Source organism: Kordia zhangzhouensis (assembly GCF_001005305.1).
Taxonomy (GTDB): domain Bacteria; phylum Bacteroidota; class Bacteroidia; order Flavobacteriales; family Flavobacteriaceae; genus Kordia; species Kordia zhangzhouensis.
Genome location: NZ_LBMH01000013.1, coordinates 1 through 57,671, shown reverse-complemented (window position 1 = coordinate 57,671; position 57,671 = coordinate 1). Strand labels below are relative to the sequence as shown.

At 34.0% G+C, this 57,671-nt stretch carries 55 protein-coding genes (1 of these 55 running past the window's edge); 29 read left to right on the top strand and 26 right to left on the bottom strand.

Annotated features, from left to right (window positions below; genetic code table 11):
- Positions 1-907, bottom strand: partial view of a glutamine synthetase beta-grasp domain-containing protein gene (locus tag AA088_RS15750; protein ID WP_046745996.1) — the 5' portion only. The gene continues 110 nt to the left of window position 1, outside the view; 907 of the gene's 1,017 nt are visible here — the first part of the coding sequence; its start codon is at positions 905-907; its stop codon lies off the left edge, out of view.
- 200 nt (positions 908-1,107) lie between these two features.
- On the opposite strand from AA088_RS15750, the gene AA088_RS15745 reads away from it, so the two are divergent.
- The 3 genes from AA088_RS15745 (at position 1,108) to AA088_RS15735 (ending at position 5,065) form a co-directional block, all read left to right on the top strand.
- Positions 1,108-3,291 carry a glutamine synthetase III family protein gene (locus AA088_RS15745; RefSeq protein WP_046745995.1) on the top strand — a complete coding sequence of 728 codons (2,184 nt, stop codon included), beginning with the start codon at positions 1,108-1,110 and terminating at the stop codon, positions 3,289-3,291.
- A 46-nt stretch (positions 3,292-3,337) separates the two neighbouring features.
- On the top strand, positions 3,338-3,793 hold the full coding sequence (locus AA088_RS15740; RefSeq protein ID WP_046745994.1) for a GNAT family N-acetyltransferase: 456 nt from the start codon (positions 3,338-3,340) through the stop codon (positions 3,791-3,793).
- Between the two features lie 90 nt (positions 3,794-3,883).
- The gene (locus AA088_RS15735) at positions 3,884-5,065 is read left to right on the top strand and encodes an AIR synthase related protein (RefSeq protein WP_046745993.1); all 1,182 of its coding nucleotides are present in this window, start codon (positions 3,884-3,886) and stop codon (positions 5,063-5,065) included.
- 67 nt (positions 5,066-5,132) lie between these two features.
- Here AA088_RS15735 and AA088_RS15730 read toward each other — a convergent pair whose 3' ends face one another.
- From AA088_RS15730 to AA088_RS18475, 3 genes are all read right to left on the bottom strand, one after another.
- Positions 5,133-5,657, bottom strand: coding sequence for a peptide-methionine (S)-S-oxide reductase (locus AA088_RS15730; protein ID WP_046746008.1), 525 nt, complete (start codon positions 5,655-5,657; stop codon positions 5,133-5,135).
- 118 nt (positions 5,658-5,775) lie between these two features.
- The gene (locus AA088_RS15725; RefSeq protein WP_046745992.1) at positions 5,776-6,075 is read right to left on the bottom strand and encodes a hypothetical protein; all 300 of its coding nucleotides are present in this window, start codon (positions 6,073-6,075) and stop codon (positions 5,776-5,778) included.
- 153 nt (positions 6,076-6,228) lie between these two features.
- Positions 6,229-6,390, bottom strand: a complete 162-nt coding sequence (locus AA088_RS18475; protein WP_157547276.1) for a hypothetical protein — start codon at positions 6,388-6,390, stop codon at positions 6,229-6,231.
- 181 nt (positions 6,391-6,571) lie between these two features.
- On the opposite strand from AA088_RS18475, the gene prfA reads away from it, so the two are divergent.
- The 4 genes from prfA (at position 6,572) to AA088_RS15705 (ending at position 10,132) form a co-directional block, all read left to right on the top strand.
- On the top strand, positions 6,572-7,645 hold the full coding sequence (gene prfA / locus AA088_RS15720) for a peptide chain release factor 1 (RefSeq protein ID WP_046745991.1): 1,074 nt from the start codon (positions 6,572-6,574) through the stop codon (positions 7,643-7,645).
- A gap of 77 nt (positions 7,646-7,722) precedes the next feature.
- Positions 7,723-8,538, top strand: a complete 816-nt coding sequence (gene pyrF / locus AA088_RS15715; RefSeq protein ID WP_046745990.1) for an orotidine-5'-phosphate decarboxylase — start codon at positions 7,723-7,725, stop codon at positions 8,536-8,538.
- A 17-nt stretch (positions 8,539-8,555) separates the two neighbouring features.
- The gene (locus tag AA088_RS15710) at positions 8,556-9,347 is read left to right on the top strand and encodes an ABC transporter substrate-binding protein (RefSeq protein WP_046745989.1); all 792 of its coding nucleotides are present in this window, start codon (positions 8,556-8,558) and stop codon (positions 9,345-9,347) included.
- A 278-nt stretch (positions 9,348-9,625) separates the two neighbouring features.
- On the top strand, positions 9,626-10,132 hold the full coding sequence (locus tag AA088_RS15705; RefSeq protein ID WP_046745988.1) for a hypothetical protein: 507 nt from the start codon (positions 9,626-9,628) through the stop codon (positions 10,130-10,132).
- On the opposite strand, the gene AA088_RS15700 is transcribed toward AA088_RS15705, so the two are convergent.
- The 7 genes from AA088_RS15700 to AA088_RS15670 all read right to left on the bottom strand — a co-directional run bounded on the left by AA088_RS15700 (position 10,133) and on the right by AA088_RS15670 (position 15,049).
- Positions 10,133-10,786 (bottom strand): hypothetical protein, encoded by a 654-nt coding sequence (locus AA088_RS15700; RefSeq protein ID WP_046745987.1) that lies wholly within the window; start codon positions 10,784-10,786, stop codon positions 10,133-10,135.
- Between the two features lie 123 nt (positions 10,787-10,909).
- Positions 10,910-11,989: a peptidoglycan-binding domain-containing protein gene (locus AA088_RS17795; protein WP_052752929.1), complete on the bottom strand. Its 1,080-nt coding sequence runs from the start codon at positions 11,987-11,989 to the stop codon at positions 10,910-10,912.
- A gap of 79 nt (positions 11,990-12,068) precedes the next feature.
- Positions 12,069-12,674, bottom strand: coding sequence for a hypothetical protein (locus AA088_RS15690; protein ID WP_046745986.1), 606 nt, complete (start codon positions 12,672-12,674; stop codon positions 12,069-12,071).
- A 2-nt stretch (positions 12,675-12,676) separates the two neighbouring features.
- Positions 12,677-13,249: a hypothetical protein gene (locus AA088_RS15685; RefSeq protein WP_046745985.1), complete on the bottom strand. Its 573-nt coding sequence runs from the start codon at positions 13,247-13,249 to the stop codon at positions 12,677-12,679.
- A 181-nt stretch (positions 13,250-13,430) separates the two neighbouring features.
- Positions 13,431-13,634, bottom strand: coding sequence for a putative signal transducing protein (locus AA088_RS15680; protein ID WP_046745984.1), 204 nt, complete (start codon positions 13,632-13,634; stop codon positions 13,431-13,433).
- 105 nt (positions 13,635-13,739) lie between these two features.
- Positions 13,740-14,219 (bottom strand): DUF5763 domain-containing protein, encoded by a 480-nt coding sequence (locus AA088_RS15675; RefSeq protein ID WP_046745983.1) that lies wholly within the window; start codon positions 14,217-14,219, stop codon positions 13,740-13,742.
- Between the two features lie 128 nt (positions 14,220-14,347).
- Positions 14,348-15,049 (bottom strand): DUF4197 domain-containing protein, encoded by a 702-nt coding sequence (locus AA088_RS15670; protein WP_046745982.1) that lies wholly within the window; start codon positions 15,047-15,049, stop codon positions 14,348-14,350.
- Positions 15,050-15,214: 165 nt separating this feature from the next.
- Between AA088_RS15670 and AA088_RS15665 the strand changes: the two genes are divergently transcribed.
- The 4 genes from AA088_RS15665 (at position 15,215) to AA088_RS15655 (ending at position 23,043) form a co-directional block, all read left to right on the top strand.
- On the top strand, positions 15,215-18,655 hold the full coding sequence (locus AA088_RS15665; RefSeq protein ID WP_046745981.1) for a methylmalonyl-CoA mutase family protein: 3,441 nt from the start codon (positions 15,215-15,217) through the stop codon (positions 18,653-18,655).
- 126 nt (positions 18,656-18,781) lie between these two features.
- Positions 18,782-21,805 carry a T9SS type A sorting domain-containing protein gene (locus AA088_RS15660; protein WP_046745980.1) on the top strand — a complete coding sequence of 1,008 codons (3,024 nt, stop codon included), beginning with the start codon at positions 18,782-18,784 and terminating at the stop codon, positions 21,803-21,805.
- Positions 21,806-22,031: 226 nt separating this feature from the next.
- Positions 22,032-22,187 (top strand): hypothetical protein, encoded by a 156-nt coding sequence (locus tag AA088_RS18470; RefSeq protein ID WP_157547274.1) that lies wholly within the window; start codon positions 22,032-22,034, stop codon positions 22,185-22,187.
- 310 nt (positions 22,188-22,497) lie between these two features.
- Positions 22,498-23,043: a sigma-70 family RNA polymerase sigma factor gene (locus AA088_RS15655; protein ID WP_046745979.1), complete on the top strand. Its 546-nt coding sequence runs from the start codon at positions 22,498-22,500 to the stop codon at positions 23,041-23,043.
- Between the two features lie 156 nt (positions 23,044-23,199).
- Here the strand turns inward: AA088_RS15655 and AA088_RS15650 are convergent, their stop codons facing one another.
- Positions 23,200-24,312 (bottom strand): helix-turn-helix domain-containing protein, encoded by a 1,113-nt coding sequence (locus tag AA088_RS15650; protein ID WP_046745978.1) that lies wholly within the window; start codon positions 24,310-24,312, stop codon positions 23,200-23,202.
- A gap of 267 nt (positions 24,313-24,579) precedes the next feature.
- On the opposite strand from AA088_RS15650, the gene AA088_RS15645 reads away from it, so the two are divergent.
- Complete coding sequence (locus AA088_RS15645; protein WP_046745977.1) at positions 24,580-24,810, top strand: hypothetical protein; 231 nt, start codon at positions 24,580-24,582, stop codon at positions 24,808-24,810.
- Between the two features lie 116 nt (positions 24,811-24,926).
- Here AA088_RS15645 and AA088_RS15640 read toward each other — a convergent pair whose 3' ends face one another.
- Positions 24,927-25,667, bottom strand: coding sequence for a DJ-1/PfpI family protein (locus tag AA088_RS15640; RefSeq protein ID WP_046746006.1), 741 nt, complete (start codon positions 25,665-25,667; stop codon positions 24,927-24,929).
- Between the two features lie 62 nt (positions 25,668-25,729).
- On the opposite strand from AA088_RS15640, the gene AA088_RS15635 reads away from it, so the two are divergent.
- Entirely contained in the window at positions 25,730-27,664 is a 1,935-nt protein-coding gene (locus AA088_RS15635) for a CocE/NonD family hydrolase (protein WP_174442408.1), read from the top strand.
- Between the two features lie 89 nt (positions 27,665-27,753).
- Here AA088_RS15635 and AA088_RS15630 read toward each other — a convergent pair whose 3' ends face one another.
- The 3 genes from AA088_RS15630 to AA088_RS15620 are packed head-to-tail and all read right to left on the bottom strand — an operon-like array spanning position 27,754 to position 29,715.
- Complete coding sequence (locus tag AA088_RS15630; RefSeq protein ID WP_046745975.1) at positions 27,754-28,077, bottom strand: hypothetical protein; 324 nt, start codon at positions 28,075-28,077, stop codon at positions 27,754-27,756.
- A 52-nt stretch (positions 28,078-28,129) separates the two neighbouring features.
- Entirely contained in the window at positions 28,130-28,504 is a 375-nt protein-coding gene (locus tag AA088_RS15625) for a VOC family protein (RefSeq protein WP_046745974.1), read from the bottom strand.
- Complete coding sequence (locus AA088_RS15620; protein ID WP_046746005.1) at positions 28,504-29,715, bottom strand: MDR family MFS transporter; 1,212 nt, start codon at positions 29,713-29,715, stop codon at positions 28,504-28,506. Before AA088_RS15620 ends, AA088_RS15625 begins: the two co-directional genes overlap by 1 nt.
- A gap of 417 nt (positions 29,716-30,132) precedes the next feature.
- On the opposite strand from AA088_RS15620, the gene AA088_RS15615 reads away from it, so the two are divergent.
- The gene (locus AA088_RS15615; RefSeq protein WP_046745973.1) at positions 30,133-30,738 is read left to right on the top strand and encodes a DUF1684 domain-containing protein; all 606 of its coding nucleotides are present in this window, start codon (positions 30,133-30,135) and stop codon (positions 30,736-30,738) included.
- 2 nt (positions 30,739-30,740) lie between these two features.
- On the opposite strand, the gene AA088_RS15610 is transcribed toward AA088_RS15615, so the two are convergent.
- The 4 genes from AA088_RS15610 to AA088_RS17790 form a co-directional block, all read right to left on the bottom strand.
- Positions 30,741-31,973, bottom strand: coding sequence for an ammonium transporter (locus AA088_RS15610; protein WP_046745972.1), 1,233 nt, complete (start codon positions 31,971-31,973; stop codon positions 30,741-30,743).
- A gap of 10 nt (positions 31,974-31,983) precedes the next feature.
- Positions 31,984-32,322, bottom strand: coding sequence for a P-II family nitrogen regulator (locus AA088_RS15605; protein ID WP_046745971.1), 339 nt, complete (start codon positions 32,320-32,322; stop codon positions 31,984-31,986).
- 171 nt (positions 32,323-32,493) lie between these two features.
- A complete protein-coding gene (gene crcB / locus AA088_RS15600) occupies positions 32,494-32,865 on the bottom strand; it encodes a fluoride efflux transporter CrcB (protein WP_046745970.1) in 372 nt (123 codons plus the stop codon).
- Between the two features lie 78 nt (positions 32,866-32,943).
- The gene (locus AA088_RS17790; protein WP_052752928.1) at positions 32,944-33,990 is read right to left on the bottom strand and encodes an SRPBCC family protein; all 1,047 of its coding nucleotides are present in this window, start codon (positions 33,988-33,990) and stop codon (positions 32,944-32,946) included.
- 151 nt (positions 33,991-34,141) lie between these two features.
- Between AA088_RS17790 and AA088_RS15590 the strand changes: the two genes are divergently transcribed.
- Positions 34,142-36,199, top strand: a complete 2,058-nt coding sequence (locus AA088_RS15590; protein ID WP_046745969.1) for a dipeptidyl-peptidase 3 family protein — start codon at positions 34,142-34,144, stop codon at positions 36,197-36,199.
- Positions 36,200-36,272: 73 nt separating this feature from the next.
- The gene (gene ade, locus AA088_RS15585; RefSeq protein WP_046745968.1) at positions 36,273-37,892 is read left to right on the top strand and encodes an adenine deaminase; all 1,620 of its coding nucleotides are present in this window, start codon (positions 36,273-36,275) and stop codon (positions 37,890-37,892) included.
- Positions 37,893-37,895: 3 nt separating this feature from the next.
- Here ade and AA088_RS15580 read toward each other — a convergent pair whose 3' ends face one another.
- A complete protein-coding gene (locus AA088_RS15580) occupies positions 37,896-39,746 on the bottom strand; it encodes a hypothetical protein (protein WP_046745967.1) in 1,851 nt (616 codons plus the stop codon).
- A 138-nt stretch (positions 39,747-39,884) separates the two neighbouring features.
- The gene (locus AA088_RS15575; protein WP_046745966.1) at positions 39,885-40,499 is read right to left on the bottom strand and encodes a response regulator; all 615 of its coding nucleotides are present in this window, start codon (positions 40,497-40,499) and stop codon (positions 39,885-39,887) included.
- Positions 40,500-40,982: 483 nt separating this feature from the next.
- On the opposite strand from AA088_RS15575, the gene AA088_RS15565 reads away from it, so the two are divergent.
- A complete protein-coding gene (locus AA088_RS15565) occupies positions 40,983-41,372 on the top strand; it encodes a pyrophosphohydrolase domain-containing protein (protein ID WP_046745964.1) in 390 nt (129 codons plus the stop codon).
- Positions 41,373-41,439: 67 nt separating this feature from the next.
- On the opposite strand, the gene AA088_RS15560 is transcribed toward AA088_RS15565, so the two are convergent.
- Positions 41,440-42,504, bottom strand: coding sequence for a branched-chain amino acid aminotransferase (locus tag AA088_RS15560; protein ID WP_046745963.1), 1,065 nt, complete (start codon positions 42,502-42,504; stop codon positions 41,440-41,442).
- 135 nt (positions 42,505-42,639) lie between these two features.
- Between AA088_RS15560 and AA088_RS15555 the strand changes: the two genes are divergently transcribed.
- The 3 genes from AA088_RS15555 to AA088_RS15545 all read left to right on the top strand — a co-directional run bounded on the left by AA088_RS15555 (position 42,640) and on the right by AA088_RS15545 (position 44,877).
- Entirely contained in the window at positions 42,640-43,152 is a 513-nt protein-coding gene (locus AA088_RS15555; protein ID WP_046745962.1) for a DUF4920 domain-containing protein, read from the top strand.
- A 2-nt stretch (positions 43,153-43,154) separates the two neighbouring features.
- The gene (gene mnmD / locus AA088_RS15550) at positions 43,155-43,832 is read left to right on the top strand and encodes a tRNA (5-methylaminomethyl-2-thiouridine)(34)-methyltransferase MnmD (RefSeq protein ID WP_046745961.1); all 678 of its coding nucleotides are present in this window, start codon (positions 43,155-43,157) and stop codon (positions 43,830-43,832) included.
- A 133-nt stretch (positions 43,833-43,965) separates the two neighbouring features.
- Positions 43,966-44,877: a TIGR01777 family oxidoreductase gene (locus AA088_RS15545; RefSeq protein ID WP_046745960.1), complete on the top strand. Its 912-nt coding sequence runs from the start codon at positions 43,966-43,968 to the stop codon at positions 44,875-44,877.
- Positions 44,878-44,923: 46 nt separating this feature from the next.
- Here the strand turns inward: AA088_RS15545 and AA088_RS15540 are convergent, their stop codons facing one another.
- Positions 44,924-45,580 (bottom strand): YceI family protein, encoded by a 657-nt coding sequence (locus tag AA088_RS15540; protein ID WP_046745959.1) that lies wholly within the window; start codon positions 45,578-45,580, stop codon positions 44,924-44,926.
- Between the two features lie 169 nt (positions 45,581-45,749).
- On the opposite strand from AA088_RS15540, the gene AA088_RS15535 reads away from it, so the two are divergent.
- The 6 genes from AA088_RS15535 to AA088_RS15510 all read left to right on the top strand — a co-directional run bounded on the left by AA088_RS15535 (position 45,750) and on the right by AA088_RS15510 (position 51,925).
- Entirely contained in the window at positions 45,750-46,313 is a 564-nt protein-coding gene (locus AA088_RS15535; RefSeq protein WP_046745958.1) for a nucleotide exchange factor GrpE, read from the top strand.
- 51 nt (positions 46,314-46,364) lie between these two features.
- Positions 46,365-47,498 (top strand): molecular chaperone DnaJ, encoded by a 1,134-nt coding sequence (gene dnaJ, locus AA088_RS15530; RefSeq protein WP_046745957.1) that lies wholly within the window; start codon positions 46,365-46,367, stop codon positions 47,496-47,498.
- Positions 47,499-47,679: 181 nt separating this feature from the next.
- Entirely contained in the window at positions 47,680-48,609 is a 930-nt protein-coding gene (locus AA088_RS15525) for an ABC transporter ATP-binding protein (RefSeq protein ID WP_046745956.1), read from the top strand.
- 3 nt (positions 48,610-48,612) lie between these two features.
- A complete protein-coding gene (locus AA088_RS18465; protein WP_046745955.1) occupies positions 48,613-49,926 on the top strand; it encodes an ABC transporter permease in 1,314 nt (437 codons plus the stop codon).
- Positions 49,927-50,760, top strand: a complete 834-nt coding sequence (locus AA088_RS18460; RefSeq protein WP_046745954.1) for a mechanosensitive ion channel family protein — start codon at positions 49,927-49,929, stop codon at positions 50,758-50,760.
- 1 nt (position 50,761) lies between these two features.
- Entirely contained in the window at positions 50,762-51,925 is a 1,164-nt protein-coding gene (locus AA088_RS15510) for a sigma-54-dependent transcriptional regulator (protein ID WP_046745953.1), read from the top strand.
- Positions 51,926-51,985: 60 nt separating this feature from the next.
- Here AA088_RS15510 and AA088_RS15505 read toward each other — a convergent pair whose 3' ends face one another.
- Entirely contained in the window at positions 51,986-53,197 is a 1,212-nt protein-coding gene (locus tag AA088_RS15505) for a hypothetical protein (RefSeq protein ID WP_046745952.1), read from the bottom strand.
- A gap of 89 nt (positions 53,198-53,286) precedes the next feature.
- Here AA088_RS15505 and AA088_RS15500 point away from each other — a divergent pair, with 89 nt between their 5' ends.
- Entirely contained in the window at positions 53,287-54,165 is an 879-nt protein-coding gene (locus AA088_RS15500) for a PPK2 family polyphosphate kinase (protein WP_046745951.1), read from the top strand.
- Between the two features lie 15 nt (positions 54,166-54,180).
- Entirely contained in the window at positions 54,181-55,575 is a 1,395-nt protein-coding gene (locus AA088_RS15495; protein WP_046745950.1) for a M20/M25/M40 family metallo-hydrolase, read from the top strand.
- A gap of 84 nt (positions 55,576-55,659) precedes the next feature.
- Here AA088_RS15495 and AA088_RS15490 read toward each other — a convergent pair whose 3' ends face one another.
- On the bottom strand, positions 55,660-56,748 hold the full coding sequence (locus tag AA088_RS15490; RefSeq protein WP_046745949.1) for a M42 family metallopeptidase: 1,089 nt from the start codon (positions 56,746-56,748) through the stop codon (positions 55,660-55,662).
- A 109-nt stretch (positions 56,749-56,857) separates the two neighbouring features.
- On the opposite strand from AA088_RS15490, the gene AA088_RS15485 reads away from it, so the two are divergent.
- A complete protein-coding gene (locus AA088_RS15485) occupies positions 56,858-57,535 on the top strand; it encodes a DUF4294 domain-containing protein (protein WP_046745948.1) in 678 nt (225 codons plus the stop codon).
- Positions 57,536-57,671 lie beyond the last annotated feature (136 nt).

The window sequence follows — 57,671 nt, the reverse complement described above, 5'->3', positions numbered from 1 at the left end:
CAGTAATAATTGGAATACGAATAGAAGCTCCTCGATCAGAAACTCCATAGCTAAAGTCATTAATAGAAGCCGTTTCATGATGTCCTGTTAAACGTTGGTCGTTAAACTCACCATATACTGCAATATGCTCTTTTACTACAGGGCGGAAAGCTTCACAAATTTTCTCATACACTTCTCGGCTTCCACATGTACGTAGGGTGCTATTTGAAAAGTTAGCATGCATACCAGAACCATTCCAGTCCATATCTTTTCCTAATGGTTTAGGGTGATATTCAATGTAGTATCCATATTTTTCTGTCAAACGGTCTAGTAAATAGCGTGCTATCCAAATTTCGTCACCTGCTTTGCGAGCTCCTTTAGCAAATAATTGAAATTCCCACTGTCCACAAGCAACTTCTTGGTTGATTCCTTCAAAATTTAATCCAGCATCAATGCATAAATTTGCATGCTCTTCTACAAATTGTCTTCCATGAGTATTTTTTCCACCAACAGAACAGTAATACAATCCTTGTGGAGCTGGATAACCACCAATAGGGAATCCTAAAGGTTTTTGTGTTTTGGTATCCATGATAAAATACTCTTGCTCAAATCCAAACCAGTAATCATTATCTTCATCCTCAATAGTAGCTCTTGCGTTAGATTCGTGCGGAGTTCCATCTGCATTTAAAACCTCAGTCATAACTAAATATCCATCTCTTCTTGCAGGATCAGGATAAATAGCAACTGGTTTCAATAAACAATCTGAAGATCCGCCTTCGGCTTGCTTCGTAGAAGAACCATCAAAAGACCAAATTGGACAATCTTCTAACTTTCCACTAAAATTTTCTTCAATTTTAGTTTTACTTCTCATATTTTGTGTTGGAAAGTATCCATCCAACCAAATGTATTCTAATTTAGATTTGCTCATAATAAATAAGAATTCGCATTAATAATTACAAAGCAAATATAAATTAATTTCATATTGAACATTAAAAAAATAGAGGTTAATTTTAATTTAATTATTAAATAGTTGTTAACATCCCCTAAAAATAAAGGGGTTATTTCATTATAAAATGACTTTTTTGTAATTTTACGCTTTAAAATGGATAAAAATTAAAAAATAAAGTAATGTCTACAATCAGATTTAATGCATTAAAGGAAACACTTAATAGAAAACCCGTGAAAGTTGAAGAAACGAAACGTCGCTCAGAAATTTTTGGTGATCATGTATTCAACGAACATGCGATGCTACAACATCTTACAAAAGATGCTTATAAAAGTGTGATGAATGCTATTCAATTTGGAACAAAGATTGACAGAAAAATTGCTGATCATATTTCCACAGGGATGAAAGAGTGGGCAATCAGTAAAGGTGCTACACATTACACTCACTGGTTTCAACCACTTACAGGTGCTACCGCAGAAAAGCATGACGCCTTTTTTGAAACCATTGGAAATGGGCGTTCTATGGAAAAATTTGGTGGAGGACAATTAGTACAGCAAGAACCAGACGCATCTAGTTTTCCGAATGGAGGAATTCGAAATACATTTGAGGCTAGAGGATATACTGCATGGGATCCAACATCACCTGCATTTATATATGGAACAACTTTATGTATTCCCACTATTTTTGTGGCTTACACCGGAGAAGCGCTAGATAATAAAGCACCATTGTTAAGAGCTTTGCAAGCAGTAGATCAGGCAGCGACTGATGTGTGTAAATATTTTGATAAAAATGTGTCAAAAGTGAATGCTTCTTTAGGTTGGGAACAAGAATATTTTCTAATAGACTCTGCATTAGCTGCTGCAAGACCAGATATCATTTTGACAGGAAGAACGTTATTAGGGCATTCACCAGCAAAAGGACAACAGCTAGACGATCACTATTTTGGATCTATTCCTAGTCGTGTAATGAGTTTTATGCGTGATTTAGAAAATGAATGTATGTTGCTAGGAATTCCAGTAAAAACGCGTCATAACGAAGTAGCTCCAAACCAGTTTGAGTTGGCACCAATATTTGAAGAAGCCAATTTGGCGGTAGATCATAATTCGTTATTAATGGATGTGATGGAAAAAGTGTCGCAACGTCATCAATTTAAAGTATTGTTTCATGAAAAACCATTTGCAGGAATCAATGGTTCAGGAAAGCATAATAATTGGTCATTGGCTACTGATACAGGTGTAAACTTATTAAGTCCTGGGAAAACACCAATGAAAAATCTACAATTCTTAACGTTTTTCATCAACACTATCAAAGCGGTTCATGACAATGAAGAATTAATTAGAGCAACTATTGCAAGCGCAAGTAACGATCATCGTCTAGGAGCAAACGAGGCTCCACCTGCAATTATATCTGTATTTATAGGGTCGCAATTATCGGCGGTTTTAGATGAGTTAGAAAATGTTACCAAAGGGAAATTGTCTCCACAAGAAAAAACAGATTTAAAACTGAATATTGTAGGTAAAATTCCAGAAATTCTACTTGACAATACAGATAGAAATAGAACTTCTCCATTTGCTTTCACTGGAAATAAGTTTGAGCTTCGCGCTGTAGGTTCTTGGGCAAACTGTGCCGGACCGATGACTGTGCTAAACACGATTATGGCAAAACAATTAAAAGACTTTAAAGAAGAAGTAGATGCTTTGATTGCTAAAAAAGATTTGAAGAAAGATGAAGCTATTTTCAACATTCTTCGAGAATACATCAAACAATCTAAGAAAATTCGTTTTGAAGGAAACGGTTATGGTGAAGCTTGGGAAAAAGAGGCAGCGAAGAGAGGTTTGAGTAATAATAAGACTACGCCAGAAGCATTAAAAGCGCAGATTTCGAAAAAAACAATCGCTCTTTATGAAGAAATGAATGTTATGAGTAAGGTAGAGGTAGAAGCACGTCACGAAATCGAATTGGAAGACTATATTATGCGTATTCAAATTGAAGGGCGTGTATTAGGTGATATAGCACGAAATCATGTGATACCAACTGCTGTGAGTTATCAAAATACATTGATTGAAAACGTAAGTGGTTTAAAAGAAATTTTTGGGAAAGAGTTTAAAAAATTAGCAGCAGAACAAATTGACTTAATTGAGAAAATTTCGGGACATATTGCTGAAATTAACTCTAAAATTAATGCAATGACTGAAGAACGTAGAAATGCCAACCAACTAGAAGGGCAAAAAGCGGCTGAAGCGTATTGTAATAAAGTAAAACCTTTCTTTGACGAAATTCGTTATCACTGTGATAAGTTGGAGTTATTAGTTGACGATAACTTATGGCCATTGGTTAAATACAGAGAATTATTATTCACTAGATAATCACATCAAATCCCGCTATTTAGCGGGATTTTTTAATACACTTCAAATGGACTTTTATATCAAGCGTACAAACTCAAAAAATGTAGACTTTGTGGAATTGGTCAAAAAATTAGATGCATTTCTAACGATTAGAAATGGAGAAAGTGATGATTTTTTTAGTCAGTTCAACGGGTTGCAACATCTGGATCATGTGATTGTCTTATACAAAAAAGAAATGCCTATTGGTTGTGGGGCATTTAAAAAATATTCAACTACTACGGTAGAAATTAAACGTATGTATATACATGTTCAATATCAAGGAAAAAACTTAGGGAAAATGGTTTTATTGGCTTTGGAAGAATGGGCAAAAGAATTGGGAAATACTCGTTGTATATTAGAAACAGGAACAATGCTGCCTGAGGCTATGCGTTTTTATGAGAAGAATAAATATAAGCGTATTCCAAATTACGATCAGTATGTAGGTATTGCAGAAAGTATCTGTTTTGAAAAGAACTTTGTTTAAAAATTAATAATGAAAAGTGAAAATTCTACCGCTCTCAATACTTCATCATTCTAAAAAAGAAAAGTATATTTGCAGCACAACACCACAACTATGAGTCAAGAAGTATCCAAACGTTACGCCATGCGTGGCGTTTCAGCATCCAAAGAAGATGTGCATAACGCAATCAAAAATATAGACAAAGGACTATTCCCTAAAGCGTTCTGTAAAATTGTTCCCGATTATTTAACGAATGACGAAGATTATTGTTTGATTATGCATGCCGACGGTGCAGGTACAAAATCGTCACTAGCATATATGTATTGGAAAGAAACGGGCGACTTGTCTGTTTGGAAAGGAATTGCTCAAGACGCATTAATCATGAATATTGATGACTTATTGTGTGTGGGTGCAACAGATAATATTATGCTTTCGTCAACCATAGGAAGAAACAAAAACAACATTCCTGGAGACGTTATTTCGGCAATCATTAATGGAAGTGAGGAACTTATTCAAGAGTTAAAAGATTTTGGAGTAACAATCCATTCTACAGGAGGAGAAACCGCAGATGTAGGCGATCTAGTACGTACCATTATTGTTGATTCTACAGTAACGGCTCGAATGAAACGTACGGATGTAATTGATAATGCAAATATTAAAGCAGGAGATGTCATTGTAGGACTGGCTTCCTTTGGGCAAGCAACCTATGAAAAATCTTATAATGGAGGTATGGGAAGTAACGGATTGACGTCTGCACGTCATGATGTATTTCACAAGTATCTGGCAGAAAAATATCCAGAAAGCTTTGATGATAAAGTTCCTGCTGAATTAATCTATTCTGGGAATGTAAAATTGACAGATGATGTGGACGGTTCGCCAATTGATGCTGGAAAATTAGTGCTGTCTCCTACACGAACTTATGCGCCAATTATCAAACGCATTTTAGATACATATACCGCGACAGAAGTTCATGGAATGGTACATTGTAGTGGTGGAGCGCAAACCAAAATATTACATTTTGTGGATAATCTTCATATTATAAAAGATAACATGTTTAATATCCCGCCATTATTCAAATTGATTCAAGAACAATCTAATACAGATTGGAAAGAAATGTATCAGGTGTTTAATTGTGGACATCGTATGGAATTGTATGTTGCTCCAGAAATAGCAGAAGATATTATATCGATTTCCCAATCATTCAATGTAGATGCACAAATCGTAGGCAGGGTAGAGGCTGCTGATGCTAAAAAGTTGACTATTTCTAGTGAGTACGGAACGTTTGAGTATCATTAGAAAATCAATGAACTTATAGGTTGTGTACAGATTTTAAATTGTATTACAATTAATTCATTAGGTAACTTTAGGCATGTAAATGCTGTAACTTTTCTTTAGAAGTGAATGAAGAAAACTCTTTTACTAATAATTGTAGTTTCGGATGGATAAATTGTCTACAAAAAGGTTTCTGCGGGTTTGAATAGTAATAATTGGTAATTTCTTCACGAGAAGCTTTAAATGCTACAAAAGGTAAAACTTGTGTAATGATTTTTTGATTGAAACTTTTTTGAAGTTCTTTCAAAATATCAACTATTGTATCTCGTTGCGTTTCAGTGTAATAATATATTGCAGAACGGTATTTAGTACGCATAGAATGGTGTACAGTTGATTTGTGTGTACGCAAATGTATTTCAATCAATACCTTTAAAGGAATCACTGATGGAGAAAACTTCACAATCACAGCTTCCGAAAACGAGTCATTTTCGTTTATTGATTGTACCCAACCTTGAGCTACATCGGCAACACCTATTAACGATTGAAATATCGCCTCGGTACACCAATGGCAGCTACCACCAAGAGCTATTTTATTTATTTCATTAGCTGGATTCATACGTTCAAAAATACAATGATTTTTAGAATTGGTATTTTCATTGTGCGTACTTTTTGAACAAAAAAAAAGACTCTCAAGCAGTTGCCCAAGAGCCTTTTCCATTTTAAATAAACATATTTTAGTAGCAGTATACTCCTGGAGGACATACTGAATGAGATTGACATAAAAGTGTCGCTGGAGGACATCCTTGCGTTGGGCTAGGGCATCCGTCAGTTTGAACTGGACAACCATCAGTTTCTACAGGGCAACCGTTTGTTACATTACATCCATAAAATGTCCCGCAATCAAAATCAGAGAAGCAAGGCTCAGCAGTACCTGTCCAAGATTGGTATCCTCCAGTCACACTGTTTGATTCCAATGAAGCAACTCTTGATTTTTTTAAGGATAGTTGTTTTAAGTTAACTTTTCTTTTTTTCATGATTTCTAGGTTTGTGGTTAAAGAACGCTAAGCTAGCCAAAAACTCTAGAAATAAATTATGGAAAATCCGTAATAAAAGTAATGTTCATAAAATAACTGCATCATTTTCAGTAGAAAACAATGCAGTTATATACTAACAATATATGCGTGCTGCTAGTTCTTTTGACAGTTGCAGTAGGTTTCTTCACATTCTCCATTACCGAATGACGAACAATCACTATCTAAAGGTGTACGCAACCCACCTTTTACAATGTTCTTTAAGGAGGAAATGCTTCTTTTGTTCAATTGTAGTGCGTGTAAACTTCTTTTTTTCATCTGTAAAAATTTTTGGTTAATTATTATGTATTCTGTGTTAAATTACAATATAAAGTCAGATAAATCAATTTTATAAAGAAGAAATTGACGTCACTAAAGAAAGTATTTTAGAACTATTATATAAAACGATAAACAATCAATAAAAATTGTAAATTTGCAAACCTGTAAAAGAACAAGTTTCATGATAGAAAAATTAGAAATCGTAAAACAGCGCTTTGATGAGGTAAATGACCTAATCATTCAGCCTGATATTATTGCGGACCAAAAAAGATATATCCAACTCAATAAGGAATACAAAGACCTAAAAGTATTAGTTGAAAAACGAGATACGTATAAAGAACTTTTAGACAACATTTCAGAAGCGGAAGAAATAATAGCCGATGGAAGTGATTCGGAAATGGTGGAAATGGCAAAAATGCAGTTGGATGAAGCAAAAGAAGCTTTGCCTGCTTTGGAAGAAGAAATTAAATTTTTATTGATTCCGAAAGATCCTGAAGATAGCAAAAATGTCGTAGTAGAAGTACGTGCAGGAACAGGTGGAGATGAAGCAAGTATTTTTGCAGGAGACTTACACCGTATGTACACGAAATATTGTGAAGGACGAGGATGGAATGTAAGTGTTGTAGATTATAGTGAAGGAACTTCAGGAGGCTTTAAAGAAATCATTTTTGAAGTTTCTGGAGAAGATGTATACGGTACAATGAAGTTTGAAGCAGGAGTACATCGTGTACAACGTGTTCCGCAAACAGAAACGCAAGGGCGAGTACACACAAGTGCTGCTACTGTAATGGTTCTTCCTGAAGCAGAAGAATTTGATGTAGAATTGGATATGCAAGATGTACGTATTGAACGTACTACTTCAACAGGACCAGGAGGACAAAGTGTAAACACTACTTATTCAGCGATTAAACTCCATCACGAACCAACAGGGATTATTGTAAGTTGTCAAGATCAAAAATCACAGCATAAAAACTTAGAAAAAGCCTTGAAAGTATTGCGTTCGCGTTTATACGAAAGAGAATTAGAGAAGAAAATGGCTGCAGATTCGGCGCGTCGAAAAAGTATGGTGTCTTCAGGAGATAGAAGTGCTAAAATTAGAACTTACAACTACCCACAAGGTCGTGTAACTGACCACCGAATTGGATTAACGTTATATGATTTGTCAAATATCATGAATGGTGATATTCAAAAAATTATTGATGAATTAATGTTGGTAGAAAACACAGAAAAACTTAAAGAATCAAGTGAACTTTAATTAGTTGATGATTGCTAGTAAATTATTGATGAATCAATCCAAATATTACTAGCAATCATGGCTAACAACTAACAACAATGACCACAACACAACTAGTTACTGAAATTCGAAAAAAACAATCTTTTTTATGCATTGGGTTGGATGTAGACCTAAAAAAAATACCTGAGTATTTATTAGATACAGACGATCCGATATTTGAATTCAACAAGGCAATTATTGAAACAACACATCATTTAGCAGTAGCATACAAACCCAATACTGCTTTTTATGAAGCCTACGGAATCAAAGGTTGGCAAGCTTTGGAAAAAACGATTCAGTACTTGAATAAAAATTACCCTGAAATTTTTACAATTGCTGATGCCAAACGTGGAGATATTGGAAACACTTCTAGTATGTACGCAAAAGCATTTTTTGAAGATTTAGCTTTCGACTCAGTTACAGTAGCACCTTATATGGGGAAAGACTCTGTAGAACCTTTTCTTGCTTTTGAAGATAAATATACCATTTTGTTAGCACTGACATCTAACGAAGGTGCATTTGACTTTCAGACAAAAACTATTGAAGGTAAGGAAATGTATAAACATGTATTAGAAATTTCCAAACAATGGAAAAATAGTAAAAATCTAATGTATGTGGTTGGTGCAACAAAAGCTTCTTTTTTGGCTGAAATCAGAGAGATTATCCCTGAGAGCTTTCTGTTAGTTCCAGGTGTTGGTGCTCAAGGCGGAAACTTACAAGACGTTTGTACTTATGGAATGACAAAAAATGTTGGTTTGTTGATTAACTCGTCTCGCGGAATTATTTATGCATCTCGCGAAGCAGATTTTGCATCTGCAGCAGCGAAAAAAGCCAAAGAATTACAGCAACAAATGGCTGCCATCTTAGCAAAGTAGTCTTGTAGCAAACACAGATGAAAATTTATGATCAATTACATAGAGAACTTGTTTTAGAAAACACTCCCAAACGGATTATTTCGTTAGTGCCTTCACAAACAGAGTTGTTATATGACCTAGGTCTAGAAGATAGTGTAGTTGGTATTACAAAATTTTGTGTGCATCCATACCACTGGAAAAGTACTAAAAAAATAGTAGGTGGCACCAAAAACATAAAGCTCGAAAAGATAAAGGAGTTACAGCCTGATATAATTTTATGCAATAAAGAAGAAAACACACAAGAGATTGTTGAAACGCTCGAAAAACTATTTCCTGTTCATGTATCTGATGTGAAAACTATTGAAGAGTCAATGGAAATGATTGCGCAATATGGAAAAATATTCAAGCGTAATACAGAAGCTTCAAAAATTAATCAAAAAATTGAATTTCGTTTGCGTGAGTTTCAATCGTTTGTAAAAGACATTCCTATTCAAAAAGTAGCCTATTTTATTTGGCGAGATCCGTGGATGGTGGCTGGGAAAGATACTTTTATCAATCATTTGTTGCATTTATGTAAGTTTGATAATATATATGAGTCACTTGGAAGATATCCAGAAGTGCCAATTGAAAATATTCGTAAAGAGGGTGATCCAGATATTGTAATGCTTTCTTCAGAACCTTATCCTTTTAAAGAAGAACATGCTTTTGAATTGGGACGCCATACACATCATGCTAAAACTATTTTCGTAGATGGAGAATACTTTAGTTGGTATGGCTCACGATTGGTAAAAGCTTTTGACTATTTCAAAACACTTCATAATAGTCTATAAAAAAATCGGGTAACTACACCCGATTTATTTTTTTAACTAACCCAAAAATGTTGTATTAAATGATTACAACACTACAAATATAGGTTGAAAGACTTATTTTGTATGTTAAGAGAATATTAGAAATTAATTAAAAAATGTTAAGGAAATTCTTCTTTTTTAGAAAATGAATGGTTTTTATATGATTGAAAAACAACTTTCAAGTATGTGTTTAACAATTGATTAACGATGTAAAAAGAAAAAATAGGCTACTTTTAAAAAAATCAACTATTCTCTAAAAAATGAAAAAAATAATATATCTCATTGCTGTATTTTATTCTGTAGTTGTGCAAGCACAACAAAATCCATGTGCTTGTTGTAGTAAAGATCATACAGCTTTTGATTTTTGGATTGGTACATGGAATGTAACCAACCCAGACGGAACAAATGCTGGCAAAAATGTAATTACGAAAATTGAGGATAATTGTGTTCTTCGTGAAAATTGGACAAGTGCAAAAGGCAATTATACCGGAACAAGTTACAATTTTTACAATGCACAAACCAATCAATGGGAGCAAATTTGGATAGATAATAAAGGAGGAAATCTACATTTAAAAGGACAACGAGTGGGCAATCAAATGATTTTACAAAGTGATGAACTCCAAAACAAAGAGGGAGATACATATGTAAACAGAGTTACTTGGACACTTAACGATGATGGCTCTGTGAGACAACATTGGGAAACTTCCAATAATCAAAAAAAGTGGATAACCGTTTTTGACGGATTGTATGTGAAAGAAAAGAATTGATTAATTTTCGTCGTTAATATCATATTCTCTGAGAGTTTTGTCTTTTTTAAGACGATATTTTGTTCCCAAGTGCGGTTGCTTAGCAAGTTTCTGTTTGGCATCTTCATGTGACTTGTACGCTCTAGGCAATACCGCTTGTTCTTCTCGTTCTTTCTTAATCAATTTACGAGAAGCTTGCGACTTTTTTTTAGAGTTTTTAATAGCATCTTCTCTGTGTTGGTCATCATGAGCTTTCCAATCGGGACCTAAATTCTCAATAAGTTTTTTTCCTGTTTTAGCATCAATAGTATAAGCAGCTCCTTGAGTTGTGGGTTCACTGCCATGAGCTTCTGTGTGTGCTTTTGCAATTTCATCCCAATGATTTTGTTTGAAGCTGTGATATGTTGTGCCTTTACTAGAGAAATAATTTGATACTTCAAGAGGAATTGCAGAGTCAGTTTTTGTAAGTTGGAAGATAGAGTTGGTTTTGGGGATACTGGAGTTTCGATAAGAATTGGAAGAACGATTATCTTTAAAATGAAATCCTGTATTTTTCTGTGTAAGTGTATTATACCGATTATCAGCTAGTTGAAAAATAGACTTCTCACTCTTCTTTTGTATAGTTTTGTCCGAAGCTGTTTGCTGATTTTTTGATTTTTTAACAGAATGATACATATAACATAGTTCAATTAATCACTATTAATTTATAAAAAAGGATTGTTATAAAATGTAATTTATAGTCTTAATTGAATGCTTGTCTACGATTTGTATACATTATTTGTAGTCGTTACCGAAAAATTAAGCTCTTCCTAGCTGTACGGCTTCTTGCATTGCTTGATAACGTTTTTTCCAAGCTGCTCTATCCTTATTTAAATGATCGTCAATATGTACCGGATCTTTCGTATTAAAATTTCCGCCCCATCGCAATTCATCATCATCAATTATTAAGCTCAAAAAGTACTTTACAGGTTCTGGAACATTAGGGTATTTTGCCAGTACTGAAGAGTTTGCCCATTTTCCATTACCATATCGAATATTCATATCAATTCCATGTCCTGCAAGATGATTAGAAAAAGTAGCTGGTTTTACAATTGCGCCTTGAACATTAGTCGTAGTGCGAAATGAGCTGGTTACGTGAATAATCACATCAGCTTGCTCTGCATATCCATTGATTTTTTCTAGTGCTGGTACAAATAATTCGTCGGCTCTACAAGGTTTACCAGAAAATCGAGAACCTTGAAATAACACTAAAGGCGATTTTTTATTCGGTAAATTTTGAGCAGCTAGTTCTTTCCATTTATTACCGTAATATTTATCAATATCTTTTAAGAGAAGATTAATTAACGGTCGTGTAAGTAAGTCTCCATCTGAAGAAATATGATGATCGGCGGCATATTTTTTAACGGCATTGCGTGTATTGTCTCCATAAAATCCATCAGCTCCAAACTTTTTAAAATTCAATTCTTCCCCATAACCGAGCGTATTTAATAATACTTGGATAGCTGTGATGCTCATACGTGTTCCTTTAGAAATATATTTCTTGGTACGAAGATCCGATTGATGAATGTCCCATAAAATATACATCTCGGGAAGAAAATCATGCCGTTGTAAAATAATTTTTGCCAATTCGTCAGAAACCTTTTTTCCGTCAGTTGCCATGTGATTTCTTTGTGCAAAAGCAGCAACGGCGGTTGCAGTCGCATTTCCGTAATCGCCATCAGCTTGATAATTGTCCCATTTTAGTTCTTTGCTGAAACCTAATTCGAACAATGTACGTTGCAAATCTGTAACCAATAATTTGTCCGTTGAACCTTGAAATAATGACTGATGAATATTTCCTTTTTTGAGTGCAGCTTCTAGCAAATTAGAACATTCCATGAGAGTAACTTTTTCGTTATAAGCAAAATAAGAAAAAAATATAAGAGTGTGTTAGGGGAAAAACACTATCTTTTTGCGCTTACTTCAAGTCGTCAATATAACCACTAGCAGAGCCAGTTCGGTAAGGTCTGTTAAGAACTCGTAATCGATTAGCAAGTCTCGCAAACTGTATCTGACTTACTTTTCCTTTTCTCCAACCTTGTTGATGAGCAAGTCTAAATACATATTTATTATAGTTAGGATGACTACCGCCTCCTTTGATGTGATGCATTTTTCCTTTATCCAAACGCTTTATACGCAAGTGGTTAGTCGTTCGTCTTCCAGAAGGCAACATCATTCCATTCATAGCATGATTTGCCCAACTTTTAGGAACACCAAAAGCTTTACAAACTTGTGCAGGAATTAAATGCTGAGCTTCTCTACCGCGTTTCCACACACTAAAATCAAGACCTTTTGAACGTTTGCCACCACCAACTCTAAAACGGGCACGAGCTAATTTTGCCGAATCACCATATTTTATGGTTCTTGCCAATTGGATGGTTTGAGAAGGCTGAAACAATTGTGGATGTTTCAGTGCAATTTCTCTGTTATCGACCAACTGAAAAACGTTATTGGATATATTAGGAGCAAAATTAGCAACAGATTCTCTAGTAGTATATTTTTGTGAGGTTGGTTGGTAATACATGATTACTTTTTAAAAGGATTCAATTCTTTTACTTTTGCATTGAAACTACTAGGTAGGTTTACATAATATTCACGAGTACCACTTCTATTTTTTATTTTATCATCTGTATGATTAATTCCGCCATTATCCTTTACATGGATATGAAGTGAATAATCTTTATCACCATACAATACTTTAAACCATTTTGTGCCTGCTAATGTTGTTCTTTTTCCACCTGAGAGAGAAAAAGAAGCAGGTGATTTTGCTAAAAAAATATCTGTAGGAGTTGGTCCAGCAGGTGCTGCAACTACTGGTGCAGCTGCGGCTGCGGCAGGAGCAACTGCGGCAGGTGCAGGAGCTTCCGCCCATCGTTCTTTACTTTTTTTCTGATAATCATCAGGAACTTGCACAATTTGACCGTTTCGTTTTCGGATATATTTTACAAGTTGAATTGGAGCTGAAGCAGTACTTTTTTTCTGAATAGTAATATGTGGTCTATTATCTTCCAAAAAAAGAGGAGAACTTTCGGTATTTTGAATTGCTGTTTGACTTGCAGAAGAGGTTCTTTCTTTTGACTTTTTGGAATGAATATGCATGACTTTCTAAGGTATAATTAAAATAATCCATAGAAAGGTACTTAAATATTGAAAGGTTTTTATTGAAAAGAAGCTTTTGTCTACGAAATGTATATGATAAAAAATAGACTGACTTTGTAAAAGAAACAAAATCAGGAAATATTATTTTAAATAGTAAAAACTTTACGTTTATAGAATATCTTTATTTAAGTTCGTTTAATACTGCGATAGCTTTCGAAACATCTTCTTCTGCAACGTGTAGTTCGATACTTCCGCCAAGAATGCCCGCATAGGATGAATCCATTTTATTAATCTCAAAGTAGTTAATGCCTGCTTCTTCTAAAAGATGTTTTGCGTCCATAACTTGGATTTGCGAATCGGTAGAATATATTTTTTTCTTTTCCATAGCCTTTTCTGAAAAATTAGTACTTAAAGATACAAAATTGAAGACGATTAAAACACATATTCTAACCTTACTTTAACATAAAAAGTGTAGAATACAATTAAAAAATTACTTGTGTTGATAACAAAATCCGCCACCCTTCACTTTTCTTTTGCATGGTTTTCCACTTTGTGTTTTAGCTCCGCATCTTTGAGTTGTTGTGGTCGTACTTTGAGAAGAAGTTGTTTCTTGGCTGTTTTGTTGAGTGTGTTGAAAACAATATCCGTTGGCTAATTGTGTTCGATGTTTGCAACGTTTTCCTTTTTTAGTAAAACCTTTGCATTGTACTGAAATGGATGTTCCTACAGATTTATCTTCTGGAGTAAAACGTTTTTCAAGCTCCTTTTTTTGAGGTGGCTTGCAAATTTTACAAGGAGTTAATTTGGAGGAATTAATTACATCAATACCGACTAACTTACTAGAAACATTTTCTACCATTCTACAAGAACTTAAATGGTATCTTTTTCCAGTAGGAGTTCTGTACACATCTTGTGAAAGACAGGCAAAAGAAAAATAAAAAAAGAAAAATAAAAAAATTAGATACTTCATTTCTACAAAAATATGTGAAACGAACGATAACAACTTACGGTTTGCCGTAAAAAGAAAACCGTTGTAATATAGAGTATTACAACGGTACTTTTTAATATATTACAACTTTTGAGTATAACTATTTAAGTTTAATCTTGCAAAGCAAACACTCTTTTCAATAAGTCTGTGGTTCGAGAATTTACTTTGGTTCGAATCTTCTTTTCTTCCACAGCAATCATAGTATAAACACCTTTTAAAGCTTCATTAGTTACATAATCCGTCAAGTCTGGATTTACTTTATTCACAAAAGGAATTGTATTATAACGCTCAATCAAATTAGTCCAAATTCTATCGGCTCCAACTTTTGAAAAGGAATTTTGTATAACAGGTTGAAATTTATTGTAAAGATCTGTAGTAGTTTTTCCTTGTAGATATTGAGTAGCGGCATTGTCAGCGCCAAGTAAAATGTTTCTAGCATCATCAAAAGTGATGTCTTTTACAGCGTTTACAAAAATTGGAGTAGCTTCTTTTACCGCATCTTCAGCGGCTCTATTAAGCATTTTAATACCATCATCAGCCAAACTTCCTAGGCCAATATCACGTAAAGCTTTGTCTACTTTTCGTAATTCTTCAGGCATTAAAATCTTAACAAGTTCATTTTTATAAAACCCGTCTTTTAATGTTAATTTTTTAACTTGTTTGTCAATTCCAAAATCTAAAGCTTGACGCAAACCAGCAGCAATATCTGCATTTCCAATACCTCCTTGCGGCAACTGATTTACTACTTGTTGTAATTCAGCACATGAATTTAGCATGAATAATCCAACAATAGCAACAATGATTTTCTTCATAAGTAATAAAATTTATTGAACGTGAAAGATATAAAATCTGCTTTAAAAATAACAAGATATGTCAAAAAAGTAGACGGTACGATGGTGTTAGAAAATTCATAATAAATATGATATTTTTTTGAATATTCCGTAAATTGCAAGCCTAAAAAAGAGACTTCATTACAAATGGAACAAGTACAACCTTATAAGCCAACTCATAAAGTACGAATTGTTACAGCAGCTTCTTTGTTTGACGGACATGATGCTGCTATTAATATCATGCGTAGAATTATTCAATCTACTGGTGTAGAAGTGATTCATCTAGGTCATGACAGAAGTGTTGAAGAAGTAGTGAACACTGCAATTCAAGAAGATGCCAATGCTATTGCAATGACCTCATATCAAGGAGGTCATAATGAATATTTTAAATATATGTATGATTTGCTTCAAGAACGAGGAGCTGGACATATTAAAATCTTTGGCGGCGGTGGTGGTGTAATCCTTCCAGAAGAGATTAAAGAATTGATGGAGTATGGAATTACACGAATTTACTCACCAGATGATGGACGTGAGATGGGACTGCAAGGAATGATCAATGACCTTGTAAAAAAGTCTGATTTTGCAATTGGTGATTCTCTTAATGGAGAAGTCGCAATTTTACATGAAAAAGACCCAAAAGCTATTGCACGTGTCATTTCTTCCGCAGAAAACTTTCCAGAAGTAGCCAAAGATGCGTTAGAAACAATCCACATTAAAAATAAAGACTCAAAAACACCAGTATTAGGAATTACAGGTACAGGAGGTGCAGGGAAATCTAGTTTGGTAGACGAATTGGTACGTCGTTTTTTGATTGATTTTCCAGAAAAAACTATCGGACTTATTTCAGTTGATCCTTCTAAACGAAAAACAGGTGGCGCACTATTAGGAGATCGTATTCGTATGAATGCCATCAATTCGCCAAGAGTATATATGCGTAGTTTGGCAACACGTCAATCCAACTTGGCATTGTCAAAATATGTAAATGAAGCGGTTGAGGTCTTAAAAGCGGCAGAATATGACTTAATCATTTTAGAAACCTCTGGAATTGGTCAGTCTGATACAGAAATCATGGAGCACAGTGATGTGGCATTGTACGTAATGACACCAGAATTTGGGGCGGCAACACAGTTAGAGAAGATTGATATGCTTGATTTTGCCGATTTGGTAGCAATTAACAAATTTGACAAACGCGGTTCGTTAGATGCCTTACGCGACGTAAAAAAACAGTATATGCGCAATAACAATTTGTGGGACATTCCACAAGATAAATTGCCTGTGTTTGGAACCATTGCTTCGCAGTTCAATGACCCTGGAATGAACACCTTGTACAAAGCCGTGATGGATAAATTGGTTGAAAAAACAGAAGCTGATTTATCTTCTACTTTCGAGATATCTAAAGAAATGAGCGAGAAGATTTTTGTCATTCCTCCATCACGAACACGTTATTTATCTGAGATTGCAGAAAACAATCGAGCGTACGATCAAAAAGCAACAGAACAAGTTGAAGTAGCTCAAAAACTCTACGGAATCTATAAAACGATTGGTTCTATTACCAATGTAAAATCACATGAAGTAGAAATGACGTTCATGTCTAAAACTGGTTTAGATGAAGACATCATTTTAGAGCGATTAGACAGCGAAGCAGATATAGAATTGGTCAAATTATTACTGAAAGAGTTCGATCGCGTCAAGCTAAATCTCGATCCATACAACTGGGAAATCATCAACGGCTGGAATGATAAAGTCAACAAATACAAAAATCCAATCTACACGTTTAAAGTTCGCGATAAAGAAATCAAAATAAACACGCACACAGAATCCTTATCACACTTACAAATTCCGAAAGTAGCCTTGCCAAAATACCAAGCTTGGGGAGACATTTTACGTTGGTGTTTGCAGGAAAATGTACCAGGCGAGTTTCCATACACTTCAGGGTTGTATCCGTTTAAGCGTACAGGAGAAGATCCAGCGCGTATGTTTGCGGGAGAAGGAGGCCCAGAACGAACCAACAAGCGTTTTCATTATGTGAGTGCAGGCATGCCCGCAAAACGTTTGTCAACAGCATTTGACAGTGTGACGTTATACGGAAACGATCCAGATGTACGACCAGATATTTATGGTAAAATTGGAAACGCAGGTGTTTCTATTTGTTGTTTGGACGATGCAAAAAAACTCTATTCTGGATTTAATCTAGCGGATAAAATGACCTCGGTGAGTATGACAATTAATGGTCCGGCACCAATGTTGTTAGGATTTTTCATGAATGCAGCCATCGATCAGCAATGTGAAATTTACATCAAAGAAAATGGGCTAGAAGCTGAGGTAGAAGCAAAAATTGCAGCAATCTATAAAGATAAAGAGCGTCCAAAATACAATGGTGAATTGCCAGAAGGAAATGATGGACTAGGGTTGATGTTGCTTGGTGTGACTGGTGATCAAGTATTGCCAAAAGAAATCTATAACGAAATCAAAACCAATACTATTGCACAAGTTCGTGGAACGGTTCAAGCAGATATTTTAAAAGAAGACCAAGCGCAAAATACGTGTATTTTCTCTACAGAATTTGCCTTGCGTTTGATGGGAGACGTGCAAGAATATTTTATCAAAAACAATGTGCGTAACTTCTATTCGGTGTCTATTTCTGGATATCATATTGCAGAAGCAGGTGCTAATCCAATTACGCAGTTGGCATTGACTCTTTCCAACGGATTTACGTATGTTGAATATTATCTGAGCAGAGGAATGGATATCAATAAATTTGGTCCAAACTTATCGTTCTTCTTCTCGAACGGAATCGATCCAGAATATTCGGTAATTGGTCGTGTAGCGCGTAAAATCTGGGCGAAAGCCTTAAAACACAAGTACGGAGCCAATGCACGTGCGCAAATGTTGAAATATCACATTCAGACGTCTGGACGTAGTCTGCATGCGCAGGAAATCGATTTCAACGATATTCGTACTACATTGCAAGCCTTATATGCAATTTACGATAACTGTAACTCATTGCATACCAATGCGTACGACGAAGCGATTACGACACCAACGGAAGAATCAGTTCGTAGGGCAATGGCAATTCAATTGATTATCAATAAGGAGTTAGGACTAGCTAAAAACGAAAATCCAATCCAAGGTTCGTTTATCATTGAAGAACTAACAGATTTAGTAGAAGAAGCTGTCTTAGCAGAATTTGACCGAATTACAGAGCGTGGCGGTGTTTTAGGAGCAATGGAAACCATGTATCAACGTTCAAAAATTCAAGAAGAGAGCTTGTATTACGAAACATTGAAACACAACGGACAATTTCCAATTATTGGTGTGAATACATTTTTAAGTAGTAAAGGTTCGCCTACGGTGATTCCAAAAGAAGTTATTCGTGCAACAGAAGAAGAAAAGCAATATCAAATAAAGATATTAAACAATCTACACAAGGCACATAACACCAAAGAATTATTGCGTGATTTACAGAAAAAAGCCATCAATAATGAAAATATTTTTGAAGCCTTGATGGATGTTTGTAAAGTATGTTCGTTAGGACAAATTACCTCTGCATTATTCGAAGTTGGTGGACAATATCGAAGAAATATGTAGTTTCATCTAAACAAAAAATAAACACTACCAAAAATGTATGAATCGTGTCGGTTCATACATTTTTTTTATACGCTTATTCAAAAGAAAGTACCTTCATGAAGTAAAACTAAAACTGGGGCAAACTACATGAGAACAATCATACTTTTCTTAGGAATATTTATACTTACCCAAATATCCTATGCACAAGTACCATTAAATAATGACTGTGCAAATGCGGAAGTTATTACAGTAACAACGACAACATTTACAGATGTAAATTTTGATAATGGAATGGCTACGCAAAGCTTACTGAGTAGTTGTGATACTTCAGCAACAACATATCCAGATGTGTGGTTTGAATTTACGATGCCTGTTAATGGAAATATCAAGATAACCAATGTGAATTTTGCAGATGGGTTTTCGCTATATTCTACTTGTGGAGGAGCTGAAATCGCTTGCTTTTATGATGATGAATTTGTTTACAATCTTCCTATGGGAACGTACAAACTCCGAGTCGTAAGTACGCAAGTACAAGCAGGAGCTGATAGCTTTCGTATTCAAGCATTTGAAACAGTTGTAAATGATGACTGTGCAACTGCACAAATTATCACCGATGATATTACCACACAAAGAACAATTAACTTTGACAATCGAGGAGCTACCGAGAGCTTAGATGCAAGTTGTGATATTGCAACGAACACCTATTTGGATGTATGGTATCAATTTACGATGCCTGTAAATGGAAATCTGCACATTTCAGGAGTAAATTCGTTAGATCAATTTACTTTGTATGACGGTTGTGGCGGAACGGAAATAATATGTTCTAACAGTCAAACCTATGCGTACAATTTGACTTCAGGCGTATATCTATTACGAGCGTACAGCAGGTCTATTTATGCTACGGGAGATAGTTTTTCCATTCAAGCATTTGCAACTGTAACTAACGATGACTGCGGTACTGCAGAAGTCATTACAGAAGATATAACCACTGAACGAACAATTAATTTTGACAATCGTGGTGCTACCGAAAGTCTAGATGCGAGTTGTGATACAGCAAGTAATACACATTTGGATGTATGGTATGAGTTTACCATGCCTGTTAATGGAAATTTGCGTTTATCTGGAGTCAATAGTTTAGACAAGTTTACTCTATATGACAGTTGTGGCGGCACAGAAATAAGTTGTACTACAGGCAACACTTTTGTGTATGACTTAACAATTGGGACCTATTTATTAAGGGCATATAAAAATTCTATCTATGCAAGTTCTGAAAGTTTTAAAATTCAGGCGTTTGCAACGGCTACAAATGATGATTGTGCAAATGCGCAGGTCATTTCTGATGATATTACCACACAAAGAACAATTGCTTTCAACAATCAAAATGCGACACAAAGTATACAAGCCAGTTGTGACGCAACAACCAATACCTACTTGGATATCTGGTATGAATTTACCATGCCTGTTCAAGGAAATTTGCAAATTACAGGAGTCAATAGTTTAGATAGATTCACACTTTACGACTCCTGTGGAGGAAATGAAGTTGCATGTAGCTCAGGAAGTTTCTTTGCCTACGATCTCTCTATCGGGACTTACTTACTTAGAGTGTATAGCGTTGATATTTACTCTTCTGCTGATAGCTTTCAAATACAAGCATTTGAAACAGCAACCAATAATGAATGTGTGAATGCTCAGGTAATTACAGATGATATTACGACTCAGCGTTCTGTAGTTTATGATAACCGAAAAGCTACACAAAGTGTACAAGCTAGTTGTGATACCGCTACAAATACATATCTAGATCTTTGGTATGAATTCTCTATGCCTGTCAATGGAAATGTGCAAATATCGGGAGTTAACAGTTTAGATAGATTTACCTTTTACGATAGCTGTGGAGGCAATGAATTAGCGTGTTTTAATAATGGAGGATTTGTATATGGATTAAGTCCAGGTATTTATTTACTTCGTGTACATAGCCAGTCAATTTACGCATCGTCTGATAGTTTCTCAATTCAAGCTTTTGAAACTCCTACAAATGATACATGCGTTTCCGCAGAATTGGCACAAGTAGCCGCAATTGGAGAATGTACATCACAAAACATTACAATTGAACTTCGTGGTTCTTCTGTAGCAAGTACAGTGGGAAGTTGCCAAAATGATACGGTCAATTGGTTGGATGCTTGGTATACATTTGAGGCTACTTTAACAGGAAACATTACACTGAATAGTACTTCAACATTTAACAACTTTGCGGTATTTGATGCTTGTAATGGAACAGAAGTTGCATGTTTTTCGAACAACGGCTCTATTCCCGTTACTTTTGGAAACACGTATTACCTACAAGTTTCAAGAAGAGATATATACGCCAACAGCGCCACTTTTTGCTTAGAAGGAGCTCCTGTAGTGGCTACAGGAACAGCTGGGATATGCGAAAATATTCCATCGGTTGAAATTTCAACAGCACAGGGAAATACTAACAATTGGGTTCCAATATTGGATACTAGTAGTAACATTGTAGCAGCAATCAATGCAAATGGAAATGACTTGGGAACTGTTACAACCACACTATTTATAGACAACGCTGATACAAGAGACTTTTCAGGGCAACCGTATCTACGGAGAGAAGTCTCTATCAGTACGTCGATTGCTCCAGTAAGTAACGTACAGGTACGTTTGTATATGTTACAGGATGAGGTGAATGATCTCATGCTAGCTGATTCAAACTTAAATACCGTGCATGATATTGAAGTGATGAAAATAAATGGAAATACGTGTACTACAGGATATGTGTCTGGAGGAGATTTCATCAGTAGTAATACTATTGCTTACCAAAATGATTATTACATACGTTTTTTAACGGATTCCTTTTCAGTATTCTACCCGTCATCAACCAATTTGAGTAGTACATTAACAGTAATCGATACAGACAACCCATTAAAAATAAAAGTACAGCCTACCATCACTGATGATACGGTATATTTATCAGCAGGTGCATTACTCACCAATGTTCAAGTACAACTATTTGACAGTTTTGGGAGAAAAATAAAACACATTACGTTTCAAGAGTTGAAGGAACCAACTACAATTCATTTGGCAAATTATGCAACGGGTTTGTACTTTATGAAGATAATACATTCAAAAGGACAATTGACTCAACGAATTCTTATAAAATAGTTAGTAGTCTGATTTCTAACGAAGAGTGTCACAAAGTGTTTTAGTCTTTACGCTGCGTGGCACTTGTATTTTGTCATCTTTCAGGTTAATCTTGGTTGTGAAATACTACCAGAAACTCTAATGAAAATAAAGTAAAAGTAATTTGTTAAAAAAGAATACACTAGTGAATACGTTCTATTTTTGGCTTATTTCGTATATTAAATGCATAATCTATAAACGATATATCATGAAAAAAAGAAGTATTAAAAACCTATCAATGAACAAGAAAACAATTGCTACCTTTTCCTTTTCTAACAAATTAAAAGGAGGAAACAGATCGCACACGAGTTGTTTATGTATGGACACTGAATGTGAATGTAAAGTAGACGTTCCTTTTCGATAAAAAATCAAAAAAATGAAAAGTTTATAAAAGAGTGTGAATTAAAAACGCTCTTTTTTTATTTAAAAATGCATCTTTTTGTTTTCATGCTCGTCTATTGAATGAAAACCTTTAAAAAAATAGAAAATGAGAAATCTTGATCAATGTACTTGTAACTGTACAAATTGTAAAAACGGACAATGTAATCAGTGTACTTGTGAAAACTGTACCTGCGTAAATTGTAATTGTTAATTTATAAAGAGATTGTTTTCAAAAGCTACAATGATTGTTTATCTTTTGGAAACAATCTCAATGTACCCAAAAAAAGAAAAAAATGACTACGACGAAAGTTTGGAAAATGTATGCTGCAGATGTAAAACGCTTTATCATAAGTAAAGTAAAAGACGATCAAATAGCAGATGATTTGATTCAAGAAGTTTTCATTAAAGTACACACAAAACTTGACACTCTTATTGATGAACGAAAAATACGACCTTGGATACTGAGCATTAGTAGAAATACTGTTTTAGATTATTTTAGAAAAAATAACAAAGAAGTTCCTTTGCCAAAAGAAAAAGAAGAGGTAATTGTAAGTGAAGAAAATTACACACACTCTGAAAAAGATTGTTTACCAGGTATACTTAAAAATCTTCCTGAAAAGTATAGAAAACCATTATTCTTGGCAGATATCAAAGGAATCAAACAAACGGTTATAGCCAAACAATTAAACCTTCCACTATCTACTGTAAAATCACAAATTCAACGAGGGCGAAAGTTGATTGTTCAAGGATATATGGATTGTTGTGATTATCAACTCAATGAAAAAGGAGTACTTGTAGGAGAAGTAAAAGATAAACAAAATTGTAAAGTGTGTAAGTAAGATAGTTTACTTTTACTACTACCTTTTCAATAGTATATGCGTCATAAATAATTAGATATCTATTTGTAGATAAAAAAGAATTGACATTATGAGTATTTTTTACTTTTTTTAAACTTCCAAAAACATGAATACGCTCTGTATTGCAATCAATAATTTTTAAGACGAATACATTTTTTCAATATAGCGAGAAGGTGTATCGTTCATAATGGATTTGAACGTTTTATTAAAGGTAGATTTTGAATTAAATCCAGCGTCCATAGCAATTGCAATCAATGTTTGCTTTTTATGCTCTCCATTTTCAACTTTTTCTAAAAAAGCTTCAATTCTCAATTCATTGATGAATTCATAAAACGTCTTTTTGTACACTGAATTTAACAACCATGATAAATTATTAGAACTCGTTTGTAGCATATTTGCCAACATTTTAAGGCTCAAATCAGAATGTGTATAAATTTCTTCTTCGTGAATAAGTTGATCTAACTTTTTGGTCAGCTCAGAAACTTCTTCAGCACTCAATCGGTTTTTGGTGGTAGTTTTTTTTTGAACTGGTATGCGAATCAATTCTGGTTGCGTAACACCAAAATAACCAATGATAAAAAGGAACGTGGTAACACTTATCCAAACAAGTCTGTAACTAATATAATACATGTTTGTTTGAATAAAGTACACTTTTAAAATCCCCAAACTCCAACCGATGATTAATACTAGAAAACCTATGAGTACAACTTGTAAAAAGCGTGCTATTTGTCGTGATTTGGCATATTCTTTTTGTGAAACATTTTTCACAATCTTTAAAATTCGGTAGGACAAATACGTATACACACTAAGATAAATAATGCCTGTGATTTCCATAAATAAAAACACATACCAAGAAATTTCTGAAGTCATTAAATGATAAAAATCTCTTTTTGGAAGCAGCAATGAATACAAAATGAATAGTAAAAATAAAACAGAAGGAATACATTGAAAAAATAGGGATTTTTTGTTGGGAACTTCGTCAAACAATAAGGTTTTAAAGTAAGCATAAAATAATGGGCCGTACATAAAAATGGTGCAATCAGACAAGAGAGAAGTACGCCATACCCAAATTTCGTTGATTTGGAACGCTGCCATTTTTGCAGCAAATGTAAAGGTTGAAAGACCGATTAATAAAGTAAGAATCTTATTTGCTCTTGTGTTTTTTTTAGAAACAAATTGCAACGATAGCATGAGGAAAATTCCTTGAATCAATCCAGCAAATAAAATAAGGTCTAAAAAAGTAAAAGACATCTTTTTTGTAATAAATATAAGTAGAATTTGTGTTGAAAAATGTTAATAAAAAGGAACTTATCTTACAAACAGTAAAATACGTGTATGGGTTGGTGTTAATGAATTTAATATCAATAAGTTGCTAAAAATGTAATATCAGTAATACTCATAAACTTACAAACTTAACTAGTGTGTTTGTGCACAAACGGACGTGCATTTACCTAAAAAGACGCCTTTTCGTTTTGTGTTTTTTTTCTTTGACAAAATGTTAATATCAAAATTATTATTATGAAAAAACAAAAAATGAAAGCGTTGAATTTGTCTAAAAAGACAGTCTCTAATTTGGTAAACTTGAACAAAGTAAAAGGAGGGGCACGAACAGATTACAATTGTCAATATACCGAAATTGGATGTGTTACACATCACCCAGGTTGTCTTGAACCAACAGGTGTTAGTCTTTGTCTTATTTGTATGGAAGAGTTTACAGAAGGTTGTGACACTACAGTAACCTTATGTTAAATTAAAAAACGAATTTGTGGTTAAGGAGCGTAGAAATATGCTCCTTTTTTTATCTTAATTGTGGCGTTAAATATATAATCAAACTACAACATTTTCGGGCGCTATGATTGATTACATTACTTTACAACCGTATGTGGATAATCTTCCAAATTCCAATCAATTACCAAGCCGCCTGCCAAGCTTTTTGCAATTTCCTTACCGTATAAATGTTCACACAAGTACAAAGCGGCTTCGAAAGATCGTGCTCCACCAGCAGAAGTGATATATTTTCCATCGTGTACAAATAATGTGCTATCGCGGATATCTAGTTTTGGAAACATTTCTCTCATTTTTTCAATATCACTTGGAAAAGTAGTAGATGCTACATTGTTTAACAAACCTGCTTTTGCCAAAACAAAGGCTCCATCACAATGTGAGGTTACAAATTGAGCTTCCTTAGCTACTTTTTGAACAAAAGCAATCATTGCTTTGTCTTGTAAATCTGTATCTAAATGATGTTCGGCACTAGGAACGACCAAAATATCAATTTTAGGGACACTGTCTTTCAAATAATTAAAGTCAGGCAAAATGCGCATTCCTTCAAATGTAGTAACAGCTTCATCAGTATTAGCAACAGTAAATACATTCATCGCTTTAATATTTTCCCGAAAAATTGTATGCTGAAAAATATCAAAAGGAGCTGTTAGTTCTGTGTTGTACACACCATCCATGATTAAAAAACCAACATTGTAACGATTGGAAACTAATTTGGGAAATTGTTTTTGAGTTAATTCTGTCTTTTTCTGTGCGGGATGTTGATTCGTTTCACAGCTAACAATACACAATGTAAACGTTAAAAGTAGGAGTATTTTTTTCATGGAACTCATTTGGCGATGATAATTTCGTAAATTTAGCCATTAAAAATTACCAACAACAATTCATGAAAACCTTTTTTAAAATTTCCCTCACCCTAATGCTTTTTTTGGTAAGTTGTAAAAATACCAAAACCAGCGATAAAAAAATTGTTGAAACTTCTGAAACTTATGTGAAAGACCATTATGATAAACAGGAAGTAACTATTGAAATGCGGGATGGCATTAAACTGCATACAACAATTTATACACCAAAGGATAAAAGTCAAAAATATCCAATCTTAATGATGCGTACACCTTATAGTTGTAAGCCTTACGGAGAAAACGAATACCGAAAAAAAATTGGTCCCAATGAACACCTAATGAAAGAAGGAAACATTATAGTGTACCAAGATGTGCGCGGACGATGGATGAGTGAAGGTGTATATGACAATATGCGCGCATACATTCCAAATAAAACCGATAAAACACAAGTAGATGAATCTTCAGATACGTATGACACAATCGAATGGTTGATTAATAATGTTGAAAATAATAATGGTAAAGTAGGAACGTGGGGAATTTCATATCCAGGATACTATGCTACATATTCAACAGTTGATGCGCATCCAGCATTAAAAGCGGCATCTCCGCAAGCATGTATAGGTGATTTCTTTTTTGACGATTTTCATCACAATGGCGCATTCTTGTTGAGCTATTTTAGAGCTGTTTCTTTGTTTGGAACAATGAAAAATGTTCCAAGAGATTCTGCTTGGTATAAGTTACCTGATTTAGGAACTAAAGATCAGTATCAATTCTTTTTAGATGCCGGACCATTGAGTAATTTGAATTCATATTTTGAGTATGAAAAATTAGACAATGTCCTTACATCTACTGCTGATGAGGTAGATGATGTATTTTGGAAAGAAATTATTGAACACCCAAATTATGATAGTATTTGGAAACCAAAAGGATTAATTCAACATTTAAAAAATGTAAAATCATCTGTAGCAACAATGATTGTTGGTGGTTTGTTTGATGCAGAAGATTTGTACGGACCATTTGAAACATATAAAACAATAGAAAAACACAATCCGAACAATTACAATATTATGGTTTTTGGCCCTTGGGATCATGGAAAATGGGCACGTACTGACGTGAAAAATTATGTTGGAAACTACTATTTTGGAGATTCTATATCTCTAAACTATCAACGCGATGTGGAAACTAAGTTTTTTAATCATTTCTTGAAAGGTGAAGGAAATGGTCGTACAGAGCTACCTGAAGCCTATGTGTTTGATACTGGTAAAAAAGAATGGAAAAACTTTGACAGTTGGCCGCCAGCGAATACAAGCACACAGGCAATGTACCTTAATGCTAATCAAGAATTATCGTCTGAGAAAAAAGGTTCGACAAAAGAAACCTTCATAAGTGACTTGAAACGACCGGTGCCTTATTCTGAAGATATCAAAACTGTGTTTACACCACGAAAATATATGACAGATGATCAACGGTTTGCAGCGCGTCGTCCAGATGTGTTAATCTTTGAAACAGACATATTGGAAGAAGATGTTACTTTAGCAGGTGATATTATGGCAAAATTGCAAGTAGCAACCACTGGTACAGATGCAGATTGGATTGTAAAAGTTGTTGATGTGCATCCACATGATGCAAAAGAACAAGAAGAAGGCATGCAAGACCATTTAGCAATGAGTAATTATCATTTAATGGTACGAAGTGAAGTAATGCGCGGTCGTTTTAGAAATAGTTTTGAAAACCCAGAACCGTTCGTACCTAATCAAAAAACTGCAGTAAATATTAAGTTGCAAGATGTGTGTCACACCTTTAAAAAAGGGCATAAAATACAAGTTCAAGTGCAAAGTACTTGGTTTCCACTTATCGATTTGAATCCACAAACTTTTGTACCTAATATTTATAAGGCTAATAAAGAAGATTTTCAAAATCAAACACACACAGTATTCAACGATTCAAAAATTGAATTTACGGTACTTAACAAAAAATAGCTACTTATAAAAAGAAGCTATAGCAACAATAATCATAATAACAAGCAACCAAAAAATGATACCATAGTTTTTGATTTTGGTTGCTTGTTTCATTTTTGTTTCAAAGCCGTATTTTTGAAATCGCTCCATTTCTGTTGCAGAAAAAGCGTCTTCTGAATGCATCCACTTAGGAGTAAAAAAAGGGAGGAAAAAAAAGTCAGCCATTCTTCTTCTGTTAATGGCTCTTGTTTTCGTTTTTCCTGTAAATCTCTAGATTTTAAATAATCTGATTCAATCTTAGCTTTTTGAATAGCGGTTAACTTTCTTGATTCAAACTCTAAATGTGCCTTTTCAACTAGAGTCATGTCTGAACTATTTTTGATAATATCAAATAATTCAATGGACGAATAGGTTGCTATTTTTTTGTGTGACATATATAACTATTTATGCTTCTACAAAATTATAAAAAAAGCACTTCAAAAGTTTTCAAATACGCCATGGTGGATTTTTCCTATTATGACCAGCTTTATAGAGAATTAATCGATTTCCATCTAAATCGGTCAAATGAGCCTCACGCCATTTCCAAGTTGTATCTTCAGGATTGCTTGTAAATACAATACCTTTGGCTTGTAATTCTGTAACTGTTTTATCTAAATTTTCGTCTTCAAAATACACCGTTATAGTAGAATTGTCCGTCATGTTTTCGACATGATGAATAGAAAATGTAGCATCACCATCAGGACATTCAAAGCGAACATATCTAGGAAGTGCGTCTACAATAAGACGCAATCCTAGCTTTTTATAAAATTCGGTTGCTTTGGCAACATTTGTTGATGAAATAGTAACCTGATTTAAGTTCATTATAGTCCTTTTTGAGTTCGTTTATGTAACCAAATTGATAGAAGTACACCAAAAACACCGTAAGTTCCGGTAACAGCCCAGTTAACTTGATGTCCAAAATATTCAACAATCTCTAATCCGGTTTTGGAACTACATATGTGCGCCAAAGAAAAAGCCATTGCATACATTGCCATATAGCTTCCTTCCAAACCTTCTTTTGCTCTATTAATAGCATACGAATTGGTATATGGAAATCCAATCATTTCCCCTAAAGTAATGATAATGATATTTACAATAAGTATTCCTATCCAAAAATTATAAATCAATACATAAAAACTCAATGCGAATAGAGCAGAAGCATAAATGATTAATTTAGTATTTGAGATTTTAAATTGCTCTAAACGATTTACCAAGGGCATTTCAAATACTACAATAATTGCAACATTAATAAACATAATCCAACCTGTTTCAAATTCGGTTAAGCCAAATTGCACATTCTGGTAAATAGGCATCGTAATCATCAATTGGAAAAAAGACATTCCCATAAAGAAACAAATCGCAATAAATATCCAATAACTTTTGTCTTTATAAACAGCATTTTTGTCTAATATATCTGAGGTTGTACTGATATCTGTTTTAGGGCGTTTTTGTTCTTTAACTAAACAATAAAAAATAATGATGGCTATAATACATGTAACTCCATCAATCCAAAAAAGCATGTCATATCCACGTTTTACAATAATCCAACCAGCGAGTGTAGGGCCAATACCCATTCCTAAATTAATTGCCAATCGAATTAAAGCTAAGGAACGAGTTTGATTTCCAGGCTTACTATATGCTTTAAGAGATACAAAAATGGCAGGTCTAAACATATCTGCAATCGTCATGATACCTAAAATAGCAAAGCATAATCCCCAAAAACTATGTACATATTGCAATCCAATAAAACCAATACCTGTAAAAAATAGACTAAAAATCATGATTTTGTAAAAACCAATGGTATCAATCAATTTTCCTCCTAAAAATGAACCTAATAAAGAACCAATACCAAAAAATGCCAAGATGGTTCCTGTGTCGCTCTCACTAAAATTCAGTTCTTTCGTAAGGTATAATGATAAAAAAGGAATAACCATAGTTCCTGCCCGGTTGATGAGAGATATCAAGGCTAAAAACCATATTTCTTTTGATAACCCTGAAAATGAATCAACATAATGAGTATATACTTTTTTCATGATTCGTGTTTTTTGATTGGTGATTTTTGGTTGTTTTTGTTCTAAAATAAAAAAGTCCGACGTTGAAGTCGGACTTTGAAAATTGTTATATATGATATCAATATCAATACAATATATCAACGTCCGAACTTCTGGTAGAAGAAGTCTTTTGTACGTTTTTATATACTGTAATGAATCTCATTTTTCGCGTTTGTTTTTTCAAAACTACGTAAAAAAAGAATACAAAAATTAATTTTTTTTAAATTTTGTATAAAAATCTATTCTAAGTGATAGTTTTTAAATTGGAAAGTAAAAACTGCATTTTAATCAGTTTTACATGAATAATATATATCATTTTGATTGTTGAAATTCATGTGCTGATGAATAATATTATTGTATTTTTGATATAAACTTAATAAAAATAAAAAGTCAAGACCGATGAAAAAATTGTGCCTGATCGTATCATTATTACTAATCAACATTAGCTGCTCTCAAGAGAAAAAAGAAGTGAAAGGAGAAACTGAGTTTCAAAGAGAAATCAATGCAGAATATAAAGATGCTTCAAAATCACCTTTAAAAGAAAAAGATTTAAAAACATTTGAAGGACTTGATTTTTTTCCAGTAGATGATACATACAAAGTAGTAGCATCTTTTAAAAGAACGCCAGATTCTCCTATTTTTAAAATGCCCACTACAACCGATAGAAAACCAGAGTATAAACGCTTTGGGATTGCTACTTTTACGTTGAATGGAAAAGAATTTTCATTAGAAGTATATCAAAATCAATCTTTAATGAAAGAGGAAGAGTACAAAGACTATCTTTTCTTACCTTTCACAGATGAAACCAATGGGTTTGCTAGTTATGGAGGCGGTCGTTACATAGATCTTTCTATTCCTGAAGGAAATACAATTGAAATAGATTTTAATAAAGCATACAATCCGTACTGTGCTTATAATGATAAATATTCATGTCCAATCCCGCCACGTGTAAATTTTATGGCTACAGAAGTAAATGCAGGTGTTAAAGCATTTGATAAGCATTAAAATTAATGCTCGTTCAATCTAAAATCACCGTATGCTTGCATGCCATGTTCGTGAATGTCCAAACCTTCTACTTCTTCGCGTTGCGATACTCTTATACCTATTAATCGTTTTAAAACAAATAGAAGTATAAAAGAAGTTGCACAACAAAATACTCCAACGATTAATACGCCAGATATTTGGTGTATGAATTGGTCTATACCAGATTTAGCGCCAAATATACCAACGGCAAGAGTCCCCCAAATACCACACACTAGATGTACGGAAATAGCACCTACGGGATCATCCAATTTAAGTTTATCTAACCATGATACAGCAAAAACAATTAAAATACCGCCAATACATCCAATAATAATAGAATTCAAGATACCCATTTGATCAGCTCCAGCTGTAATGGCTACCAATCCACCTAAAATTCCATTCAATACCATAGATAAATCATTTTCTTTGTATTTTAAAAATGACACAATAAATGCACCTAAACCACCTGCTGCGGCAGACAAGCACGTAGTAACTAATACAAGTGATGTAGTACCTGGTTCAGCTGATAATACAGAGCCTCCATTAAACCCAAACCAACCAAACCATAGTAAAAAAACACCGGCTGTTGCCAAAGGTAAATTATGACCAGGGATTACACCAGAAACACCTTTTTTGAATTTTCCTATACGAGGGCCTAATAAAATTACAGCTATTAAAGCTGCCCATCCACCTACTGAATGAACAATAGTAGAACCTGCAAAATCATAAAAACCTAAGCTTTCTAAAAAGCCGCCTCCCCATTTCCACATACCTACGATGGGATAAATAACTCCTACGTATAGTAAGGAAAATATAATAAAGCTACCTAATTTGATACGTTCAGCTACAGCACCTGAAACAATCGTAGCTGCAGTAGCGGCAAACATGGCCTGAAATAAAAATTCTGTCCAATAAGTATAGTTTCCTTTAGCATAACTTGCTGTCAAACCATTTTCAGGAAGTAATAATCCAAAAGATTTAAATCCAATCCAACTCCCCTCAAAGGTCTCGCCAGGATACATCAAACTGAAACCAATCATTGTGTATGATATCAACCCAATAATAATAATGATTACGTTTTTAAATAATATATTAATTGTGTTTTTGGCACGTGTCAATCCAATTTCTAAAAAAGAAAAACCCAGATGCATGATGAAAACAAGTGCAATACAGATCATCATCCAAAGATTGTTTGTGGTAAAAAGAGAAGTATCCATATAGCTTTTTTTATTGTAGTGATGAGGTTCCGTTTTCTTTTGTTCGTATTCTGTACGCTTCTTCAATTGGAGAAACGAAAATTTTTCCATCTCCAACCTCTCCTGTATATGCGTGTTGAAGAATTGTGTTTACAGTTTTTTCTACAAAATGGTCAGAAACGACAATGGAAAGGTGACGTCTGGCAATATCACGTGTGTTATAACTGACACCCCGATATACATGTCCTTTTTTTTCATTTCCAACACCTGTTACATCCCAATAAGTGAAAAAGTTAACTTCAATTTCATGAAGAGCGTCTTTTACATCTTCAAATTTTGATTTACGAATAATGGCTTCTATCTTTTTCATGATAAAATCTAAATTAAACAAGATAAAGATATGTAGATATATGATAAGTAAGGGGTGTGTTGCTTATTTTTATTAAAATTTAAAAATAAACCCTATTTTTTTAAGGGTATAGATATTTTAAAAGTGGGTTTTTGATAATTTTTTAATCAAAAAATAGGAGGAGGTATGAAATTATATATTTTTAACTAGAAGTATTCCTAAAAAAACAGCTGCAAATCCTATTACAAAACTTGCTATGGTATATAAGAAGAAGGTTAAGAAATCTCCAGATTTTAAGAGCACATGGTTTTCATAAGCAAATGTAGAAAAAGTCGTGAAACCGCCACAAAAACCTGAAGCGAGCAGCAATGTATATTCGTCGTTGATGGTTTCATTTTTAGCGGCCATTCCTAATATGATACCAATCAACAAACTTCCTAATATATTGGCGGCAAACGTTCCAAAAGGAATTCCTGAAGACGTACTATTCAAATATTTGCCAAGCAAGAATCGGAGCATACTTCCAAATCCACCACCTAAAAAAACGAGTAAAAGTTGTTTCATTTGATTCTATATAAAAAGAAAGATTGCCTAAAAATACTCATTTTAGACAATCTTTTTATCACTTAATATTTTGTAAAATTAATTTGCGTTGGTAACAGAATAGTAAATATCGGTTTGAATATCTTCTGGTTTTACGTTTGTAGGATCGTTTTCATACAATTCCCAAACTGGTCCTGCAGGGACTAACTTATTTTCTTCAAGATAGGTTGCAATTTTTGCATGAGCTTCCATATCGCCCACGCCATACGGACCAAATTTTGAAACTTTTATAATTTTTCCAGCAGGTACTTGTACTACTTTCATTCCATCAGCAGGAGTGAGCGCTTCTTGATTGTGAACCATTAGTCCTATATAGAATTCAGCTTCTTTAGTTTGTTCGTCCCATTTAACGTAGTAAGAACCAGGAGTATACTGTTCTAATGAGTGCATAGCCGCATATTGTCCTGCTTTAGGCATATATTCCATAAACAATTTAGTCATTTCCTCAATAGCTGTGTCAGTACTTGTTTGCTGAAAGTATCCTATAAATTGTTTGGCAGTAGCGTCTTCTTCACTAATGTCGCCAATTCTAAATTTTTGAGGAGGATTTTTTTTCATTTCTGCCATGACTTCACGTTCTATATTGTGAAGTCCTTTCTCTTCCATATCGCCCAACATTTTGTCCATTCCGCCATTCAATACACCAAAAAATTTGAAAATTAAAGGAGTATTATCACTTTTCATTCCCCAACTCAACTTGGTACCTTCGTCAACTTCTTCAAATTTCCAATATACTTGACTTGGTTCGTAATCACCAAACTGCATTTCTTGTTCAATTGATTGATTTTGTGTCAAACTCAATGTTTTAATTTTTCCTGGGCCATTTTTACTTGTCCAGCTATAAGAAGCACCTACACCTGAAGTCTGCTCAGGATATGTAGCAACGATTGTGGAATCTTCTTCTTTCCATGGTCCCCATGCTTCCCAGTTTTTGTAATCATTAATATTATTAAAAACCACATCTACAGGGGCTTTAATAACTTTGCTACGTACCACATCGTATTCATTTGGCCGTGTAGCTACGAAAATTGCGCCTGCAACAATCAGGACAAGCAGCAATAGGAGTACATACTTTAAAATCTTCATAATGTTTAGGTGTATTAGTTAGTATTGCTAATGTACAAATTTTTAATGTTTTCTTTATTTGATTACATTTGTGAGGAATCAAAAAGTATGGCTATTTTCTTGAAGTAGCACTTTTTTGATTACAATCTCTAAAAACAATAAACTCAAACAAATGAAATTAAAATCAATAGCAGGATTGGCGTTGGCAACAGGGATGTTATTTTCTTGTGCAGAAAAGAAAGAAACAACTACCAAGGTTGATCCATATGCGCCTCAATATATAGAGGTTGCAGAAGATGGGAAAATGGATTTCCTAATAGAACAGTTCGCAGATGTAAAAGTACTGCGTTATGAAATTCCAGGATTTGATCAATTGCCTTTGCAAAAACAAAAATTGGTATATTATTTAACGCAAGCAGGTCTTTCTGGAAGAGATATTATGTGGGATCAAAATTATCGTCATAATTTAACGATTAGAGAAGCACTGGAAAATGTATATGTAAATTATGAAGGCGATAAAAATTCTGACGATTGGAAAGCGTTTGAAACGTATGTAAAGCGCGTTTGGTTCTCTAATGGAATTCATCACCACTATTCTAATGATAAATTGAAACCAGAATTCTCTAAAGAATACTTCAATTCATTATTAACTGATACGAATACAAAACTTGAAGGAGAAGCCTACGATGTAATCTTTAATGAAAAAGACAGCAAAAAAGTCAATAAAAAAGATGGTGTTGATAATGTACTAGTTTCTGCTGTAAACTTTTATGGACCAGACATTACGAGTCAAGATGTAGAAGATTTCTATAAAGATGCGTACAAAGGACCAGAAGGTCAGCCAATTGAAGCAGGGTTGAATTCTAAATTGGTTCGTGAAGATGGAAAACTAGTGGAGAAAGTATGGAAATCTGGTGGAATGTATGGAGCAGCAATCGATAAAATCATTTACTGGCTAGAAAAAGCTAAAGGTGTTGCTGAAAATGAAAAACAAGCCAACACATTAGAACTATTGATTAAGTACTATCAAACAGGAAGTCTAGATACATGGGACGAATATTGTATTGCTTGGGTAACTTCAACAGAAGGTGATGTAGATTGGATTAATGGATTTATTGAAGTGTACAATGATCCAAAAGGATATAGAGGTTCGTATGAGACAATCGTGCAAATCAAAGATTTTGACATGTCTAAAAAAATGGCAGTTCTTTCTGAAAATGCACAATGGTTTGAAGACAATTCCCCTTTAGTAGAAAGCCACAAAAAGAAAAACGTTGTAGGTGTTTCATATAAAACGGTAAATGTAGCAGGAGAAGCTGGAGATGCTTCGCCAAGTACGCCAATTGGTGTAAACTTGCCAAACAATAACTGGATTCGTCAGCAACATGGTTCTAAATCAGTTTCGTTAGGAAACATCATTAATGCATATTCACAAGCAGGAGGAACAGGACGTTTGAGAGAATTTGTTCATGATGATGAAGAATTTGAACTAGAAGAAAAATATGGAAAATTAGCAGACAAACTTCATACTGCTTTACACGAAGTTATTGGGCACGCTTCTGGACAAATCAATCCAGGTGTTGGTCAGCCAAAAGAAACTTTAAAAAATTATGCATCTACAATGGAAGAAGGTAGAGCAGACTTGGTTGGATTGTATTACTTAATGGATCCAAAACTAAAAGAACTAGGTTTGGTTGAAGATACGGAAGGTGTTGGAAAAGCTGCGTACGATGGCTATATCAGAAATGGATTAATGACACAATTAATTCGTTTAAATCTTGGAGATGATGTGGAAGAAGATCACATGGTAAACAGACAATGGGTTTCTGCATGGGTTTTTGAAAAAGGTCAAAAAGATAACGTAATCGAAAAAGTAACTCGTGATGGAAAAACATATTACAACATCAACGATTATCAAAAACTACGTGAACTATTTGGTCAGTTATTACGTGAAACTCAACGTATCAAATCAGAAGGAGATTTTGAAGCAGCGAGAGCATTAGTAGAAGGCTATGGAATCAAAGTAGACCAAGACATTCATGCGGAAGTGTTAAAGCGTAACGAACAATTCAAATCAGCTCCGTACAGTGGATTTGCAAATCCTGTATTAGTTCCAGAAACAGATGATGCAGGTGAAATTACAGCTATTAAAGTAATGCAACCATCAGCATTTGACAATCAAATGTTATATTACGGGAAGAATTACAGTTTCTTACCTAACAAGAACTAAAATTTAGAAGTATATTTACATAGAATTCAAAAAGGATGCATTCGTGCATCCTTTTTTATACCATTTCAATACCATGATCAAGCAAGGAAACATTGTAGATATTGCAAATAGAAGAATCTACAAAGGAGAAATTCACATTGAAAACGGAAAGATTACAAACATTGTTGAAAAAGAACATCATGTAGCGCATTATATCATTCCTGGTTTTGTGGATGCACATATTCATATCGAGAGTTCAATGTTAGTTCCTTCAGAATTTGCACGTTTGGCTGTTTTACATGGTACAGTTGCTACCGTTTCTGATCCACACGAAATTGCCAATGTGTTAGGTGTGAAAGGTGTAGAGTTTATGATTGAAAATGGTAAAAAAGTACCATTAAAATTCAATTTTGGAGCTCCTTCATGTGTGCCTGCAACAAGTTTTGAATCGGCTGGTGCTGTGATTGATTCGGATGATATAAAAGAATTAATGGCAAAACCTGAAATCAAATATTTGGCGGAAATGATGAATTATCCTGGAGTATTATTTGATGATGAAGAAGTCTTGAAAAAAATCAATTGGGCAAAGCATTACAACAAACCCATTGATGGACACGCACCTGGATTACGTGGCGATGATATCACAAAATATATTTCGGCAGGAATATCAACTGATCATGAATGTTTTACATATGATGAAGCATTGGAAAAATTGCAAAAAGGGATGAAGGTTATTATTCGTGAAGGTAGTGCGGCTAAAAATTTTGAAGCACTAATTCCATTACTTGATACGCATTTTGAAAATATGATGTTTTGTTCTGATGATAAACATCCTGATGACTTATTGTTGGGACATATCAATGAGTTGTGTGCTCGTGCTGTTGCCAAAGGAAATGACGTATTTAAAGTATTGCAAGTTGCTTGTGAGAATCCTGTGAAGCATTATAAGTTGGATGTTGGACAATTACAAATTGGAGATGCTGCTGATTTTGCCGTTGTAGAAGATTTGACTAATCTCAATGTATTAGAAACCTATATTGATGGTTTGTGTGTTGCTTCTGGAGAAGTTTCACATATAGAAAGTGTGCCGTTTGAAATACTTAACAATTTTCATACAACGCCCAAAAGTGTACTTGATTTTCAAGTCAAAGCTACAAAAAGTAAAATTCGCGTCATAGAAGCTTTGGATGGAGAATTGGTAACGAACGAATTGATTGAAGAGAACTTGGTAAAAGATGGAAATTTAGTTTCAAACATAGAAAGCGATATTTTAAAAATGACTGTAGTCAATCGCTATCAAGATGAGGCGCCTGCAATGGCTTTTATCAAAAATTTTGGATTGAAAGAAGGAGCAATAGCATCGTCGGTTGGCCATGATTCGCACAATATCATAGCAGTAGGAGTGTCTGATGAAGCTATTTGTAAAGCCGTCAACCTTTTGATTGCAAACAAAGGAGGTATTTGTGCCGTTTCAGACTCAGCAGCACATGTAGTTTCTTTACCAGTTGCAGGTATTATGAGCGCTAAAACGGGTTGGGAAATAGGGAAGGAATATGCTGCATTGGACAAATTAGCCAAAAAAATGGGTAGTACTTTACGAGCCCCTTATATGACGCTTTCGTTTATGGCATTATTAGTAATCCCGTCGTTAAAACTGAGTGATCAAGGATTATTTAACGGGACTACTTTTTCATTTACTTCACTAGAAGTATAGTGATTATTTTGCTTTTACTGCACCAACACCAAGTGTAAAACGATACCCTATTTGTAATTGGAAAAAGGAATCGCCACCACCAGAACTGATGTCTCTAATGCTTTTCATTCGTAAAAACACCGATTGAGATCTATCTAAGCCTGGAAAATAAAATATTTCTGCTTTTAACGCTTGTGTTTTCATAAAGCCAGGCTCTATAATATTCTCAGACGAGTAATCGCCAATATATGAATATCCTTTTAGTTCATATCCAAGATTAAGTCCGAAGTTGTTGAAACGTTTTAATTCAATTTCGGCACCTAAACCATATCCGATAGTGTTAAAATTTACCTTATCCAATGATGCATCTGTTTGAACATTTGTGACATTGTAACTAATAGGAACATAAAAAGATGTCCAAAAAGGCGACTCCTTAAAGGCTCTAAAATTCACAAGGTTTACATTCAATCCCATTTCCAAAGTGGAACGCTCTAAAAGTTCTAATTTTTTATCGCTCAACTCATATTCACTTGTTCCTGTATTTAATGTTGCTTGAATAAAATCTTCATCTTCATCAAATCTAGAATATCGAACATACGGAGATACTTTTTTCAAATAATATAGCGCACTTCTTGGAAAGTTAAACGGATGAATAAAGAAATCAGCTTTTCCTTCTATTTGAAATAATCCGTTAGCTTCATCACCAAATAATCCCAAAAAGTCAGTATAAGTTCGAATGTCTAGTACGTGTTGTAAGTTATTATTATTGATAACTTGATACGATCTTCTTGATGCGGTAGTAGCTTCTTTATCGTTAGTAGAAGGAAAGGTGTATGAAATATCATCTGGTACATAATTACTACCTACATTTGGATGATAATCTAATACATCAATATAACGAACGCGCAAATGACTCAACGCATTTTGATTGTAATAAACTTTTTCGCTTCCTGTATCTACATGATGAGAATATTCTAAAAAATTGCGTTCGGCAGCTCTTCGGGTATAGTGTAATATACTTACTGGAGAAGTCCCTTCAAAATAAAATTGAGTTTTTCGATCTTGCGATAAAAGAATCAATCGGGTATCTACAATACCGCCTTCGCGTAATTCTATTTGAATGGATTGAAACAATGCACCATCGGGAATCAGCTCATAGTTTTTAGTAGAAGTACTATTTTTTTGAGATTGTTCTTGCTTCTTTTGTTCTTCTTCCTTGATACGTGTGATAGCAAGAAAATCTCCTTCATCTGTATCATTTGTAAATAAATCGGCACGATTACGACTTCTAGCATAAAACTTAATAAAGGTTTCGTTGCCAGGAATCTCAAAAGTACCCAAGTCAGTTTCACTTTTGATGCTAAATACATCTGAAAACACTTTTTTAGTACTTTCATTAGTAAATAATTCATCGGCTTTTACAGGATCATTATTCCCAATAATGATAAACTTTGTATAATCAATAGGCTTTTCAGGAGCAGGACCGTATAAGCGACAATTTCGATCACTAAATTGAGTTAAAATGGAATCGTGTATATTGGCAAATTCCTTCAAATACTGTTTATGCTTTGTAAAATCAGCACATTTGGACAATATAGTTGAATCTTCTTCTTTAATCAGTTTTGCTAATTCTTTTAATTCCTTTTCCTTTTGAATTCTCGTAGCAGAATCGAGTTCAGCTTTTGTAAGATCTAACTCTAATACTTTTTGATTGTCTTTTTTAGCATGTATAGAGTCTATCAAGTCATTAATGGTTTGTAGTTTGACTCGTAAAGCCTCTTTTACTGTAGAATCTATGATTCTTTGCGAATTGTTTGTTTGTGCAGATACGCTCAAACAAAAAAATCCAAGAACTAATGAAAAAAATGCTTTCATGGTTAATAGGTTGTAGTTTATTGATATAAAAGTATGATTTTTTGTGTAATCTAAAAATACCTATATGTCAGTATTTTGAGGTCTATATGACGCTAAAGTTAGTAATGGGTAGGTAAATCAGTTCAATTTTTTAGGAAATTAGAACGCATATTTTTTTTCTATAGCATACCCTAATAATTCATTAGCGCCTTTCAAATCAAGCTTTTGAATCATGTTTTTACGATGAGTATCAATGGTTGATTTGGAAATGAATAATAAATCTGCGATTTCTTGAGAAGTTTTACGTTGTGCAATGAGTGCGAGAATTTCTTTTTCACGTCTTGACAATATAGATTTGGAACTGTTTTTTGACACCTTATCTATATTCAACTTAGCATCATAGTACGGTTTATTATCTGCAAGCGTCCGAATTGCTTCCAAAACTACTTTTAGAGGAGAATTTTTCAAAATATAACCTGTGGCACCAGCATTTAACATTTGTCGTACTGCCTTATCTTGATCGTACATTGTAAAAGCCACTACTTGAATATGAGGAAATTCTTTTTTTATATGCGTAGTCGCTACAATACCATCCATTTTTGGCATCCGAATGTCACATATGACAACTTTAGGTTGTTTTTGACGAACAATTTTTAACAATGCTTCTCCATCGTTTGCATATCCTACAATTTGAATATCTTCTTCGTATTCTAAATAAGAAACAATTCCATCAATCAATGCTTGATGATCTTCTGCAATAGCAACTGTAATCATAAGAATTTAAAAAAATTACAAACTAACTATTGTCTCTGCCAAAATATAAAACTCTCTTTTCGGGGATTTTGTGATACTAATCAGAAAATGAATTCAATTATTATTAGTTAGTTTTCCTACAATGTACAAAAAAGTGTAATAGAAATAAGAAGATTTTTAAGAAACAATGAATTTTTTAATCACTACAATGGCAATAATGAATACAATAAAAACAAAAAGTATACGTAAACTACCTTTGTAATAACGCTTGTGCAAATTGATGTCTTTTCGGTAGGCATATATCATTATAACAGTAAACACAATGATAAAAAATAAAGCAAATATCAATTGACCAGAAGAAAACATAAGGGATTTAAATTTTTTACAAAATTACGAATTAAACCATACAACTTGTTAATAAAAGTTTCAAAATAAAATTTTAATACTTAGTAAATACGATTAATAAACAAGTATATTTCGAGTATTAATTTAAAAAACTACACATTGAAACGAAGAATAGAAGCAGTAACGGAATTTCACCAAGCATTTGGATTAGGAATAAAAAATGAACCAACTGCAAATATTGGAGAAGATAGAAATTTGTTACGTTACAATTTAATGAAAGAAGAAAATGAAGAATATCTAGAAGCAGCTCAAAATGGAGATTTGGTAGAGGTGGCTGATGCTCTTGGCGATATGCTATACATTTTATGCGGAACTATTATAGAACACGGAATGCAAGAAAAAATTATTGAAGTTTTTGAAGAAATTCAACGTAGCAATATGAGCAAACTAGGAGAAGATGGCAAGCCAATTTACAGAGAAGATGGGAAAGTATTGAAAGGACCAAACTATTTTAAGCCTAACATAGCTAAAATTTTGGTTGGAGAATAACACATATGAAAAGTTAAAAAAAAGTGACTCATGCAGAGTCACTTTTTTTTATAAAACTTTATTGCCTTTATACTTTGTATCTCCAACCGTGTGGATCTTCAGAAATATTATACTGAATATTCGTTAGTTGTTCTTTAAAAAGAGAGGCATACGAATGCTCTTGTTTTGGTAAGTCAAACTTTTCGCCTCCATGCTCAAATCCTGCTATTGGATTAATTACTGCGGCAGTTCCAGCTCCAAAAATTTCTTTCAAATCGCCTTTTCTTGCCGCTTCTTTAATCTCAGAAACCTTTACTCTCCGTACTTCAACAGCTATTCCGTTGTCTTTGGCTAACTGAATCACACTTTTTCGAGTAATTCCATCTAAAATACGATCATTTGTAGGAGCTGTCAATAGTGCATCACCAACTCTAAAGAAAATGTTCATCGTTCCTGCTTCTTCTAAATATTCATGCGTGCTTGCATCGGTCCAAATAATTTGCTGGTATCCTTTTGCATGTGCCAAACTTGTAGGATAGAATTGTGCTCCATAATTTCCTGCAGCTTTCGCATATCCTACACCTCCATCAGCAGCTCTACTATATTCTTCGGCAAATAATACTTTTACTTCTCCGGCATAATACGATTGTGCAGGAGAGCAAATAATAATGAACTTATAACTATTAGAAGGAGAGGCAGATATAGCTTCTTCTGTAGCAATTACAAAAGGACGAATATACAATGAATTTCCTTTACCTTTTTTAATCCAATCTTTTTCCAACTGAAGTAAAGTAGTCAATCCTTCAAAGAAATAATCTTTAGGAAATTCAGGAATTGCCATACGATGAGACGATTTATTAATTCGATGAAAATTATCTTCTGGACGGAACATCCAAATTTCATCATTAGTATCTTTAAACGCTTTCATCCCTTCAAAAACAGCTTGCCCGTAATGAAATACACGAGCAGAAGGTGCAATAGTAAGTGGCTGGTATGGAATAATTTCAGGTGTTTGCCATGCGCCATCTTTAAAATCACACACAAACATGTGGTCTGTAAAAACTTTTCCGAAAGTTAAGTTGTTAAAATCTACCTGATCAATTTTACTCTTAGAAACTTTGGAAATTTTTATATCAATTGGAAGGTCACTCATTATAATAATTCTTAATTTTGCGCTAAGTTAAGCAATATTTATTTTTAAAAAAATCTTAGTTTTCAACAAAAATTGGTTCGTAAAATTAAATATTCATAACAAAACACTAATTATTTTAAGAAATTTTTAATAAAAATGAAGAAAATTATTTTTTTACTAGTAGCGGTTTTAACTTTTGTTAGTTGTAAAGACGTGAAAAATAGCGAGAAAGCTGTCGAAAAAACATCTACAGAGAATACACAAGAGCTAGCATATGCATCTTTTGGAGAAAAAATTGATGCCGAAAACGTATTAACAGTTACTGAAATCAATGAAAAGTTTGACAATTTACAAGTAGGAGACACTTTGAATGTAAAGTTTACGTCAAAAATTAACTCTGTATGTTCTAAAAAAGGATGTTGGATGCGTTTGGATTTGGGAGAAGAGGAAGAAGTAATGGTAAAGTTTAAAGATTACGGATTTTTTATGCCTCTTGATGCAAAAGGAGAAGTAATTGTGAATGGAAAAGCGTTTCTTCAAGAAACTTCTGTTGATGAATTAAAGCATTATGCTGAAGATGCTGGGAAATCTGAAGAAGAAATTGCAAAAATTACTGAACCTAAAAAAACAGTTGCTTTTGTAGCTGACGGGGTTTTATTGAAAAAATAAATTTGAAACGTACCATAATCACCACTGGAGATGGATCTAAAACGATTCATTTAGAAGAATGGAACGAACAATACCATTCAACACATGGAGCCATTCAAGAAGCGATTCATGTATTTATCAAAAGTGGTTTATATCATGTACAATCTATGTTCAATCCTGATTCAATCGCTATTCTTGAAATAGGTTTTGGAACAGGATTGAATACTTTTATCACCTTCCTAGAAGCTCAAGCATTACAATGTACCATCAACTATCATGGAGTTGAAGCTTACCCAGTTGCTTCTACAGAAATCAAACAACTTAATTACATTTCAGCACTCAAGGCAGAAGCCACAGCCGAAGTCTTTCACAAAATGCATACCTGCGATTGGGAAAAAGAAACTGTAATTTCAGAAAACTTCAAACTTACCAAGCGACAACAATTTTTTAATCAAATAAGTGACAAAGAAGCCTTTAATCTCATCTACTTTGATGCTTTTGGAGCGCGTGTTCAACCTGAATTATGGACTGCAACTATTTTTAGAAAAATGTACGATGCATTGCAAAATAATGGAGTGCTCGTTACTTACGCAGCCAAAGGTAGTGTGCGTCGAGCAATGCTAGAAGTAGGTTTTCAAATAGAACGTCTTCCTGGACCTCCGGGCAAACGAGAAATGTTGCGCGCAACAAAAATTAACTAATTTTTAGCAAGCTAATAGTATACGTAATTACTAAATCTACTCTTTTTGCCGTATTTTTATAGGGAAAGAATAAACCTGATAAAAACAAGTAGAAAGATAGAATCGAAACGTTTTGTCTGAAAAAAATAAATAGATGAAGATACTTATATGTGGCGCAACTGGATTAATTGGTTCAGCTCTTACTGAATTATGCTTAAAAGAAGGACATCAAATTCATTATTTAACAACAAATAAAAGTAAGATTGAACAGTCCAAACTTAAAAGTGGTTTTTATTGGAATCCAGCGAAAGGCGAAATTGATGAAGCATGTTTCAATGATGTAGATGCAATCATAAATTTATCTGGCGCTAATATTGCCAAACGTTGGACAGAATCCTACAAGGAAGAAATTATGAATAGCCGTATAGATACGGCCAATATATTATTCCAAACATTACGAAATTTACAAACACACTCTGTTAAACAATATATTTCTGCTTCTGGAACTGCCATATATTCAAGTTCACTAACTACTTATTACAAAGAAGATGAAAAGTCAACTGCCAATGACTTTTTAGGGAAAGTTGTGCAACAATGGGAATTACATGCCAATCAGTTCAAATCATTGGAAATTCCCGTAACAATTGTACGCACAGGTTTGGTTTTATCAACAAAAGGAGGTGTGCTGGTAGAAATGTCTAAACCTATAAAATATGGTATTGGTGCGGCCATAGGTTCTGGAAAGCAATGGCAATCATGGATTCACATTGATGATATTGCACGTTTATATCTCTTTTTACTAGAAGAAAAACATGAAGGAATTTACAATGCGGCGACTCCTAACCCTGTAACCAATAAAGAAATGACCAAAGAAATTGCCCATGTTCTCAATAAACCTTTTTTTATGCCCAATGTACCGAAGTTTATATTAAAACTGGCTTTAGGAGAAATGAGTACGCTACTTCTATCTAGCCAAAAAGTGAGTTCTCAAAAAATTGAAAATGCGGGATTTAATTTTTCGTTTCCTACATTGCAACCCGCATTGAAAAACTTATTCAAAAAATAAGCCGACATCAAGTCGGCTCACCTATAATTGTATATAATTAAGGAAATTATTTCATTCCAACTACTTTTACAGCGAGTTCTACATCATCACTAATCGCTTTATCCTTTACAGTATCAGCTAATGAAGCTGACCCGTATTTCATTCCGAAATCAGTTCGGTTAATTGTGAATGTTTCGCTTTCAATAATCGCTTTATCTCCTTCTACCGTTACTTTTGCAGGGAAAGAAATGTTTTTCTTAACACCTTTCAGAGTTAAATTACCTTCAATCATTGTTTTTCCTTCTTTCTCAATGACTCCTGTAACAGCAAAAGCTGCACTTCCGTGATTTTCTGCATCAAAAAAATCATTTGATAATAAATGACCTCGTAAGCTCGCGTTTTTATCATCTTCTGCTGGAATATCTAAAACGTTTAAAGAAGCGATATCAATAATAAAATTACCACTTTCTAATTTTCCTTCTTTAACAGAAAACGTTCCAGAAGATAAATTCATTGTCCCATTATGACTTCCTCCAATTACTTTAGAACCTTTCCAATCTACTTGTGAATCAGTAGTATCTACTTTAAATTTTACAGCTTCAACAGTAGTAGATTTCTCTGTTTTTGCCGCTTCAGCATCTGTTTGATTCTTTTTCTCTCCGCAAGAAATAGCAAAAACAGCAAATGCAGTCATCGCTAGTATACTTAAAAATTTTTTTCTCATTGTGTTTAGTTTTTTAATCTTTAAAAAATGAATGTAAAAATACAAAACGTTTAGGAATTTATAGAATTAATTAAACAAAAATATTTTTGATGACATTTTGACATTTTTCCATAAATGGCAGTACTTTTGCAAACTTATTAAGGACTAACAAATTTTTTGGACATTTATCATGAGCAAAAAAAACGATAAAACAGTAAAAGACGAAGAATTAGGCGCAACTGCAGAAGCAATTAAAGAAGAAGCAAAAGCCGCAGAGAATACAGAGAATGCAACAGCAGAAGTTTCTGTTGAAGAACAATTAAAAGAAGAATTAGCAAAAGAAAAAGATAAATTTTTACGTCTATTTGCTGAATTTGAAAATTATAAAAAAAGAACCAGTAAAGAGCGTGTAGAACTTTTTAAAACGGCAGGGAAAGATGTAATGGTTGCCATGTTGCCAGTTTTGGACGATTTTGATAGAGCTCTGACAGAAATAGCGAAAACAGAAGCTGAAGAATTAAAAAAAGGAGTGGAGCTTATCAGTAACAAACTAAGAGAAACTCTTAAATCCAAAGGGTTGGCTGAAGTACAAGTGAACAAAGGAGATACATTTGATGCGGAAGATCATGAAGCAATTACACAAATTCCAGCACCTTCTGATGATATGAAAGGGAAAATTATTGACGTTGTTGAAAAAGGATATACGTTAGGCGATAAAGTAATTCGCTATCCAAAAGTAGTTGTAGGGCAATAATAGTTGCTCTTACACTGCAAAACAATCTTTTTGAAAAAGTTTTAGAATAAGATGAAACAAGATTATTACGAAATATTAGGTGTGAGTAAGGATGCTTCGGCAGCTGAAATAAAAAAAGCATACCGCAAAAAAGCCATTCAATATCATCCAGACAAAAACCCGGATGATAAAAAAGCGGAAGAAATGTTTAAAAAAGCAGCAGAAGCTTATGAGGTATTGAGTGATGAAAACAAACGCGCACGCTACGATCAATATGGTCATGCAGCCTTTGAAAATGGTGGCGGATTTGGCGGAGGCTTCGGCGGAGGCGGTATGAACATGGATGATATCTTTAGTCAATTTGGCGACATATTTGGTGGCGCTTTTGGTGGCGGAGGTGGATTCAGCGGCTTTGGCGGCGGCGGAACTCGTCAACGACGTGTAAAAGGAAGTAACCTAAGAATTCGTGTCAAATTAACACTAGAAGAAATTGCCAATGGTGTTGAGAAAAAGGTAAAAGTTCGCCGTAAGGTACAAGCACCTGGTGTTAGCTATAAAACATGTGAAACCTGTAATGGTTCAGGTCAAATGACGCGCATCACCAATACTATTTTAGGAAGAATGCAAACATCTACTACATGTAGTACTTGTGGAGGCGCAGGACAAGTGATTGATAAGCGACCAGCAGGAGCAGATGGGCAAGGACTTCAAATAAAAGAAGAAACAGTAAGCATCAAAATACCAGCAGGTGTAGTAGAAGGAATGCAGTTGAAAGTTACTGGTAAAGGAAATGAAGCGCCTGGAAATGGAATTTCTGGAGATCTTTTAGTTGCTATTGAAGAAAAAGAACACGAGTTTTTAAAGCGCGAAGGAGATAACCTTCATTATGACTTATATATAAGTTTTTCAGAAGCTGCTTTAGGAGGTTCTAAAGAAATAGATACCGTAACAGGAAAGGTGCGTATCAAAATAGAATCGGGCGTACAATCAGGAAAAATATTGCGCTTACGCGGAAAAGGTATTCCAAGTGTTAATGGATATGGAAAGGGAGATTTACTCGTTCATATTAACGTTTGGACACCAAAAACACTTACAAAAGAACAGAAACTTTTCTTTGAAAAAATGGCAAATGAAGAGAATTTTATTCCAAATCCAGAGAAAGGTGACAAGTCATTTTTTGAAAAAGTCAAAGACATGTTTTCGTAATTCTTTTGCTATTACGAAAAAAAAACTATCTTTGATAAGTTACTGGCTGAGTCCAGCTAGTAATTTTTTCTTTTTCATAGCAATTTTTTCCCATCCTAGATCCTATTTAGGGTGGGTTTTGTTTTTTAAAATTATAATGTAACAAAACATACGATCGTATTACTGATATAAAAAACTTTTCATGAGTTCAATTCTTCAAGCTAATGACGTAGTAAAGACTTACGGAACGTATACAGCACTTAATAAGGTATCTATTGAGGTGCCTAAAGGAAGTATCTTCGGACTTCTAGGGCCTAATGGAGCAGGTAAAACCTCTCTGATTCGAATTATTAACCAAATAACGGCACCAGATGCAGGAAATGTATTACTGGACGGAGAGCCTTTGCAGCAATTTCACATAAAAGATATTGGGTACATGCCCGAAGAACGTGGATTATACAAATCTATGAAGGTTGGTGAACAAGCATTGTATTTGGCACAATTAAAAGGGTTAAGCAAGGCAGAAGCTAAAAAACGCTTGCAATATTGGTTTGAAAAATTTGAAATTACTGATTGGTGGAACAAAAAAATTCAAGAGTTGTCTAAAGGAATGGCTCAAAAAATTCAATTTGTAGTTACGGTATTGCACCAGCCTAAACTGCTCATTTTTGATGAGCCATTCAGTGGTTTTGATCCAATCAATGCCAATAGAATAAAAGACGAGATTATTCAATTGCGTGACGAGGGCGCAACAGTTATTTTTTCTACTCACCGCATGGAATCTGTAGAAGAAATGTGTGATCATATTGCCTTAATTCACAAATCGAATAAGGTTTTGGATGGAAAATTAACAGACGTAAAGCGTCAATACAAAAGCAACACATATCAAGTAGGTATTGCTTCCCAAAACAATGAGCAATTACGTGCTACACTGCGTGATAAATTTGAGTTGAATGAAGCTAACTTCAAATCGATTGATGATGATTTGAAAGTAAACATTAAGCTAAATAATGGGGAAACTTCTAATGATTTACTATCCTATTTAACTTCTGTGGGACAAGTAAACCACTTTGTGGAAGTTATTCCGAGTGTAAACGATATTTTTATTCAAACTGTAGCAAATAATAATTAGGACATGAATCACTTACCACTAATTATCAAGAGAGAGTATTTAACAAAGGTTAGGAATAAGTCATTTATAATCATGACCTTCTTAAGTCCACTAATTTTTATTGGACTGATTATGTTAATTACATATTTGACGCAACTCAATAATAATAAAGAACGAACTGTTTCTATTGTAGATGAAACTGGGACAATCTCTCAAGTATTTACACAAGAAACAGATGAAGAATCCAATACTAAATTTACGCTACTTACAGGAATTTCTCTTGACGATGCTAAGAAGCAAGTGCAAGAAACGGAACAATACGGATTGTTATACATTCAAAATAGTTCGACTCCTGAAGAAATTGCCAAACAAATTAAATTCTATTCAGAAGATTCACCTTCGCAAAAATTCATTTCTCATTTAGAACAAGTACTTAGTAAAAAACTAACAGATGAAACTTTGATTGGAAATGGAGTAGATATTGCCTTAGTTCAAGACTCACAGACAAATGTTAACATTGCACAAGAAACTTTTTCTGGAGAACGCACCTCAAAACTTATCAACTATTCCAAACTAGGTTTTGGTCTTGCTGCCGGATACTTACTATTTATGTTCATCATCATTTATGGGAATATGATTATGAGAAGTGTTATTGAAGAAAAAACCAATAGAATTATAGAAGTCATTATTTCTTCTGTAAAACCCGTACAACTATTAATGGGAAAAATAATTGGAACTTCCTTGGCTGGAGTTACTCAATTTTTAATGTGGGTAATTTTAGGAGGAGTAATGTTGATTATATTTTCGATGGTATTTGGAGTAGATCTTTCCGGAATGCAAACACCACAACAAGAATTGTTAGCTCAAGGAGTAGATCCGAATATACAAGCGCAAATTGCAGGTGTTTTTCAAAGTTTACCGTTGGCTAATTTGGTCATTGCCTTCTTTGTGTTTTTCATTGGAGGTTACTTACTGTATAGCTCTTTATATGCAGCTATTGGAGCAGCGGTTGATAACGAAACGGATACACAACAATTTATGATGCCGATTATAATGCCATTGGTGTTGGCTGTTTATGTAGGTGGATTTACAGTTCTTGAAGATCCTCACGGAGTAGTAGCTACTGTGTTTTCGTATATCCCACTTACGTCACCAGTTGTTATGCTTATGCGAATTCCATTTGGAGTTCCCATATGGCAACAATTACTATCCGTTGTTATTTTGTATATTTCCTTTTCGGGAACAGTTTGGTTTGCGTCTAAAATTTACCGAGTAGGTATTTTAATGTATGGTAAGAAACCAAGCTATAAAGAAATCTTTAAATGGTTGAAATACTAAATGGATAAAATCAACGAAATATTAAATAAATCAATTCACTTTGGAACTAAAATTGAGATAAGTGTTAAGCACATTCTCGTTTTATGCATTGTATTGATATTGGCAAATTTACTTTTAAAACTTTTCCAGCGATTTATTACCCGAAAATTACATAATGAAAGTAAACTAAAGTTCAAAACAGTCTTTTCATATGCCAGATGGTTTACTTATGTGGTTATTGTTTTGGTAACTTTGAATGCTGTTGGTGTAAATGTTACGGGTATTTTTGCGGCTTCAGCAGCACTATTGATTGGAATTGGATTAGCATTACAAACGTTATTTCAAGATATCATTTCGGGAATTTTTATTCTAGTTGATCAATCTGTTCATGTGGGAGATATTATTGAAATAGAAGGAAAAGTAGGGCGTGTAGAAGAAATAAAACTACGAACCACAAGAGCTGTTACAATTGATAATAAAGTTTTGATTATACCCAATCATTTATACCTGACAAATAGTTTGTACAATTGGACGCAAAACGGAGTGACTACACGAGAAAGTATTACGGTTGGAGTAGCATATGGAAGTGATGTGGCTTTGGTAAAAAAAATATTGATTCAAGTAGCCGAAAATCATAAAGAAGTACTAAAAATTCCCGAACCCACAGTCCTTTTTACTAACTTTGGAGACAGTTCTTTGGACTTTAAATTAGTGGTTACTGTAGAAGACAGTTTTAAAGCTTTTTTAATACTAAGCGATTTGCGTTTTGAAGTAGACCGATTGTTTAGAGAGCACAAAATAACCATTCCATTTCCACAGCGAGATGTACACATTTACAATTCAAAAATAGAATAAGATGCCTAAAATACTTGTTATAGAAGATGAATCTGCTATCCGTAGAGTCTTAGTTAAAATTTTATCCGAAGAAAATGATACTTATGAAGTGTCTGAAGCCGAAGATGGTTTAGCTGGAATCGAAATGGTCAAAAAAGAAGATTTTGACTTGGTATTATGCGATATAAAAATGCCAAAAATGGATGGTGTGGAAGTATTAGAAGCTGCCAAAAAAATAAAACCAGAAATTCCTTTTGTTATGATTTCTGGTCATGGAGATCTTGACACGGCTGTAAATACAATGCGCTTAGGAGCCTTTGATTATATATCCAAACCGCCAGATTTGAATCGTTTGTTAAATACTGTTCGAAATGCATTAGATAAAAAAGAACTAGTTGTTGAAAATAAACGCTTAAAAAGAAAAGTAAGCAAGAATTACGAAATGATTGGCGATTCTGAAGCCATTCAACAAATTAAAGATATTATTGAAAAAGTAGCGCCAACGGATGCTCGTGTTCTTATTACAGGACCTAATGGTACAGGTAAAGAATTAGTGTCACATTGGTTGCATCAAAAAAGCGATCGTAGTGCGGGCCCTATGATTGAAGTAAACTGTGCTGCTATTCCAAGTGAATTAATAGAAAGTGAATTGTTTGGTCATGTGAAAGGAGCGTTTACCAGTGCGAATAAGGATAGAGCTGGAAAATTTGAAGCTGCCAATGGAGGAACAATCTTTTTAGACGAAATTGGAGACATGAGTCTTTCTGCGCAAGCAAAAGTACTTCGAGCTTTGCAAGAAAGTAAGGTGCAACGTGTAGGAAGTGATAAAGACATTAAAGTTAATGTACGTGTCATTGCAGCAACAAATAAAAATCTAAAAAAGGAAATAGAAGACGGAAAATTCCGAGAAGATTTGTATCACAGGTTGGCTGTTATTTTAATCAAAGTCCCAGCTCTTAATGATCGTAGAGATGATATTCCGCTATTGATTGAGCATTTTTCATCTAAAATAGCAAAAGAACAAGGAACTGCTACAAAGAATTTTTCAGACAAAGCTGTGAAGTTGTTGCAGGAATATGATTGGACAGGAAATATTCGAGAACTAAGAAATGTAGTAGAACGATTGATTATTCTTAGTGGTAAAGAAGTTACCGAAAATGATGTAAAGCTTTTTGCTTCTAAATAAAACAAAAAAAATCAGCTCTTAAGAGCTGATTTTTTTTTATTGTCACAGTTTTTAACTTTTCTATATGCAAAACTTTACGCTAACACCTGTCTGTAAATCAGGATTGTTATTTACTGTAAAATCCTGTTGAATATAAAAAGAAGTTGATATTTTTCGGGTAAAGGTGTACATCAATGTCCAATAATCATTGTTTTTATATAAATGACGTGTTCCATGTCCCCAAGAATTAAAAGCTTCATCATCTCTTACATATATATTGTAATTATCTTCATCTTTTTGATGAAAACTGGTTTGCATATAATAACTTAATCCAAAAGAGTGGTACGTTTTTCCTTTTGAAATAAAGGTGTATTCTGCATTGGCTTCAAAGCTTCCAATAAAGTCGTTGGTTCCGAAATCGAAATTATCATTTTGTAGTTCAATAGCATTTTTGCGTAACACATTTGCTCCGAGTCCTAAAAGCATGAAATTGCGATCATTCAAGTCAAATTGTTTCACACCAGCAACAGAAGCCCCAAAATCTACCGACATATTATATTTAGAAAGATTGGTTCCCAAATGTGCTCCAAGATTGAAATAGATGTTTTTTTCATTTAAAAATGTAGGGTAATAGTAATAATGAGTCTCAATTCCTGCAGTCAAAAAATCACCATTCCCAAGATCAAACGATTTTCCTTCTCTATCAATGTATAAAAACTTGGCTTTATCTAAACCAAAAACACGACGGTCAAAAGGGTCATCACCGCCAGCAATATTGTCATGAAAAAACTCAATAAATCGATCTGAAGTAAAAGAAGAAAAAGGAAACTTTCCATTGGTCAGTACAAAAGCTCTAAATCCAACAATCAATTCTTGTTTATTTGTGGTAGGAATCGTCAAATTGCCTCGTAATCCTTTAATAACTCCATCGGTTTCTATTTCAAAATAACCAGCATCTAGTTGTTCTTCATCTACAAAATATTGTCTGCTATACCAAGCAATGTTGCTCATTTGGCTTTGTAATGCAGGATCGTTAGGAATGTATGTTTTAACATTAGGTCCCCAAACATTTCCACTTTCTAAAGTAATATCTATTTCAAGTCTTCGTGATGCTTTCTGTTTAAAATTATGATTGAGGCGAGAAATAAAAACTCCAAAAGGATTGGTAGATACAATACTTGTTTTTGAAATTCCATTCTTTTGAAAAGCAGGAATAGAGTCTTGATTGTTTTGAGAAAACAATGAAAATGTTACACACAAAAAGAAAAATAAAATATTTTTTTGATGCTTCATATGATATACGGGTTATTAGAGTTCGCTAAACTACGAAAAATGTAAAGTACAATCCGTATATTTAGCCTTCAAAGAAAAAAAAGTAACGCATGAAGCATTTTGATATCGATACATTCAAAGTAACGAATCCTATCAAATTGAAGGAAGTAAGCACTACTTTCGATTTGGGAGAATCTAAAAAAGAAATCAAAAACGAATTAGAAGAGATTCGAGAAAAACTAGGAAAACTACAAGACACTATGTATGCCCATGGAAAATATGGCGTATTAGTATGCTTACAAGGAATGGATACAGCAGGGAAAGATAGCTTGATTCGAGAAGTTTTTAAAGATTTTAATACGCGTGGAATCGTAGTACATAGTTTTAAAGTTCCTACAGAATTAGAACTAAAGCATGACTATTTGTGGCGACATTATATTGCATTACCTTCAAGAGGTAAATTTTCTATTTTTAACAGAACACATTATGAAAATGTATTAGTTACGCGTGTGCACCCAGAATATATAATGAGTGAAAATCTGCCTCATATAGAGAGTGTAGAAGATATTACGGATGAATTTTGGGAAAAACGCTTTGAGCAAATCAATAATTTTGAAAAGCACATAGCAGAAAATGGAACAATTATTTTTAAATTTTACTTAAACCTTTCTAAAAGAGAACAAAGAGATCGATTGTTACGCCGCTTGGAACTTAAAGAAAAGAATTGGAAATTTTCTCCTGGCGATTTAAAAGAGCGAAGACTTTGGGAAAAATACCAGGAATGTTATGAAGATGCATTAAATAGAACAAGTAAGTCACATGCGCCTTGGTTTACAATTCCTGCCGATGACAAATCTACCGCACGTTATATTGTGGCAAAAATTATTTATGATACATTAAAGCAGTATGATGATATTCAAGAGCCAGAATTAGATGATGATATCAAAGCAAATCTTGAATTGTACAAAAAACAACTTGAATCTGAATAAAGCAATCAAACAACCATGAAAAAACTCTCAATTCTCACAATTTTATTATTCACAGCCATTGGGTTTTCCCAAACGACAGATGAAGAACAACTTAAAAAAGTATATTCTACATCATTAACCAACGGACAAAGTTATGCTTGGTTAGATCATTTGTCGAATGAAATTGGTGGACGACTTTCAGGCTCTGCCAATGCTGCTAAAGCTGTTCAATATACCAAAACGGAACTAGAAAAATTAGGTTTAGACAAAGTTTGGCTACAAGAAGTGATGGTGCCAAAATGGGAACGAGGAGGAGCAGAAGAAGCATACATGCTAACAGATGCAGGGAAAAGAGAATTGCAGATTTGTGCTTTAGGTGGTTCTATAGCAACAAAACAAGGAGGTGTAGAGGCAGAAGTAGTCGAAGTAAAAGGATTGGAGGAATTGGAAGCGCTGGGAGAAGAAAAAATCAAGGGAAAGATTGTTTTCTACAATCGCCCAATGCAAGCCGATTTAATTAGTACGTTTGAAGCATATGGAGGATGTGTAGACCAGCGATATTCGGGAGCAAAAGAAGCGATAAAATATGGAGCAGTTGGAGTTGTAGTACGTTCTATGAACTTGCGAATGGACGATTATCCGCATACAGGCGCAATGAGTTATGGCGATGTTCCGGTTGAAAATCGAATTCCGGCAGCGGCAATCAGTACAAATGATGCAGACCTATTAAGTAAACAACTTCAAAAAAATGCTAACACAAAGTTTGGGTTTACCATGTACTGTAAACAATACAAAGATGTAAAATCACATAATGTCATAGGAGAAATCACAGGAAGTGAATTTCCTAATGAAATTATTATTGTAGGAGGTCATTTAGATTCTTGGGATTTAGGAGATGGCTCTCATGATGATGGAGCTGGTGTTGTACAAAGCATGGAAGTATTACGTTTATTAAAAGAAACAGGATACAAACCTAAACGTACTATACGAGTAGTACTCTTTATGAATGAAGAAAATGGGCTTCGAGGCGGCCGTAAATATGCAGAAGTAGTCAAAGAAAAAGGAGAAGAACATGTATTTGCATTAGAAAGTGATGCTGGAGGGTTTACACCAAGAGGTTTTTCGTTTGATTGTTCTGATGAAAATTTTGCGCAAGTTGAAAGCTGGAAAAAATTATTCAAGCCCTATTTAATTCACTATTTTGAAAAAGGGGGAAGTGGAGCTGATATTGGACCATTAAAAAATGACCACATTGTACTGGCAGGATTGCGACCTGATTCACAACGCTATTTTGATCATCACCATGCATCTAATGATACATTTGATGCTGTTAACAAACGTGAACTAGAATTAGGCGCTGCAACAATGACATCGTTAGTATATTTATTTGATAAATATGGGACTGTTAAGCCGAAAAAGATAAAGGGATAATCTTCTTACAAAAAGTCCCTAAAAAAAAGCGATGCAATTTTTTAAAATTGCGTCGCTTTTATATAATAGTAGTAAAGAAGCTTTTTAGTCAAAATAACTAAACGTTTCTCCTTCTTTAATAGTTAATAAAGTTTCGTAGATCAAACGAATTACATTTTCTACGTCGTCCTTATGTACAGTTTCTACTGTAGTATGCATATAACGCAATGGAAGTGAAATCAATGCAGAAGGAACGCCGCCATTACTATAAGCAAACGCATCTGTATCGGTACCTGTAGAACGACTCGCAGCCATACGTTGAAAAGGAATACTTTTGCTTTCTGCAGTTTCAATAATGCGTTCGCGTAACTTATTTTGAACGGCAGGAGCATATGAAATTACAGGCCCAGCTCCGATTTTAGTTTCTCCTTCCTTAATTTTATTTATCATTGGAGTGGTTGTATCATGACAAACATCAGTAATGATAGCAACATTCGGTTTGATTGTTTCTGTAATCATTTGAGCGCCTCGTAAACCAATCTCTTCCTGAACAGAATTTGTAATATACAATCCGAAAGGGAGCTCTTTTTTATTTTCATGAAGCAAACGAGCTACTTCTGCAATCATAAATCCTCCGGCTCTATTATCGATGGCTCTACATACAAACTTATCTTTATTTAAAACATGAAACTCATCTGGGTAAGTAATAACGCAGCCAACATGTACACCCAACTTTTCAACTTCTTCTTTTGAGCTACATCCCAGGTCTATAAAAATATTATCTAATTTTGGCGGCTCTTCTTTAGAACTGTTACGAGTGTGAATAGCGGGCCAACCAAAAACACCTTTTACAATGCCTTTCTTTGTATGAATATTAACCCACTTTGATGGTGCAATCTGATGGTCGCTTCCTCCATTACGGATTACATACAATAATCCATTATCTGTAATATAATTTACATACCAAGAAATCTCATCTGCATGTCCTTCAATTACTACTTTGTATTTGGCTTTCGGGTTAATTACACCAACGGCTGTTCCGTATGCATCTGTAATAAATTCATCTACATAAGGTTTTAAATAATCCATCCAGATTTTTTGTCCGTCCCATTCATAACCTGTTGGAGAAGCGTTGTTCAAATATTTTTCCAAAAAAGCCATAGACTTTTTATTGATTATTTTCTTTTTTGCCATAAAATCAAATTTTGTTCTGACGAAAATAATAATATTAAGACAGAATTTATAGTTATAAGAGAATGAATTATTACATTTGATATAAATTTTGAAGAATCCCAAATCATTCATGAAAAGAATTAGTTTCATACTGTTGCTTCTAATTTCTCTTGTGTCTCATGCGCAAATTATTACGCAAGACACAACAAAAGTCAAACAATTCCTTATTGAAGGTGATAGTATTCCGCAAACTACAATTGAGTTGGATGAAGTAATAGTGCTAAACAAGCTTAAATTCTCTTCCAAAGACGAACGCATTAAATATCTTATATTACGGAGAAAAACACTCAAAGTGTATCCATATGCAAAAATGGCGGCAGAACGTTTGGTTAAATTGAATAAACGTCTTGATCAAATACAATCAAAATCCCAAAAAAGACGTTACACCAAAAGAGTACAAAAATATATAGAAGAAGAATTAACGGCTGAACTCAAAAAGTTAACAAAAACCGAAGGGCAAATATTGGTAAAGTTGATTCATAGGCAAACAGGAGAGACAGCTTTTAGTCTTATCAAACGACTCAGAAGTGGATGGAAAGCCTTTTGGTATAATACTACAGCCAATCTATTCGATATATCGCTCAAGAGAGAATTCCAACCGCAATTAGATCATGAGGACTACCTAATAGAAGATATTTTGCAACGAGCATTCAATAATAATCAATTAAAAAGACAACCGTCTGCTTTGCCTTTTTCATTTATTGAATTGACGGATAAATGGTCAGTTCAAAAAAAAAATAAAAAATAATTGGCAGAATGCTTATAAATCAGTACCTTAACTTCCCTTTTTTTAGCAAAAAGAATCAATTCGGCTATTAGTATATTATTTTTAAATAAAATAAGGAACTATCATAAATATACATCTAATACCATCAAGAGAAGGA

Excerpts from the sequence above, each read along its gene's own strand:
- AA088_RS15745 (WP_046745995.1), top strand. The coding sequence starts at position 1,108 with ATGTCTACAATCAGATTTAATGCATTAAAGGAAACACTTAATAGAAAA.
- AA088_RS15740 (WP_046745994.1), top strand. The coding sequence starts at position 3,338 with ATGGACTTTTATATCAAGCGTACAAACTCAAAAAATGTAGACTTTGTG.
- AA088_RS15735 (WP_046745993.1), top strand. The coding sequence starts at position 3,884 with ATGAGTCAAGAAGTATCCAAACGTTACGCCATGCGTGGCGTTTCAGCA.
- AA088_RS15730 (WP_046746008.1), bottom strand. The coding sequence starts at position 5,657 with ATGAATCCAGCTAATGAAATAAATAAAATAGCTCTTGGTGGTAGCTGC.
- AA088_RS15725 (WP_046745992.1), bottom strand. The coding sequence starts at position 6,075 with ATGAAAAAAAGAAAAGTTAACTTAAAACAACTATCCTTAAAAAAATCA.
- AA088_RS18475 (WP_157547276.1), bottom strand. The coding sequence starts at position 6,390 with ATGAAAAAAAGAAGTTTACACGCACTACAATTGAACAAAAGAAGCATT.
- prfA (WP_046745991.1), top strand. The coding sequence starts at position 6,572 with ATGATAGAAAAATTAGAAATCGTAAAACAGCGCTTTGATGAGGTAAAT.
- pyrF (WP_046745990.1), top strand. The coding sequence starts at position 7,723 with ATGACCACAACACAACTAGTTACTGAAATTCGAAAAAAACAATCTTTT.
- AA088_RS15710 (WP_046745989.1), top strand. The coding sequence starts at position 8,556 with ATGAAAATTTATGATCAATTACATAGAGAACTTGTTTTAGAAAACACT.
- AA088_RS15705 (WP_046745988.1), top strand. The coding sequence starts at position 9,626 with ATGAAAAAAATAATATATCTCATTGCTGTATTTTATTCTGTAGTTGTG.
- AA088_RS15700 (WP_046745987.1), bottom strand. The coding sequence starts at position 10,786 with ATGTATCATTCTGTTAAAAAATCAAAAAATCAGCAAACAGCTTCGGAC.
- AA088_RS17795 (WP_052752929.1), bottom strand. The coding sequence starts at position 11,989 with ATGGAATGTTCTAATTTGCTAGAAGCTGCACTCAAAAAAGGAAATATT.
- AA088_RS15690 (WP_046745986.1), bottom strand. The coding sequence starts at position 12,674 with ATGTATTACCAACCAACCTCACAAAAATATACTACTAGAGAATCTGTT.
- AA088_RS15685 (WP_046745985.1), bottom strand. The coding sequence starts at position 13,249 with ATGCATATTCATTCCAAAAAGTCAAAAGAAAGAACCTCTTCTGCAAGT.
- AA088_RS15680 (WP_046745984.1), bottom strand. The coding sequence starts at position 13,634 with ATGGAAAAGAAAAAAATATATTCTACCGATTCGCAAATCCAAGTTATG.
- AA088_RS15675 (WP_046745983.1), bottom strand. The coding sequence starts at position 14,219 with ATGAAGTATCTAATTTTTTTATTTTTCTTTTTTTATTTTTCTTTTGCC.
- AA088_RS15670 (WP_046745982.1), bottom strand. The coding sequence starts at position 15,049 with ATGAAGAAAATCATTGTTGCTATTGTTGGATTATTCATGCTAAATTCA.
- AA088_RS15665 (WP_046745981.1), top strand. The coding sequence starts at position 15,215 with ATGGAACAAGTACAACCTTATAAGCCAACTCATAAAGTACGAATTGTT.
- AA088_RS15660 (WP_046745980.1), top strand. The coding sequence starts at position 18,782 with ATGAGAACAATCATACTTTTCTTAGGAATATTTATACTTACCCAAATA.
- AA088_RS18470 (WP_157547274.1), top strand. The coding sequence starts at position 22,032 with ATGAAAAAAAGAAGTATTAAAAACCTATCAATGAACAAGAAAACAATT.
- AA088_RS15655 (WP_046745979.1), top strand. The coding sequence starts at position 22,498 with ATGACTACGACGAAAGTTTGGAAAATGTATGCTGCAGATGTAAAACGC.
- AA088_RS15650 (WP_046745978.1), bottom strand. The coding sequence starts at position 24,312 with ATGTCTTTTACTTTTTTAGACCTTATTTTATTTGCTGGATTGATTCAA.
- AA088_RS15645 (WP_046745977.1), top strand. The coding sequence starts at position 24,580 with ATGAAAAAACAAAAAATGAAAGCGTTGAATTTGTCTAAAAAGACAGTC.
- AA088_RS15640 (WP_046746006.1), bottom strand. The coding sequence starts at position 25,667 with ATGAAAAAAATACTCCTACTTTTAACGTTTACATTGTGTATTGTTAGC.
- AA088_RS15635 (WP_174442408.1), top strand. The coding sequence starts at position 25,730 with ATGAAAACCTTTTTTAAAATTTCCCTCACCCTAATGCTTTTTTTGGTA.
- AA088_RS15630 (WP_046745975.1), bottom strand. The coding sequence starts at position 28,077 with ATGTCACACAAAAAAATAGCAACCTATTCGTCCATTGAATTATTTGAT.
- AA088_RS15625 (WP_046745974.1), bottom strand. The coding sequence starts at position 28,504 with ATGAACTTAAATCAGGTTACTATTTCATCAACAAATGTTGCCAAAGCA.
- AA088_RS15620 (WP_046746005.1), bottom strand. The coding sequence starts at position 29,715 with ATGAAAAAAGTATATACTCATTATGTTGATTCATTTTCAGGGTTATCA.
- AA088_RS15615 (WP_046745973.1), top strand. The coding sequence starts at position 30,133 with ATGAAAAAATTGTGCCTGATCGTATCATTATTACTAATCAACATTAGC.
- AA088_RS15610 (WP_046745972.1), bottom strand. The coding sequence starts at position 31,973 with ATGGATACTTCTCTTTTTACCACAAACAATCTTTGGATGATGATCTGT.
- AA088_RS15605 (WP_046745971.1), bottom strand. The coding sequence starts at position 32,322 with ATGAAAAAGATAGAAGCCATTATTCGTAAATCAAAATTTGAAGATGTA.
- crcB (WP_046745970.1), bottom strand. The coding sequence starts at position 32,865 with ATGAAACAACTTTTACTCGTTTTTTTAGGTGGTGGATTTGGAAGTATG.
- AA088_RS17790 (WP_052752928.1), bottom strand. The coding sequence starts at position 33,990 with ATGAAGATTTTAAAGTATGTACTCCTATTGCTGCTTGTCCTGATTGTT.
- AA088_RS15590 (WP_046745969.1), top strand. The coding sequence starts at position 34,142 with ATGAAATTAAAATCAATAGCAGGATTGGCGTTGGCAACAGGGATGTTA.
- ade (WP_046745968.1), top strand. The coding sequence starts at position 36,273 with ATGATCAAGCAAGGAAACATTGTAGATATTGCAAATAGAAGAATCTAC.
- AA088_RS15580 (WP_046745967.1), bottom strand. The coding sequence starts at position 39,746 with ATGAAAGCATTTTTTTCATTAGTTCTTGGATTTTTTTGTTTGAGCGTA.
- AA088_RS15575 (WP_046745966.1), bottom strand. The coding sequence starts at position 40,499 with ATGATTACAGTTGCTATTGCAGAAGATCATCAAGCATTGATTGATGGA.
- AA088_RS15560 (WP_046745963.1), bottom strand. The coding sequence starts at position 42,504 with ATGAGTGACCTTCCAATTGATATAAAAATTTCCAAAGTTTCTAAGAGT.
- AA088_RS15555 (WP_046745962.1), top strand. The coding sequence starts at position 42,640 with ATGAAGAAAATTATTTTTTTACTAGTAGCGGTTTTAACTTTTGTTAGT.
- AA088_RS15545 (WP_046745960.1), top strand. The coding sequence starts at position 43,966 with ATGAAGATACTTATATGTGGCGCAACTGGATTAATTGGTTCAGCTCTT.
- AA088_RS15540 (WP_046745959.1), bottom strand. The coding sequence starts at position 45,580 with ATGAGAAAAAAATTTTTAAGTATACTAGCGATGACTGCATTTGCTGTT.
- AA088_RS15535 (WP_046745958.1), top strand. The coding sequence starts at position 45,750 with ATGAGCAAAAAAAACGATAAAACAGTAAAAGACGAAGAATTAGGCGCA.
- dnaJ (WP_046745957.1), top strand. The coding sequence starts at position 46,365 with ATGAAACAAGATTATTACGAAATATTAGGTGTGAGTAAGGATGCTTCG.
- AA088_RS15525 (WP_046745956.1), top strand. The coding sequence starts at position 47,680 with ATGAGTTCAATTCTTCAAGCTAATGACGTAGTAAAGACTTACGGAACG.
- AA088_RS18465 (WP_046745955.1), top strand. The coding sequence starts at position 48,613 with ATGAATCACTTACCACTAATTATCAAGAGAGAGTATTTAACAAAGGTT.
- AA088_RS18460 (WP_046745954.1), top strand. The coding sequence starts at position 49,927 with ATGGATAAAATCAACGAAATATTAAATAAATCAATTCACTTTGGAACT.
- AA088_RS15510 (WP_046745953.1), top strand. The coding sequence starts at position 50,762 with ATGCCTAAAATACTTGTTATAGAAGATGAATCTGCTATCCGTAGAGTC.
- AA088_RS15505 (WP_046745952.1), bottom strand. The coding sequence starts at position 53,197 with ATGAAGCATCAAAAAAATATTTTATTTTTCTTTTTGTGTGTAACATTT.
- AA088_RS15500 (WP_046745951.1), top strand. The coding sequence starts at position 53,287 with ATGAAGCATTTTGATATCGATACATTCAAAGTAACGAATCCTATCAAA.
- AA088_RS15495 (WP_046745950.1), top strand. The coding sequence starts at position 54,181 with ATGAAAAAACTCTCAATTCTCACAATTTTATTATTCACAGCCATTGGG.
- AA088_RS15490 (WP_046745949.1), bottom strand. The coding sequence starts at position 56,748 with ATGGCAAAAAAGAAAATAATCAATAAAAAGTCTATGGCTTTTTTGGAA.
- AA088_RS15485 (WP_046745948.1), top strand. The coding sequence starts at position 56,858 with ATGAAAAGAATTAGTTTCATACTGTTGCTTCTAATTTCTCTTGTGTCT.